Annotated in this window: 36 protein-coding genes, 1 tRNA gene, 1 other RNA gene and 1 pseudogene (1 of these 39 only partly in view); 20 read left to right on the forward strand and 19 right to left on the reverse strand. The window is 51.4% G+C overall.

Features of this window, described 5'->3' with window-relative positions; genetic code table 11:
* The 9 genes and pseudogenes from HBA93_RS08885 to HBA93_RS08925 all read left to right on the forward strand — a co-directional run.
* Window positions 1-740 carry the 3' portion of an enoyl-CoA hydratase gene (locus tag HBA93_RS08885; protein WP_221723017.1) on the forward strand. It extends 34 nt beyond the left edge of the window, so 740 of the gene's 774 nt are visible here — the last part of the coding sequence; its start codon lies off the left edge, out of view; it ends in the stop codon at window positions 738-740.
* 260 nt (window positions 741-1000) lie between these two features.
* Window positions 1001-1267: a 30S ribosomal protein S20 gene (gene rpsT, locus HBA93_RS08890; protein WP_075654002.1), complete on the forward strand. Its 267-nt coding sequence runs from the start codon at window positions 1001-1003 to the stop codon at window positions 1265-1267.
* A 1148-nt stretch (window positions 1268-2415) separates the two neighbouring features.
* Window positions 2416-3876: pseudogene (gene dnaA, locus HBA93_RS08895) on the forward strand (chromosomal replication initiator protein DnaA); the annotation flags it as partial.
* A gap of 246 nt (window positions 3877-4122) precedes the next feature.
* Complete coding sequence (dnaN, locus tag HBA93_RS08900; RefSeq protein ID WP_121992065.1) at window positions 4123-5241, forward strand: DNA polymerase III subunit beta; 1119 nt, start codon at window positions 4123-4125, stop codon at window positions 5239-5241.
* 26 nt (window positions 5242-5267) lie between these two features.
* Entirely contained in the window at window positions 5268-6425 is a 1158-nt protein-coding gene (recF, locus tag HBA93_RS08905; RefSeq protein WP_221723062.1) for a DNA replication/repair protein RecF, read from the forward strand.
* Window positions 6426-6516: 91 nt separating this feature from the next.
* Window positions 6517-7293: a molybdopterin-synthase adenylyltransferase MoeB gene (locus tag HBA93_RS08910; RefSeq protein ID WP_221723019.1), complete on the forward strand. Its 777-nt coding sequence runs from the start codon at window positions 6517-6519 to the stop codon at window positions 7291-7293.
* Window positions 7290-7781 carry a GNAT family N-acetyltransferase gene (locus HBA93_RS08915; RefSeq protein ID WP_221723020.1) on the forward strand — a complete coding sequence of 164 codons (492 nt, stop codon included), beginning with the start codon at window positions 7290-7292 and terminating at the stop codon, window positions 7779-7781. The genes HBA93_RS08910 and HBA93_RS08915 overlap by 4 nt, the downstream gene beginning before the upstream one ends.
* Window positions 7782-7800: 19 nt before the next feature.
* Window positions 7801-9060, forward strand: a complete 1260-nt coding sequence (locus tag HBA93_RS08920; protein ID WP_221723021.1) for an aconitase X — start codon at window positions 7801-7803, stop codon at window positions 9058-9060.
* Window positions 9060-9491: an aconitase X swivel domain-containing protein gene (locus HBA93_RS08925; RefSeq protein WP_221723022.1), complete on the forward strand. Its 432-nt coding sequence runs from the start codon at window positions 9060-9062 to the stop codon at window positions 9489-9491. Before HBA93_RS08920 ends, HBA93_RS08925 begins: the two co-directional genes overlap by 1 nt.
* A gap of 34 nt (window positions 9492-9525) precedes the next feature.
* Here HBA93_RS08925 and HBA93_RS08930 read toward each other — a convergent pair whose 3' ends face one another.
* The 8 genes from HBA93_RS08930 to HBA93_RS08965 form a co-directional block, all read right to left on the reverse strand.
* Window positions 9526-10494: a 2-hydroxyacid dehydrogenase gene (locus HBA93_RS08930; protein WP_221723023.1), complete on the reverse strand. Its 969-nt coding sequence runs from the start codon at window positions 10492-10494 to the stop codon at window positions 9526-9528.
* Complete coding sequence (locus HBA93_RS08935) at window positions 10491-12134, reverse strand: ABC transporter ATP-binding protein (protein WP_221723024.1); 1644 nt, start codon at window positions 12132-12134, stop codon at window positions 10491-10493. The genes HBA93_RS08930 and HBA93_RS08935 overlap by 4 nt, the downstream gene beginning before the upstream one ends.
* Window positions 12131-13267 (reverse strand): ABC transporter permease, encoded by a 1137-nt coding sequence (locus HBA93_RS08940; RefSeq protein WP_221723025.1) that lies wholly within the window; start codon window positions 13265-13267, stop codon window positions 12131-12133. The genes HBA93_RS08935 and HBA93_RS08940 overlap by 4 nt, the downstream gene beginning before the upstream one ends.
* Window positions 13267-14361 (reverse strand): microcin C ABC transporter permease YejB, encoded by a 1095-nt coding sequence (locus HBA93_RS08945; RefSeq protein ID WP_122006133.1) that lies wholly within the window; start codon window positions 14359-14361, stop codon window positions 13267-13269. Before HBA93_RS08945 ends, HBA93_RS08940 begins: the two co-directional genes overlap by 1 nt.
* Window positions 14362-14421: 60 nt before the next feature.
* On the reverse strand, window positions 14422-16314 hold the full coding sequence (locus HBA93_RS08950) for an extracellular solute-binding protein (protein WP_286201823.1): 1893 nt from the start codon (window positions 16312-16314) through the stop codon (window positions 14422-14424).
* Window positions 16315-16406: 92 nt separating this feature from the next.
* The gene (locus HBA93_RS08955; RefSeq protein WP_502910067.1) at window positions 16407-18218 is read right to left on the reverse strand and encodes an extracellular solute-binding protein; all 1812 of its coding nucleotides are present in this window, start codon (window positions 18216-18218) and stop codon (window positions 16407-16409) included.
* Between the two features lie 146 nt (window positions 18219-18364).
* Entirely contained in the window at window positions 18365-18589 is a 225-nt protein-coding gene (locus tag HBA93_RS08960) for an alkylphosphonate utilization protein (RefSeq protein ID WP_028233806.1), read from the reverse strand.
* Window positions 18590-18658: 69 nt separating this feature from the next.
* On the reverse strand, window positions 18659-19339 hold the full coding sequence (locus HBA93_RS08965; RefSeq protein ID WP_221723027.1) for a c-type cytochrome: 681 nt from the start codon (window positions 19337-19339) through the stop codon (window positions 18659-18661).
* Between the two features lie 181 nt (window positions 19340-19520).
* Between HBA93_RS08965 and HBA93_RS08970 the strand changes: the two genes are divergently transcribed.
* Window positions 19521-20264: a 3-deoxy-manno-octulosonate cytidylyltransferase gene (locus tag HBA93_RS08970; protein WP_121992054.1), complete on the forward strand. Its 744-nt coding sequence runs from the start codon at window positions 19521-19523 to the stop codon at window positions 20262-20264.
* Between the two features lie 49 nt (window positions 20265-20313).
* The gene (locus HBA93_RS08975) at window positions 20314-21180 is read left to right on the forward strand and encodes a prephenate dehydratase (RefSeq protein ID WP_221723028.1); all 867 of its coding nucleotides are present in this window, start codon (window positions 20314-20316) and stop codon (window positions 21178-21180) included.
* Between the two features lie 132 nt (window positions 21181-21312).
* Here HBA93_RS08975 and nudC read toward each other — a convergent pair whose 3' ends face one another.
* On the reverse strand, window positions 21313-22260 hold the full coding sequence (gene nudC, locus HBA93_RS08980) for an NAD(+) diphosphatase (protein WP_221723029.1): 948 nt from the start codon (window positions 22258-22260) through the stop codon (window positions 21313-21315).
* A gap of 9 nt (window positions 22261-22269) precedes the next feature.
* Window positions 22270-22680: an HIT domain-containing protein gene (locus tag HBA93_RS08985; RefSeq protein WP_121992051.1), complete on the reverse strand. Its 411-nt coding sequence runs from the start codon at window positions 22678-22680 to the stop codon at window positions 22270-22272.
* Window positions 22681-22948: 268 nt separating this feature from the next.
* On the opposite strand from HBA93_RS08985, the gene ffs reads away from it, so the two are divergent.
* The 5 genes from ffs to HBA93_RS09010 all read left to right on the forward strand — a co-directional run bounded on the left by ffs (window position 22949) and on the right by HBA93_RS09010 (window position 27732).
* An RNA gene (gene ffs, locus HBA93_RS08990) (signal recognition particle sRNA small type) lies at window positions 22949-23045 on the forward strand.
* Between the two features lie 220 nt (window positions 23046-23265).
* Window positions 23266-25113 carry a DNA polymerase III subunit gamma/tau gene (locus HBA93_RS08995; RefSeq protein ID WP_502910068.1) on the forward strand — a complete coding sequence of 616 codons (1848 nt, stop codon included), beginning with the start codon at window positions 23266-23268 and terminating at the stop codon, window positions 25111-25113.
* Between the two features lie 73 nt (window positions 25114-25186).
* Window positions 25187-25510, forward strand: a complete 324-nt coding sequence (locus tag HBA93_RS09000; RefSeq protein WP_221723031.1) for a YbaB/EbfC family nucleoid-associated protein — start codon at window positions 25187-25189, stop codon at window positions 25508-25510.
* A gap of 181 nt (window positions 25511-25691) precedes the next feature.
* A complete protein-coding gene (gene recR, locus HBA93_RS09005; RefSeq protein WP_122006141.1) occupies window positions 25692-26297 on the forward strand; it encodes a recombination mediator RecR in 606 nt (201 codons plus the stop codon).
* Window positions 26298-26454: 157 nt separating this feature from the next.
* Complete coding sequence (locus HBA93_RS09010) at window positions 26455-27732, forward strand: lytic murein transglycosylase (protein WP_221723032.1); 1278 nt, start codon at window positions 26455-26457, stop codon at window positions 27730-27732.
* Window positions 27733-27735: 3 nt separating this feature from the next.
* Here the strand turns inward: HBA93_RS09010 and HBA93_RS09015 are convergent, their stop codons facing one another.
* Entirely contained in the window at window positions 27736-28620 is an 885-nt protein-coding gene (locus tag HBA93_RS09015; RefSeq protein WP_221723033.1) for a LysR family transcriptional regulator, read from the reverse strand.
* A gap of 105 nt (window positions 28621-28725) precedes the next feature.
* Between HBA93_RS09015 and HBA93_RS09020 the strand changes: the two genes are divergently transcribed.
* Complete coding sequence (locus HBA93_RS09020) at window positions 28726-29742, forward strand: YeiH family protein (RefSeq protein WP_221723034.1); 1017 nt, start codon at window positions 28726-28728, stop codon at window positions 29740-29742.
* A 158-nt stretch (window positions 29743-29900) separates the two neighbouring features.
* On the opposite strand, the gene HBA93_RS09025 is transcribed toward HBA93_RS09020, so the two are convergent.
* From HBA93_RS09025 to aroA, 4 genes are all read right to left on the reverse strand, one after another.
* Window positions 29901-30644, reverse strand: coding sequence for a glycoside hydrolase family 108 protein (locus HBA93_RS09025; protein WP_221723035.1), 744 nt, complete (start codon window positions 30642-30644; stop codon window positions 29901-29903).
* Between the two features lie 273 nt (window positions 30645-30917).
* The gene (gene rpsA, locus HBA93_RS09030) at window positions 30918-32618 is read right to left on the reverse strand and encodes a 30S ribosomal protein S1 (RefSeq protein ID WP_022710244.1); all 1701 of its coding nucleotides are present in this window, start codon (window positions 32616-32618) and stop codon (window positions 30918-30920) included.
* A 176-nt stretch (window positions 32619-32794) separates the two neighbouring features.
* Complete coding sequence (gene cmk / locus HBA93_RS09035; protein WP_221723036.1) at window positions 32795-33436, reverse strand: (d)CMP kinase; 642 nt, start codon at window positions 33434-33436, stop codon at window positions 32795-32797.
* A gap of 5 nt (window positions 33437-33441) precedes the next feature.
* On the reverse strand, window positions 33442-34794 hold the full coding sequence (aroA, locus tag HBA93_RS09040; RefSeq protein ID WP_122093307.1) for a 3-phosphoshikimate 1-carboxyvinyltransferase: 1353 nt from the start codon (window positions 34792-34794) through the stop codon (window positions 33442-33444).
* Between the two features lie 349 nt (window positions 34795-35143).
* Between aroA and HBA93_RS09045 the strand changes: the two genes are divergently transcribed.
* Complete coding sequence (locus HBA93_RS09045; RefSeq protein WP_121992285.1) at window positions 35144-35533, forward strand: TIGR02300 family protein; 390 nt, start codon at window positions 35144-35146, stop codon at window positions 35531-35533.
* A gap of 261 nt (window positions 35534-35794) precedes the next feature.
* Window positions 35795-35870 (forward strand) — tRNA-Ala (locus HBA93_RS09050).
* A 190-nt stretch (window positions 35871-36060) separates the two neighbouring features.
* Here the strand turns inward: HBA93_RS09050 and HBA93_RS09055 are convergent.
* From HBA93_RS09055 to HBA93_RS09070, 4 genes are all read right to left on the reverse strand, one after another.
* Window positions 36061-36579: a ribonuclease H family protein gene (locus HBA93_RS09055; RefSeq protein WP_221723037.1), complete on the reverse strand. Its 519-nt coding sequence runs from the start codon at window positions 36577-36579 to the stop codon at window positions 36061-36063.
* Window positions 36580-36950: 371 nt separating this feature from the next.
* A complete protein-coding gene (locus HBA93_RS09060; protein ID WP_221723038.1) occupies window positions 36951-37334 on the reverse strand; it encodes a hypothetical protein in 384 nt (127 codons plus the stop codon).
* A gap of 18 nt (window positions 37335-37352) precedes the next feature.
* Window positions 37353-38396, reverse strand: a complete 1044-nt coding sequence (locus HBA93_RS09065) for a tyrosine-type recombinase/integrase (protein ID WP_221723039.1) — start codon at window positions 38394-38396, stop codon at window positions 37353-37355.
* A gap of 468 nt (window positions 38397-38864) precedes the next feature.
* On the reverse strand, window positions 38865-39497 hold the full coding sequence (locus HBA93_RS09070) for a recombinase family protein (protein ID WP_221723040.1): 633 nt from the start codon (window positions 39495-39497) through the stop codon (window positions 38865-38867).
* A gap of 423 nt (window positions 39498-39920) precedes the next feature.
* Here HBA93_RS09070 and HBA93_RS09075 point away from each other — a divergent pair, with 423 nt between their 5' ends.
* The gene (locus tag HBA93_RS09075) at window positions 39921-40997 is read left to right on the forward strand and encodes an AAA family ATPase (protein WP_221723041.1); all 1077 of its coding nucleotides are present in this window, start codon (window positions 39921-39923) and stop codon (window positions 40995-40997) included.
* Window positions 40998-41035: the final 38 nt, after the last annotated feature.

Genomic DNA, 41035 nt, shown 5'->3' on the forward strand with positions numbered 1-41035 from the left:
GCAAAACCGGTCTGATCCGGCTCAACCGCCCGCAGGCGCTGAATGCACTGAATACACAACTGATTACCGAACTGACAGATGCGTTGCAGGCATTCGACCGGGATGATGCAATCGGTGCGATTGTGCTGACCGGTTCTGAAAAGACTTTTGCTGCCGGTGCCGATATTAAGGAAATGCAGAACCTGACTTTTGCCGATGCTTACGGGCAGGATTTTTTAAGCGGCTGGGAAGGGATAAACGCTATCCGTAAACCGGTAATTGCTGCGGTGAGCGGCTATACGCTGGGCGGCGGTTGTGAGCTGGCAATGATGTGCGATTTCATCATTGCGGCGGATAATGCTAAATTCGGTCAGCCGGAAATTACACTCGGCATTATTCCGGGGATGGGCGGTACTCAGCGTCTGGCGCGTTATGTAGGCAAAGCTAAAGCGATGGACATGGTTTTGACCGGCCGGATGATGGATGCTGCAGAAGCCGAGCGTTGCGGGCTGGTCTCGCGTGTTGTAGCGCCGGAAGTGCTGCTGGATGAGGCTCTGAAAGCGGCGGAACGGATTGCTGCCTTTTCACGACTCTCAGTGATGATGGCAAAAGAATCGGTCAATCGTGCTTTTGAAACGACACTGCATGAAGGGCTGAAATATGAACGCCGTTCTTTCCATGCCCTTTTCGCTACGGAAGACCAGAAAGAAGGCATGTCGGCCTTTGTCGATAAGCGTAGTCCGTCTTTCTCCAATCGCTGAGTCGCATTATGCGGGCGCTCCGGCCATAAAACCGGAGCATCGCCTGTCAGAAAACGTTCGGGAAACCATCTTTTACGGGTTTCAGGCCCTTGTGGAGAGAGAAACCAGATTGACGGCGCCGACAAGCTGATCTATAAGCGCGCAACAGTGAGACGGCTTTCGGGCTGTCCGGATAGATTTTTGCCCGGTGGCCTGCCCCTTCGATGTGATATCGATGCTGAAAAGCCCGCTGGAAAGCTGACAGAAAAAGAGAGGCATTTATGGCCAATACACCTTCGGCCAAGAAAGCGGTTCGTAAAATCGAAGCCCGCACCGAGGTCAACAAATCCCGTCGTTCCCGCGTACGCACTTTCGTACGTAAGTTCGAAGATGCTGTAGCACTCGGTGACAAGGCTGCTGCGCAGGCTGCTTTCAAGATTGCTGAGCCTGAACTGATGCGCGCCGCTTCTAAAGGCGTTGTTCATAAGAACACTGCTTCGCGTAAAGTATCGCGTCTGGCTGCACGTCTTAAAGGTATGACTGCCTGATATCAGGTTGTCCTTTAGTTTAAAAAAACCGGCCTCAGTGCCGGTTTTTTTGTGTCTGAATTTTATGTTTCTCCTGAATATTCAGAAGATCAGAATCGGGAGCAATATTAAAAGGAATCTCTAAAATATTGGGAGAATCTCTTTTTCTATATTTTTATATTTGCAATAAATTTTAAACGCAGAACCCGTCTTTATGCACAGTTCTGAACTGAGTCTGGGGATTGCCTCAGAGGAGCTTGAGTCAAGTGAATTATTATTATTTTTTTTCGCTCCGGAGATTCCGGAAGGGTTAATAATTGCTCCGATAAAAAGATGTTGAATCCAAAGGTCTTATTAATTTCAGACCCTGTATCAGAATAGTTATGCGTACCGAAAGACAGATCAAATGATTAAAAAACTCTTAACGGCGGTCTTGCCCTAAGGCCAAAGATATCGCTAATGTTAGCCGATCAGTGCTCTGGACCATTAGCCTAAAAGCTGTCGGCGTCCGGTTATAATTTCATGGCGTGCAAAGTGATCTGACGCAGAATTTCCCGTTCTGCGAAAGAGTATCTGTGTGCCTGCGAATGATCGGCACTGCGGGGGAAATATCCTGAACGAGGATCTGACCTGCGGTTGCCGGAAAGTGAAAGGCCGTTCTGAAATGATGGGAATGACATCATTTACCGGTCATTAACCTAAAAAAAGCTTTGCGCAGCTGCAGATGGAAACAGAGGTTGTTGAATGGTTCAATACGGGCAATCAGCATGGAGTGACCGGAATATGAGTCGTTGCTTGCAGGATGCTCACCGGACCATCAGAAACGGACCGGAAAAGAGCATGCTGTAAAAAACCGGCAAAACTGAAGCGAACAGAATTTTATAACGAACAAAAAAATCAGAGCGGAAGCTGAGAGACCGTCCCGGCCAAACCGCTGAGTAACGAGCATCTGAACAGGATGCATCCGGTATGATGGAATGATCTGCCGCAACCAAAAAACTGAACACTATTGTGAGGCGAAAATGATTGCAAAGAATGAGGCTAAACTGGACGTGGTAAGCGAAGCCGGTCAGCCAGTCCCGCCGATCAGTCAAAGCCTGCAGGGTCAGTTTGATGCGGCGCCGGATTTTATGAGTGAGAAAGAGAATATGACTTTGACAACCGCTTCTCCGGATGAGGCCTTTGAACGACTGCTGAGCAAGCTGAAAGCACGCGTCGGCAGTGAAATATTCTCTTCGTGGTTTGGTCGTCTGAAGCTGGATGAAGTCTCCAAGAGCGTTGTGCGTTTTTCCGTGCCGACCGCATTTTTGCGCTCATGGATCAACAATCATTATGCTGAAATGCTGACCATGCTCTGGCAGGAAGAAAACCCGCAGATTCTGAAAGTTGAAGTTGTGGTGCGCGGTATGAGCCGCACAGCCCGTCCTGTTGCGCCGGTTGCGGATGTTATTGCGGAAGTTCCGCAGCTTACTGCTCCGCAGCGCGAAAAGCCGGTTTTCCCGGTCGGTCAGAGTTTCTCGGCTGAAAAACGCGCCAGCCAGGCAGAAGTGGCCGCTCAGAGCGCCGCGGCCGGTTCCGTACTCGGTTCTCCGCTTGATCCGCGTTATACTTTTGACAGCTTTGTTGACGGTGCTTCCAACCGTGTGGCGCTTGCTGCTGCCCGTACTATTGCTGAAGCCGGCTCCAGCGCTGTGCGTTTCAATCCGCTTTTCATTCACGCCTCTGTTGGTCTTGGTAAGACCCACCTTTTGCAGGCCATTGCTGCCAGTGCTTTGCAGCGTCAGGACAAGCCGCGTGTTGTCTATCTGACGGCTGAATATTTCATGTGGCGCTTTGCAACTGCAATCCGTGACAATAATGCGCTGTCCTTCAAGGAACAGCTGCGTGATATCGATCTTCTGATTATTGACGATATGCAGTTCCTGCAGGGTAAGTCGATCCAGCACGAATTCTGCCACCTGATTAATACGCTGCTCGACAGTGCCAAGCAGGTTGTTGTGGCCGCAGACCGCGCCCCTTCCGAGCTGGAATCGCTGGATGTGCGCGTGCGCTCCCGCTTGCAGGGCGGCGTGGCGCTTGAAATGGCGGCACCGGATTATGAAATGCGTGTGGAAATGCTGAAGCGTCGTCTGACCGCAGCGCAGGCAGAAGAACGCAATATTGAAATTGCAGACGATATCCTTGCCCATGTGGCACGCACAGTCACCGGCTCCGGCCGTGAACTGGAAGGCGCATTTAACCAGCTGTTGTTCCGTCAGTCCTTTGAGCCGAACCTTTCAATTGACCGCGTTGATGAGCTGCTTGGTCATCTGACCCGCGCCGGTGAACCGAAGCGTATCCGCATTGAAGAAATTCAGCGCATTGTTGCCCGTCATTACAATGTGTCGAAGCAGGATCTGCTGTCCAACCGCCGTACCCGTACTATCGTGAAGCCGCGTCAGGTAGCGATGTATCTGGCAAAAATGCTGACACCCCGTTCTCTGCCGGAAATCGGCCGCCGCTTTGGCGGGCGTGATCACACCACAGTTCTGCATGCTGTCCGCAAGATCGAAGATCTGGTCGGTGCTGATCTTAAACTGGCGCAGGAGCTGGAATTGCTGAAGCGCCTGATCAACGAACAATCCGCATAAGCTGTCACAGATACCGATGATTCTGTATCGCGGCTCTGGTCGCGATACAGTTCATAGGCGGAATATCGGGGCAAAGAGCGCATTCATCAGTCTTTATGCAGAAGAAATCGCTGTTGTGCTGTTCTGCGGACTTGCAAAGCCCCCTGAAATTCTGGCAGTTTAGCCGTCCAAGAGGCGCCTGTCGCGCCGTGATCTCCGGTGCAGCTCTGTTTGTTGCCGGACAGATGTTAGCGAGTTCTGTACATCATGCGCGTAACTATTGAACGTTCAAATCTTCTGAAATCTCTCAACCATGTGCATCGCGTGGTTGAACGCCGGAATACGATTCCGATTCTCTCCAATGTGCTGTTGCAGGGAGAAGACGGCGTGCTGAAGCTCAAGGCCACTGACCTTGATCTGGAAGTGACCGAATCGACCGAAGCGGCAATTGACACGGCAGGAGCTACAACAGTTCCGGCGCATCTGCTTTATGACATCGTGCGCAAATTGCCGGACGGTGCTGAAGTGATGCTGGCCAATAATGAAGACGGCACAGCAATGTCGGTTGTTTCCGGTCGCTCGTCCTTTCGTCTGCAGTGCCTGCCGCAGTCCGATTTTCCTGAACTGACAGCGGGCAGCTTCACCCATACATTCCGTATGGATGCGAGCGCGCTGAAACGTCTGATCGACCGCACCAATTTTGCGATCTCAACGGAAGAAACCCGCTATTACCTCAATGGTATTCACCTCTATGCCGGTGAAGATGACGGCCGTTTGGAACTGCGTGCAGTGGCCACCGATGGTCACCGTCTGGCACGTGCAGCGATGGAAGCGCCAAGCGGTGCTGAAGGCATGCCTGCGATCATCATTCCGCGTAAAACTGTTGCGGAATTGCAGAAGCTTGTTGATGTGCCGGATATGCAGGTGACGATTGAAGTCTCGGATGTGAAAATCCGCTTCACTGTCGGCACAGTCGTTCTGACCTCGAAACTGATTGACGGCACTTTCCCAGAATATAAGCGCGTGATTCCGGCCGGCAATGATCGCAAGCTGGTGATTGACCGCCAGAGCTTTGCTGCTTCTGTTGACCGTGTTTCGACCATTTCCAACGAGAAAGGCCGTGCGGTTAAGCTCAGCATTTCCGATGGCCTTTTGACCCTGACCGTGAACAATCCTGATTCCGGTTCCGCAACCGATGAAGTGCCGGCAGGTTATGACAGTGAACCGATGGAAATCGGCTTTAACTCGAAATATCTGCTCGATATCACATCGCAGCTTTCCGGCAAGGAAGCCGTATTCATGCTGGCTGATGCCGGTTCACCAATGCTGGTGCGCGATGAAGGCGACGAACATCTGATCTATGTTCTGATGCCGATGCGTGTATAAGTGCACGGGTGAGTACGAATACAAACATTGATGCACAAATTTCAGGTCGCAGCGAACGGGTGAGTTTCCGTCGTCTGCGGCTTGCGCATTTTCGCAATTATGACAGCCTGTCGCTGCCGTTGAGTGGCGGCCATGTGGTGCTGACCGGCGAAAATGGTGCAGGTAAAACCAATCTTCTGGAAGCGGTTTCCTTTCTGTCGCCGGGGCGCGGCATGCGTCGTGCTGCCTATGCTGATGTCAGCCGAAGCGGTGCGCCCGATGGTTTTGCCATTCATGCGTTGCTGGAATCGGCAAGCTATGGTGAAGCTGAAATCGGCACAGGCGTGGCCGGTACCAATGGTGAGACAGGGCGAAAAGTTCGTATCAACGGGGCGCCTGCCGGTGCCGATCAGCTGCTCGATTATTCCCGTATTATCTGGCTCATTCCGGCGATGGACGGGCTGTTTACAGGCTCCGCCGGAGATCGCCGCCGTTTTCTCGACCGTATGGTGCTGGCGATTGATGTCAGCCACGGCAAGCGCGTGCTGGATTATGAAAAAGCCATGCGCAGTCGCAACCGGCTGATCTCGGATTATAATAGTGACGCACAATGGCTGGATGCGATTGAAGCGCAGATGGCCGAGCTTGGCACAGCCATCGCCGCTGCACGTGCGGAACTGATGGCGCTGATAGCTGCCATGATTGAACAGACACCGGATGACAGTCCGTTCCCGAAAGTGGACTGTTTTCTGGAAGGCGAGCTGGAAGGACGTATTCGTCTGGAGGCAGCGCTGGATCTGGAAGAGAATTTTCGCCGTACGCTGCGCGATATGAGGGGCCGTGACCGCGCGGCAGGGCGCACGCTGGATGGGCCGCACCGCACCGATATGGTGGTGCATCACCGGCCTAAAGGCATGCAGGCGGCTCTATGCTCTACAGGCGAGCAGAAGGCGCTGCTGATCGGTCTGGTGCTTGCTCATGCAAGGCTGACGGCCAATCTTGCCAATATGACGCCGGTGCTGCTGCTCGATGAAATTGCCGCTCATCTCGATGAGGGTAGACGTGCCGCCTTGTTTGATATTATTGACGATCTGGGTGCGCAGGCTTTTATGACCGGCACGGATCGTGCGCTATTTCGTGACCTCAAGGGCGAAGCGCAATTTTTCAATGTCAGTGCTGCCAACCTGTCACCTTATGATATTTGAACCGCTAGGGTTTCTGCAGCTCTTTTTATTTTACGCGTATCTTATCCGAAAACCGCTTCACACTTTTCAGGATACGCTCTAAACTTTCTCTATGAACACACAGTCAGAACCTTTCAGCGGATTAGAAATCGAGCGTTATGCGCGCCATATTATCCTGCCGGAAATCGGCGGAGCAGGGCAGCAGAAGCTTAAAAATGCGCGCGTTCTGGTGATTGGTGCAGGCGGGCTTGGCAGTCCGGCGCTCCTTTATCTGGCCGCTGCCGGTGTCGGCCATCTCGGCATTGTCGATGATGATATGGTCACATTGTCGAATTTGCAGCGTCAGGTGGTGCACCATACCGACAGTATAGGCGAAAATAAAACCGACAGCGCTGCGGCTACGATACACCGTATCAATCCGCATATTGAAATTGCCTGCCATACATTACGGCTCACACCGGAGAATGTGACGGAGCTGTTTTCAGCCTATGATATTATCGTTGATGGCTCGGATAATTTCAGCACCCGCTATCTGGTGGCGGATCATGCAGCATTGCTGGAAAAAGCTCTGGTCACCGCAGCCATGGGGCGGTTTGACGGTTCGCTGACAGTGCTGAAACCTTATGAGAGTGATTCTGAGGGCAATCCTCTGCCGCATTACCGAGATCTTTTTCCTGAACCACCGCCTGACGGGTTGATGCCCTCCTGCGCGGAAGCAGGTGTGATCGGTGCCTTACCGGCGATTCTCGGCTCTCTGCAGGCGATGGAAGTGATTAAGCTGATTACCGGCATAGGAGAGCCTTTGCTGGGGCGCTTGCTGCTTTATGATTCTCTGTCGGCACGGTTTGAGACCATGCGCTATAAACGGCGGAGGGGCGCAGACCAATGAGCACGCAGAGCCGGACATATCAGGTTTTTACAATTACACCTGATTATGACGGGTTTGATGCTCTGTTACTGCTCATTCAGGATGCCTTTGCCACAATGGACGGGGTGATTGATCCGCCGAGTTCTGCCGGACTGCTGAATGCAGCGATTCTGCGCGGCAAAGCAGACACAGAGACTGCCTATGGGGTGCTCAGTGATGGGCAGCTGGCCGGATGTGTGTTTCTGGCAGATAAAGGCGATCATCTTTATTTAGGCAAACTGGCTGTCGCCTCTCCGTTTCACGGGCTTGGCATTGCACGTTGTCTGGTTGAGCAGGCTGAAAAACTGGGACGTGAGCGCGGCATGTCGCATATTGACCTGCAAGTACGTATCGAACTGACCGACAATCAGAAACTATTCAAAAAACTGGGCTTTGAAATCATTGCTGAAACCATGCATCCGGGCTTTACCCGCGTGACATCGCTGACAATGCGTAAAGGTCTGCTTTAATCATATTCGGGAGGAACCTATGGTGCTGGCACTGAGCACGGAGGAGCGTGCCATTATCAACGGGCGGGATGGTTCTGGCGCGGCAATGGCCATGCGCATTGTTGCCAGAACGGCCGAGCTGATGGGCGCATCGAGGCTGATCCCCATCGCTTCCGCACATATTGACGGTGCGCTCTATCATGGTGACAGCGGTACCTATTTTGCGGAAAAATTGGTGGAAGGGCAGGCTAAGGTGCGCGTGCGCTCGACGCTGAATGTCGGCTCGCTGGATCTGACCGGTTGTTCCGGCAACCGTTTGCCGCCGCATGAGGCGGTAATGGCAAAGCGCATGATGCAGGCCTATATCAAACTTGGTTGCGAGCCGTCATGGACCTGTGCACCCTATCAGGCAGGGCACCGGCCGCAAACCGGCACGGATGTGGCATGGGGCGAATCGAATGCCGTGGTGTTTTGCAATTCGGTTCTGGGCGCGCGTACGAATCGCTACGGTGATTATCTGGACATTGCCTGTGCCATTGCCGGTCGCGCACCGGATTACGGATTGCACCGGCCGGAGAATCGCCGTGCGACAATTATGGTTGATCTGAGCGCTCTTGATTCTGCACTTTTGAGTCAGGCGGTGGCATGGCCGGTGCTGGGTAATCTTTACGGACGCCTGATTGGTGATTCTATCGGTGTGGTGACAGGCGTTGCACCGGAGTTGCTGACAGAGGATGATCTGAAGGCTTTTGGTGCGGCCTCTGCCTCATCCGGCGCTGTCGGTCTTTTTCATATTGCAGGGCGCACGCCAGAGGCACCGGATGCCGAATCGGCACTGCAGGGGAATGAACCTCTGGAAACTATCCGCGTGACACCGCAAATGGTGCGGGAAGCGCGCAAAGCTCTGTCCACGATAGAGACGGACAGAATCGATGCGGTGGCAATCGGCAGTCCGCATTTATCGCTCGACGAGTTTGATCTTCTTGAAACGGCAATTTCAGACCGGCATCTTGCTGTCCCGCTTTATGCCTGTACGGGGCGGCATGTGCTGCGTGAGCTGGATAAGAATCAGCGCCGGCAAAGACTGGAACAGGCGGGCGTGATTGTGGTGGCTGACACTTGTGTGGTCGTCACACCGATTCTGCCGGAGAAAGACAATGCTGTGCTGATGACCAATTCCGGAAAATTTGCCCATTATGCGCCGGGCAATACCGGTTACGGTGTTGTCTATGGTTCTTTGCAGGAATGTGTTGAAAGCGCTGTCACAGGTCGCGTCCGGTTCGCTGAGGAGGTATGGTGATGGTGGCGCAACTCTTGCAAGACAGATTTCAGGCAAAAATACTGGTCGCAGGCGCAGCGGTGGAGGCGGCTGGTTTTGCTTTAACGGCTCCGATCAGCTTCTGGGGCGGGGTTGATCCGCAAACCGGCCTGATCGCCAATGTGCGCCATCCGCAATATGGCCAGTCCGTCTCCGGCAAAGTGTTATGCCTGCCTGCAACTGTCGGGTCCTCATCGGCAGCTGCTGTGCTTCTGGAACTGGTACACAGCAACCGTGCACCGGCAGCGATTATCCTGCATGAGCCGGATGCGATTTTGTTGCTGGGCCTGATTGTTGCTGAAGAAATGGGACTGACAATCCCGCCAGCCTGTCAGTTGGATCGCGGGACGTATTCCCTGCTGGATCAGCAGCGATTGCGGATTAATGAGCAGGGGACTATTTGTATCTTATAAAAAAGAGCCGGAATTTCCGGCTCTTTTTATGTTCTTAATATTGTTTCTCACGGTCAACGAGATTGATCAGCGTGCCATCGCGCTCATAATCGCGGATCATGCGAATAATCTCCGGCACCAGAGCATTGGCCGAGGAACTGGCTGCGGCATGAGGGGTGATCGTGATTTTCGGATTACCCCAGAGCGGGCTGTTTTCAGGCAGCGGCTCGGTTTCAAACACATCAAGCGAGGCAGCAGAAAGCAGGCCGCGTTCAAGCGCTGCCTGAATATCGGCTTCATTCTGCAAACCGCCACGCCCTGCATTGATCAGAATGGGCGCGCCGAGCGGACCGTCGTCCTTCATGCGGCCAAACACAGACATCGACAGAATACCTTTTGTGTCCGGTGTCAGCGGCAGCAGGCAGACGAGAATATCAACCTGTTTGAGGAATTCGGACAATCCGTCTTTACCGTGATAGGTGGTCACACCGGCAACATCCTGCGGGCGGCGGCTCCAGCCACTGACATTGAAACCAAGATGTTTCAGCTTGTCGGCAGCATCACGTCCTAAAACGCCTAAGCCCATGATCCCGACATTGACTTCATTGGCCGCAGGCTGACGGCGGTCTTCACGCCAGATTTTCTTGAGCTGCTGCGCGCGATATTGAGGGCCGAGACGATGATGATCCAGCACCTGCCAGACTACATATTCGGTCATGCGCATGGTCAGATCAGGCGAAACGGTACGCACGATCGGCAGATCCGGCACCTGATCATCATGGAACACATGATCCACACCGGCACCGAGCGAGAAGATGACTTTCAGATTGGGCAGATTAGCAAGCGAGCCGCGTTTCTGTTTCCACACCAGCGCATAATCAATGGATGCTTCTTCACCGGCTTTGACCTCAGTAACGATTTCACGCTCCGGCGCAGCTTTGGCAAAGGCTTTGATCCAGATTTCCGGATCCCAGCCGGTCGCTGCAAAATAGATTTTACCCGTATTTTTTACTGCTGCACTCATTGATTTACCACTCCCTTTTCAGCCGTCTCCAAACGGAAGGCTGCTGCCATCAATGCGCGGGTGTAATCGGTTTTCGGCGCTCCGAAGATTTCCTCCGCCGGACCATATTCCACTGCTTTGCCATTGCGCATCACAAGCACATGATTGGCAAGGGCTTTGACCACGCGCAAGTCGTGACTGATGAAAAGATAGCTTAATTCATGTTTTTTCTGCAAATTACGCAGCAATTCGACAACCTGTGCCTGCACACTCATATCCAAAGCTGAAGTCGGCTCATCCAGCATCACAAAACGCGGATTGAGCACCATGGCACGGGCGATGGCAATGCGCTGGCGCTGACCGCCGGAAAACTCGTGCGGATAACGGAAGCGGCTTTCCGGATCGAGATTAACCTCATGCAAAGCGGCAACGACTTTATCATCGCGCTCGTCAGCCGAGAGTTTAGGCTCATGCACCTGCAATCCCTCGGCGATAATCTCTGCAACCGACATGCGCGGGCTGAGCGAACCGAACGGATCCTGAAACACAATCTGCATTTCACGACGCAGCGGACGCATATCCTTGAAGGAAAACCGGTCGATATTTTTTTCGCCAAAGCGGATTTCGCCTTTGGACGAAATCATCCGCGACAGTGCTAAACCAAGCGTGGTTTTGCCGGAGCCGGATTCACCAACCACACCCAGTGTTTGCCCTGCGCGCAGTTCCACATTGATACCGTCAACGGCCTTCACATAATCGACGGTTTTGCGCAGAAAGCCTTTTTTGATCGGAAACCAGACTTTGATATCCTCACCGCTCATCACCAGCGGTGCATCATTCTGCGCAGGCAATGGTGCGCCTTTCGGCTCAGCGCTCAGCAAATGCTTGGTATAGTCATGCTGCGGATTGGTGAAAATATCTTCTGTCTTGCCGCTTTCCACGATTTTACCGTGATGCATGACGCAAACGCGGTCGGCAATCTTACGCACCACACCCAGATCATGGGTGATGAACAGCATCGACATATCCTGTGACTGCTTTAACTCGGCTAGCAATTGCAGAATTTGTGCCTGCACTGTCACATCAAGCGCGGTCGTCGGCTCATCAGCAATCAGCAGTTTCGGCTTGTTAGCAAGAGCCATGGCGATCATCACACGCTGGCGCTGCCCGCCGGAGAGCTGATGCGGATAGGATTGCAGGCGTTTTTCCGGTTCACGGATACCAACTTCATGGAGCAGTTCCAGTGTCCGTGCGCGCGCCTGTTTTTCGCCCATGCCCTGATGCAGACGCAAGATCTCACTAATCTGACGTTCAACCACATGCAACGGGTTGAGCGAGGTCATTGGCTCCTGAAAGATCATGGCAATGTCATTGCCGCGAACACCGCGCAGTTTGTTTTCCGGCATGGTCAGCATGTCTGCACCCTCAAAGAGGATCTGACCGGACGGATGACTGGCGGAGGGGTAGGGCAGCAGTTTCAGCACCGACAAAGCGGAGATGGATTTACCCGAGCCGGATTCCCCCACCAGAGCGACGGTTTCGCCTTTGTGTATGTCGAAGGAGATATGATCGACAGCAATCCTGTCCTGACCATCCTGATGAAAGGCAATCGACAGATCGCGGACACTCAACAGCACTTCGGCTTTTTCATGGGAACTCATTTAAAAGCCTTTCGCGGATCAAAGGCATCACGCACTGCTTCACCGACAAAGATCAGCAGCGACAGCATCAGCGAGATAACCACAAAGCCGGTTATACCAAGCCATGGTGCCTGAAGATTATTCTTACCCTGTGCCAGCATTTCACCAAGCGACGCCGAGCCTGGCGGCAGACCAAAACCGAGGAAGTCGAGTGAGGTCAGTGTGGTGATTGAGCCGTTGAGAATGAATGGCAGGAAGGTCAGGGTTGCGACCATCGCGTTGGGCAGCAGATGCCGCCACATGATGGTGCGGTTATTGACGCCCAGCGAGCGTGCCGCATTCACATATTCAAAGTTACGGGCGCGCAGGAATTCGGCACGAACAACGCCGACAAAGGCAACCCATGAGAACAGCAGCATTATAAACAGCAGCACCCAGAAGCCGGGCGGCAGAATGGCAGCGATGATCAGAAGCAGATAGAGCACCGGTATCGACGACCAGATTTCGATGAAGCGCTGGAAAATCAGATCAACCCAGCCGCCGAAATAGCCCTGTACCGCACCGGCGGTCACACCGATTACACCGGAAAAGGCGGTAAGGATGAGGCCGAACAGCACGGAAATACGGAACCCGTAGAGCGCACGGGCAAACACATCGCGTGCCTGATCGTCAGTGCCGAGCCAATTCATATTGCCGATGGTGCAGTTCGGATCATTGACGCCTTCCGCATAGCGCGCGCAGCGCTGTTCCTTCGACATCAGCCAGAATGGTTTGGACGGTGCGGCTTCCGGAATTTCATTATTCACGGTGCGGTAGGAATAACGAACCGGCGGCCAGATTGCCCAGCCGTTTTGGTTAATCTCGTCTTGTATCACGGGGTCGCGATAGTCGGTGACCGCATAGAAACCGCCGAATTTCTCTTCCGGATAATCAACCAGCACCGGCATAAGAATTTCGCTCTTGTAGGAAACCAGTATCGGTTTGTCATTGGCGATAAATTCAGCAAAGAGCGAGGTTACAAACAGAAACAGAAAAATCCACAGTGACCACCAGCCGCGCCGGTTGGCCTTGAAATTGCGCCAGCGTCGCTGGTTAAGCGGCGACAGAAACGGGCGTTTCACGCGCGCAGGAGCGGTTGCTGTGATATCGCTCATCACACATCCCTCCGGTCAAAATCAATACGCGGATCAATCCACGTATAAGTGAGGTCGGAGAGCAGGCCGACCAGCAGGCCGATCAGCGAGAAGATAAACAGATTGGCAAAGACCACAGGATAATCACGATTGAGAACGGACTGATAGCCAAGCAGGCCGAGACCGTCGAGCGAGAAGATGGTTTCAATCAACAGCGAGCCAGTGAAGAAGGCGGTGATAAACGCACCGGGGAAACCGGCAATCACAATCAGCATCGCATTACGGAACACATGGCCGTAAAGCACCTGCCGTTCTGTCAGGCCCTTGGCGCGTGCTGTGGTGACATATTGTTTGCGGATTTCTTCCAGAAACGAGTTTTTGGTAAGCAGGGTGGTGGTCGCAAAAGCAGACAGCACCAGCGCCAGCACCGGCAGCGCCATATGCCATATATAGTCTGTGATTTTGCCCCACAGGCTCATTTGATCAAAGTCCGGCGAAGTCAGGCCGCGCAGCGGAAACCAGTCGAAGAATGAGCCGCCTGCAAACAGCACGATCAGCATGATAGCGAAAAGAAAACTCGGAATAGCATAGCCGACAATAATCACCGCGCTGGTCCAGACGTCAAAACGTGAACCGTCGCGCACGGCTTTGAGAATCCCGAGCGGAATAGAAATCATATAGGAAATCAGGGTGAGCCACAGGCCGAGTGAAATCGAAACCGGTAGCTTTTCCTTAATCAGATCAAGCACTTCAATATCGCGGAAATAGGAGTGTCCGAAGTCGAAACGGGCATAGTTCCACAGCATCAGGCCGAAACGTTCCAGCGGCGGTTTGTCAAAACCGAACTGCTTTTCGAGGCTGGCGATAAATTCAGGATCAAGCCCCTGTGCGCCACGATATTTCGAGGAGCCACCGCTGTCCATTGATATTGCGCCTGCATCAGCGCCTCCGCCTGAGAGCCTGTCCATGGCATCGCCGCCCTGTCCCTGCAATTGCGCAATCACACGCTCTACGGGGCCGCCGGGGGCAAACTGAATGACGGCAAAAGAAATGGCCATGATGCCGAAAATGGTTGGAATCATGAGCAGCAGGCGTCGGAGAATATAAGCGCCCATCAGTTGTATAATCCTGTTTGTTTTTTATTGTCTTTTGACAGTTTAATGCAAAGTGCTGAATTATGTTTTACCAAGCTGCGCGGCTTTCTCGTGATCATACCACCAGTAAAATTCCGGATAACCGCCATAAGGTGGGGAATCTGTCATGCCGAATTTGTCCCAATAGGCGATCAGCTTGCCGCCTGCTGACCAGCAGGGAATCCAGTCGCGTCGATAGCGAAGCAACCGGTCGAGTACGCGGATAATTGCAGTCATATTATCGCGATTGTCAGCCTGTGCCACATCATCCAGTAATGCGTCAATTAAAGGGCTGCTTGTGCCGGTATAGTTCTGCGATCCCGGCAGGCTGACACTTTCAGAACCATACATGATCGCGAGGGCGGCTCTGTCCGGTGTTGCGGACGAACTGGAAGCAAAGCCGATCATGTCATAGTCAAAATCAAGCAAGCGCTTCTGATAGGTCGCGGCTTCAGCCATACGCACTTCCGCATTAATCCCTATCGCCTGAAGATTTTTGATCATCGGATTATAGACACGGTTAAAACCGTCAGAATTGTTGAGAATTTCCAGCGTAAAAACCTGACCACTTTGATCAATCAGCCATTGGCCTTTACGCTGATATCCGGCCGCTTTCATCAGTTCCGCCGCACGGCGCAGTTGTTCACGGTTGCGGCCACTGCCGTCTGTGACCGGCATAGTGACAGGATCATCGAGCAGTGCTGTGCGGGCGGCATTATCCATCAAACCCGCATGGCGAGTGATAACAGCCTGCTCCTCAGGGGATGCTTTGCCTTGTGCCTCAAAGGCGGAATTGCTGAAACTGGATTGCTGCCGCTGATACAGATCACTGAACAGGTTACGGTTGCTCCACTCGAAATCAAAGCACAGCCCGATTGCTTCCCGTACCCGCGGATCGCGAAAACGCTCGCGGCGCTGATTAAGCGCCCAGCTTTGCATTGACGGAATTTTCCATGCAGGAAAACGGTTGCGGATAATTTTGCCACTCTGCACCGCAGTGAAATCGTAATCATTGGCCCATGATTTCGCAACGCTTTCCGCGCGCCAGTCGAGAATACCCTTTTTAAAAGCTTCGAAAGCGGGCTGCCGATCACGGAAAAACTCAATGCGGATACGGTCAAAATTATTGCATCCGATATTCACATTGAGGTCTTTAGCCCAGTAATCTTCATTACGCTGATATTCGATATATTGTCCGGCTGAGAGCGCACCAACTTTATAGGCTCCGGAACTGAGCGGGATATTCAAGCTGTTTCCATCGAATTTATGTTCGGTGTAATAGGCTTTTGAGAGTACAGGTAAGGTAGCCATGCTGATGATGAGTCGACGGTTTTGTCCGGCATTTTCTCCTTTGAGTGTCAGGCGCAGATGATAATCATCGTCCGCAACTGCACTTTCCATTTTGGCGAGCAGTAGCCGCAGAGCAGGATGTCCTTTTTCTTTGAGCAGATTATAGCTGAAAGCCGCGTCATGCGCGGTCACCGGTGTATTGTCGTGAAAACGCGCCTGTTCGCGCAGTTTGAAAATATAGCTTGTACCGTCATCACTGACAGTCACACTTTCTGCGAGCAACCCGTAAACTGCATCCGCTTCGTCCAGCGAACGGGTCATCAGACTGTCAAAGCAGGATTCCATTCGTGGCGGGGCATCACCCAGCGCTGAAAAAGTGTTGAGCGTGTTGAAGGTGTCGGGTGCCTGATTAAGCGTCCATTCATTGACAGAGAAATTAAAGCTTCCGCCTTTGGGTGCCTGCGGATTGATATAATCAAAATGGCTGAAACCGGCCGGATATTTCAGATCGTCAAATACGGCTAGTCCGTGAACCGCAGTCTTCGCACCGTCTTGCGCTTTGGCACGTAAGGGCAGAGCAGCGCTGAATGTTGCTGCTCCGCCGAGTATCATCAGTTTGCGCCTGTTTATCATACCCTCTGCCATAATACGCCTCCTGCCTTGTGGTTAAGATCCGGTTGGGCATCAAACTCAAAAAATGCGAGTCAAAATACAAGACCAAACCAGAGTGAGCCATTTTATGGTTTTTGTTTTATCCACCAGGAGAAAGGGTCAATCCCTGCATAATCCGGCTGTTTATCCGGCAGGCCGAACTTGTTCCAATAGGCAACATTGATCGTATCGGAATACCATTGCGGTACAGTGTAATAGTTCCACAGCAGCACACGGTCGAGAGCACGGGTGGCCGCGACCAGCTCATCGTGGTCTTTGGCATAGACAACGTGGTCGATCAGCTTGTCGATGGCTGGATTTTTAATACCGGCATAGTTTTTGCTGCCTTTCAGATCGGCAGACTTGGTACTCCACATTTCCCGCTGTTCATTGCCGGGAGACTGGCTCTGCGCCACAACTGTGGTGATGATATCGTAATCGAAGTCACTTAGCCGCGCCTGATATTGCGCATCATCAACAACGCGCAACGACGCATTGATGCCAACACGGCGCAGATTATTGATGTACGGATTAACGACGCGCTCTTCGTTCGGATTGTTGGTCAGGAATTCGAGGGTAAAGACTTCGCCTTTGTCATTAGTGAGCTTGCCGTCTTTCACCACCCAGCCGACCTGTGCAAACAGATCAATGGCATGGCGCAGATTGGTACGCATGGCCTGCGGTGTATCGAAGACCGGTAGCTTATACGGCTTGGTGAAAACAGCATCCGGAATTTCTCCACGCACGGTTTCCAGAATTTTCAGCTCCTCAGGGGAAGGCAGACCGGATGAGGCCAGATCAATACCGGCAAAATAGCTTTCAATCCGCTTATACTGGTTGAAAAACAACAGGCGGTTCATGCTTTCAAAATCAAACACCCAGTTGAGTGCTTCACGGACACGAATATCCTGAAACTTTGCTTTTCTGGTGTTGAGGAATGCGCCCTGCATACGCCCTGCCGCATGAAACGGGAAACTGGCTTTGATGACATCCCCACGCTCCACAGCCGGAAAATTATATTGTTCTTTCCAGCGCTGCGCCATGTTTTCCAGCCGGAAATCATAGATGCCGCCTTTTTTGAAGGCTTCCCATGTCGCGTCATTATTCAGAAAATATTCGTATTTGACTTGATCGAAATTATTACGTCCGATATGGGTCGGCTGGTCTTTGCCCCAGTAATCCTCTGCGCGCTGCCAGATAATGGATTTGCCCGGATTAACGGAAGCGATTTTATAAGCGCCGGAGCCGAGCGGAATTTCAAGTGTCGGGCGGCTGATATCACGCTGTTTGCCGTTTTTATCTTTGCCTTGCCACCAATGTTTCGGCAACACGACGAGATCACCCATAATACTTGGCAATTCGCGGTTACCACTTTTGTCAAAGGTGAAGGTGACTTCAGTGTCGCCGGTTTTTTCGGCTTTGACGACATCAGCATAATAGCGGTTATAGAGCGGGGATTGTTTTTTCAGCGTCTCGAATGACCAGATCACATCTTCCACAGTAATCGGGGTCTTGTCATGCCATGCGGCTTTCGGATTGATGCGGAATTTTACCCAGGAAAAATCATCCGGATATTGCATGGCTTCGGCAACCATTCCGTAGGATGTAGAGCTCTGATCCATCGACTGATCCATCAGCGTGTCATAGAGCATTCCGCCGCCGAAATTGGCGAGACCGGCAGCCGCAACACCCTGCACCACATAGGGGTTCAGCGTATCAAATGAGCCGACAGCAACCTGATTGAGTGTGCCGCCTTTAGGCGCATCAGGATTGACGTAATCGTAATGTTTAAAGCCTGCGGCATATTTAGGCTCACCTGTCAGGCTGTTGGCATGGCGCCATGGCAAATCCTGAGCGGAAGCGAGGCTGCTATACAGCCCCAAACCTGCAAGAAGCATAATCCGCAATGCTGTTTTCATTCCGCCACCCGATAGTTTGCTCACAAGAATAAGCTTCCACTTTAATGATCCCTGTATGAATTAAAAGGGAAAGCCGGCAGAAGCAGAGCAAAAATCGGAAGTGGCGGATTAAATCTTTGTAATAATCAGGCTTTTTTGACGAATTCGGTTTTCAGAACCAGGCCTTTGACCTGTTTGGTGTTGCATTCAACTTCACCGTCACGACCGTTGAGGCGGACATTTTTCACCAAGGTGCCACGCTTGATAGTTTCAGATGTGCCTTTGACTTTGAGGTCTTTGATGAGGGTGACAGAGTCACCGTCCTGCAACTGGGTGCCGTTGCTGTCGCGTACAATTGGTTCATCAGACATGAGACATTTTCCTTCAAAATAAAAGCCGGGCATTAAGCCCGGCTTGATAATATTCAATTGATCTTAAGATCAGTTGGCGGGCTGCGTTGCCGGTGCTTCCGGTGCGGCAGGTGCCGGAGTTTCTGTTGCCGGTGCAGCCGGAGCTTCAGCAGGCTTTTCTTCTGCTGGTTTTGGTGCTTCAGCGGGAGCGGCAGCTTCCGGTGCAGGCAGCGGCGCAGGATTATCAGACAGCGAGCGCAGATAAGCAATCAGATCAGCGCGTTCATTGTCTTTTTTGTCGCCGGCAAAGCCCATAGCTGTGCCTTTGATATAGCCTTTTGGCGAGGTCAGGAACTTATTGAGATGCTCATAATCCCAGACTTCTTTGCCGCCCTGTGAAAATTCTTTCATGGCTGCGGAATAGCTGAAACCTTCAACGGTCGCCATCGGACGGTTCACAACATCCCAGAGATGCGGACCGACTTTATTTGCGCCGCCTTTTTCACTCGTATGACAGGCTGCACAGCGTTTGAACACTGTTGCACCGCGTGCAGGATCAGCTGATGCCAGCAAAGTTGCAATCGGAACAGCAACGGCTGCTTCCTTGCCACCGGCTGCCGGTGCGCCGCTTTCTGCAGCTGCAATTTCATAACCGGCTTTTTCAGGATGCGAGGTCGAGAAAATCGCATCGGATGAAATACCAATAGTCATTACAACAAAAACTGTGGCCAGAAAGGCCATGATAAACTTGTTGGACTGAGACGATTCCATGTGGCCGCTAGCGCTCCTCTTCCCCAACGCCTTTAGCTTGGCGGTAATTATTGATACGTCTTAGGGGAGGGTTGCCCTCCATTGCTGACTTTCGCCGGAAACTAGGTCTTTTACTTGGCGCTGGCAACACCTATAAGAACTGCAGTACCCGTGACTTTTTGACACTTTCGGATGAATAGCGATGTCTAAGCCGTTTAAATCACTGATCCTGATACCCGCCCGCATGGCTTCAACCCGTCTTCCGGGTAAGCCGTTGGCTGACATTGCCGGAAAGCCGATGATCGTGCATGTGGCCGAGCGCGCAGCTGCATCCGGTCTGGGACGTGTGGTTGTTGCAACGGATAGTGCAGAGATTAAAGCGGCTGTCGAGGCGCATGGTCTTGAGGCGGTGATGACACGCAGCGATCATGAATCCGGATCGGACAGAATTTATGAGGCTTTGCAACTTATTGATCCGAATAAAGAATTTGATGCGGTTATCAATGTGCAGGGTGACCTGCCAGTGATCGATCCGGCACTGATTAAAACCGCTTTGCAGCCGCTGATTGACGGGCCTGCGGATATCGCCACTCTTGGTGTTGAGATCAGCGATATCCAAGAAAAGACCAATCCGAATGTGGTGAAAATTGTCGGCTCGCCTCTGGCCGGTGCCAATAAACTGCGCGCACTTTATTTTACCCGCGCTACAGCACCTTATGGTGATGGTCCGCTTTACCATCATATCGGTCTTTACGCCTATCGCCGTGCGGCACTGGAAAAATTTGTCGCGCTCGGGCCTTCGGTTCTGGAATTGCGCGAAAAACTGGAACAGCTGCGGGCTCTGGAAGCGGGTATGCGAATCGATGTGGAAGTGGTTCAATCCTTCCCGCTCGGTGTGGATACACCGGAAGATCTGGAAAAGGCGCGTCAGTTTCTGTCCCGCTGAAATTCAGGGAAAACAGAAAAGCATTTTATAAATAGTCAAAGGCACCAAAATGGCAGCGAAGACCAATAAAATATCGTTTCAGGGTGAACCGGGAGCAAATTCCGATACGGCCTGCCGCAATATGTTTCCGACGATGGAGCCGCTGCCATGTGCGACTTTTGAAGATGCATTTAATGCCGTTGAAAATGGTGAAGCCGATCTGGCAATGATTCCGATTGAAAATACGCTGGCCGGTCGTGTCGCGGATATTCATCATCTTTTGCCTGAATCGCGCCTGCATATTATCGGCGAATATTTCCTGCCGATCCATTTTCAGCTGATGGTGCTTCCTGGTACCAAAAAGGAAGACATTAAGAGCGTTCACAGCCATATTCATGCGCTGGGGCAATGCCGGAAAATCATTCGCGGCAATGGCTGGAAACCGGTGATTGCCGGTGATACCGCAGGCGCTGCCCGTCAGGTGGCTGATCTGGGCGATAAGAGCAAAGCGGCCTTAGCACCATTGCTGGCTGCTGAGCTCTATGGTCTTGAGATTTTGCAGAACAATGTCGAAGACGCGGAAAACAATATTACGCGCTTTGTTGTGCTGTCCAAGCAGGAACAATGGGCACCGCGCAAGTCACCGGATGAGCTGATGGTGACGACTTTTGTATTCCGCGTGCGCAACGTTCCGGCGGCGCTTTATAAGGCGATGGGCGGTTTTGCGACCAATGGCATCAACATGACCAAGCTGGAAAGCTACCAGATTGGCGGTACTTTCATGGCCACGCAGTTCTATGCGGATATTGAAGGTCATCCGGATGACCGTTCCGTGCAGCTGGCATTGGAAGAGCTGGCCTTCTTCACCAAGGAAGTACGTATTGTCGGTGTTTATCCGGGCAGTGAAAACCGCAAGCAACTGCTAGCAGCAGAATAACCGCAAGCGTTTGCTTGCAAATGAATAACCGCAAGCGTTTGCTTGCAAAGGAATAAAAGTAAGCAATTGCTAGCAGCTGAGTAAGCCAAATTTTAACAGTTTGAAAAAGCGCCGGAGTGATCCGGCGCTTTTTTATTTGTCTGAACACTCTACCCAATGGCGTATCAGCGCGCTGGCGATTGCACCGGCAGGCGGTGTGCGTAGGTCTTGCTTATGGACATTATCCAACATGGCTCTTGCCTCCTCACGGGTAAACCAGCGCCCGTCTTCCAGTTCGTCATGGTCAAGATTTATCTCATCAGACAGGCTCTGTGCGAAACAACCGATCATCAGGGAATAGGGAAACGGCCATGGCTGGCTGGCGTGATAGGTGACCTGTCCGACGGGTAGCCCTGATTCTTCGCGCACTTCACGCCGGACAGCATTTTCAATCGTCTCACCCGGCTCCACAAAACCGGCAAGGCAGGAATAGGTCAGCGGAGCAAAATGCGGGCTTCGCGCAAGCAGACACGTGTCGCCGCTGTCGGTTTTGCGGGTGACCAGCATAATCACCACCGGATCAGTGCGTGGAAAATGCTCGGCATTGCAGGAGATACACACCCGTTTGAAACCGCCGATCCGCATTTCTGTCCGGTTGCCGCAACGCCCGCAAAAGCGATGGGTTTTATGCCATGCAAGTAGCGCAGCCCCTTGCGCTACCATACCACTCAGCGCAGGTGGCAAAAGATGATGCGTATAGAGCGCGCGATATTCCGAAGCTTCGTAAGGCGCAGGAAGTGCCTCCGCGTCCAGACCGGTGTCGAGTGCAAAATAGGCAATGCCCTCTGCATCACCCAGCAAAATCAGATTGTCGCCGGCAGATAAATCCGAGCCATTTTGCAGGGCGCGACGCTCCGCATGGCTGAACAAGGCACGGTGTTCCGGTGCGCCTTGTTTCAAAATAATTTTGTTGCCGGCAAAAAGCAGAAATTGCGCACCGGGATCAGCCAACGCTTTGGCTAAACTTGTTTCGTCCCGTTTCTCTGCCTGCGGGGCAAGTGTCCTGCCGGCAAAGCCAAGACCATGGCTGTTATCTGTCATGTGATAAACTCAGGCAGAAAGACGGGCGCGTAAATCACTGATCAGCTTGCTGGCTTCTTCGTCCGTATAAGGCTCGCGCGTGCCATGCCCCCAGACCGGACCCGGCCATGCCGCATCACCGCTGTTGCGTGCAATAATGTGAATATGCAGTTGACGGACAATATTGCCGAGCGCACCGCTGTTAATTTTCTCGCAGCCGGTCGCGGATTTCATGGCTTCAGCAACCATCGAAGTCTCAAAGCTGAGCATGGTTTGATCGAGCGGCGTTAGCTCGTGAATCTCAGACATATCTGCGCGCTGCGGCACAAGGATCAGCCATGGCCAACGCTTGTCATTCATCAGTAAAAGCTGGCACAGGCCAAGCGGGCCGATAGGAAAACTGTCATTTTGCAGGCGTTGATCGAGGGCGAAATCTGGCATGATGCGGTGCCTTTTTGAGAAATATTGTTCTTGTCCGGCAGTTTTGAAAGCTGGTTTTGACTAGAACATAACTTCTTAAATTTGGATCAGTTTAAGGAATTATGTTCTAATTTTAATGTGTTAGAGCGACCTTTGTGCGCCAAGTCTGGCACATGGCGCTCTAGTCTGGAACTATTCAAACATAAAATGCATGAAAATAATCTATATTTTTTTATCTCAGCTGATTTGAGCCTTGCATTTTGTGTTCAAATTTCCGATATGGAGCGCGGGAGGTTGGTGGTGGACGGACCACTCGCCAACCGGGTCAGGTCCGGAAGGAAGCAGCCCTAACGAGCTCGGCACGGGTCATCGTGCCAGCCTCCCACCTTTTTCTCCCCTGAAATCCAGATTGTTGTGCACGGAAAAGCTAAGTTTTCCGTGAGACCGCTTTCTGTTTTCAATCGGCTGATGATCTGTGCTACAGCAGTGGAGCTTAGAGCAGTTCCAGTTGTGATGAACTGTTGGAACCGCTCTAATTATTGTTTTACGCATTATCCTACGCAAAACCGGTTCCCACTTTTGCTGGAAATGCTTTAAAGACGGGATCTGAAGGAGCGCGCGAAATCCATGGATAATAAACCGGCAGACAACGCCTACCGCGTTCTCGCCCGTAAATACCGCCCGCAGAATTTTGATGATCTTTATGGTCAGGAGCCGATGGTGCGCACCCTGACCAATGCTTTTGAAGCAGGACGCATTGCGCAGGCATGGATGCTGACCGGTGTGCGCGGGGTGGGTAAGACCACAACGGCGCGTATTCTGGCGCGCGGCCTGAATTATAAAACCGATACTATTGATCAGCCGAGTGTGCATCTGACCGAATTGGGTGAGCATTGTCAGGCGATTATGGAAGGCCGCCATGTCGATGTGATCGAAATGGATGCTGCCTCACATACCGGTATTGATGATATTCGTGAGATTATTGAACAGGTGCGCTACCGTCCGGTTTCTGCCCGTTACAAAGTCTATATCATCGACGAAGTGCATATGCTCTCCAATCAGGCATTCAACGGCCTGTTGAAGACCTTGGAAGAGCCGCCGCCGCATGTGAAGTTTATTTTCGCGACCACAGAAATCCGCAAAGTTCCGATTACCGTTCTGTCGCGCTGTCAGCGTTTTGACCTGCGCCGTATTGAATCCGGCACATTGACCAGTCTGCTGCGCAAGATTACCGGCTTTGAAAATGTGCAGGCTGACGACACAGCACTGGCGATGATTGCCCGTGCCGGTGAAGGCTCTGCGCGCGACAGCCTGTCGATTCTCGATCAGGCGATTGCCCATGGCAACGGCACAGTAGACAGTCAGACGGTGCGCGAAATGCTCGGTCTTGCCGACCGTGCGCGTATTATCGACTTGTTTGAAATGCTGATGCGCGGTGACGTTGCGGGTGTGCTAAAAGAATTCCGCGCGCAATATGATGTGGGTGCTGATCCTTCGGTTGTGCTGAGCGATCTTGCGGATTTCAACCATCTGGTCACACGTCTGCGTTTCACACCGGAAGTGGCGCAGGATATGTCGCTGTCGGAAGATGAGCGTGTGCGTGGTGCTGAATTTGCCAAAACATTGTCGATCCGCGCTTTGTCGCGCTGCTGGCAGATGTTGCTCAAAGGTATTCATGAGGTGGAGACCTCATCCCGTCCGGTGCAGGCTGCAGAAATGCTGCTGATCCGTTTGGCGCATTCTGCCGATCTGCCGACACTGGATGAAGCGCTGAAAGCCATTGCCAATGGTCATACTGGCGGAAGCTCTGCGCCATCTGCTCCGCAAGGCGGCGGCGGTGGTAATGGTTCCGGTGGTGGTGCAACAGCTTATGCATCTACCGATGCTGTTTCCGGTCAAATGGTTCAACGCCAGAATAATGGTGGTGCCGCTCTTCGATTGGCCGAGCCAACTGCACAGCCAGTGATGCAGCCGCAAGCCGTTGTCCAGCCTAAAACAGAGCCTGCTCCGCAGGCCGTGCGTATCCGCGACCTGAATGACATCGTCAATCTGGCGGGCAATAAACGCGATCTGCAGTTCAAGGTGCTGGTCAAGAATTTCGTACGGCTGGTTTCTATCGGCCAGAACCGTATGGAAATTGCGCTGACCGAACATGCGCCGAAAACACTGGCCACGGATATGGCGCAGCGTCTGCTTGACTGGACGGGCGAACGCTGGATGGTCTCGGTTGCGCGTGACGGCGGTGGCCAGACTGTGGCTGAAGTTGAAACCGCGCGGCGCGAGGAACTGGTAACAGATGCCCGCGCTGATCCGGATGTAGCGGCGATCCTTGCGAAATTTCCGGGTGCAAAAATCATCGACGTGCGTATCACCACGCCGGATGATGATGCGGATCTGGAGATGCAAATGCCGGATCCGGGTGTGGATAGCGGCGATTTGGATGATGACGATTAATTTTAGCTGCGGTTGAAACGACCGAGGCTGTGAACCATTTATTGAAAAAGAGTAATTCGAGGAGTTCTGCCACATGCGTGACATGATGGGGATGCTGAGCAAAGCAAAAGAAATGCAGGCCAAAATGCAGGCTATGCAGGAAGAAATCGCGCAGATGGAAGTCAGCGCTACTTCCGGTGGTGGTCTGGTCAGCCTGACATTGCTCGGCAAAGGCACATTGACTAGTCTGAAAATTGATCTGTCGCTGCTCAAAGAAGGCGAAGGCGAAATTCTGGAAGACCTGATTATCGCTGCGCATAATGATGCAAAAGCCAAGCTGGAGGCGATGATGGCTGAAAAGACACAGGCGCTGACCGCCGGTCTGCCAATCCCTCCGGGCATGAAGCTGCCGTTCTAAAGCGACAGATTATCCATACATCATGTGATTATAAATTAACGCTCGATTCTATTCGGGCTTTAAGCGTATCCCGAAAAGTGCGAAGCGGTTTTCGGATCAGATACGCGTTCATGCAAAAGATCAGAGCGACAATTTGATAAAATCAGATTGTCATAAGCTCTGTATGTTTTAAGTCTTCATTATGTCAAAACGAATCGCCGGTCCTGAAATTGAACGCCTGATCCAGCTTCTTGCCCGCGTGCCGGGGCTCGGGCCCCGTTCTGCACGCCGCGCCGCGCTGCATCTGATCAAGAAGAAAGATGCATTGCTGGTGCCGCTTGGCTCTGCCATGCAGGAAGCCGCAGAAAAGGTGCGTATCTGCTCCTGTTGCGGAAATGTGGATACCAGTGATCCGTGCACAGTCTGCGAAGATCCGCGTCGTGATCCTTCCACACTGATCGTTGTTGAAGACGTATCCGATCTCTGGGCGCTTGAGCGCGCTGGCACCATGAATGTGCGCTATCATGTGCTGGGTGGTCGTCTGTCACCGCTGGATGGTGTGGGGCCGGATGATCTCAATATTAAAGGTCTGATCGAGCGCGTCACCGGCGGTGAGATCAAAGAGATTATTCTTGCGGTCAATGCCACGGTCGAAGGGCAGACCACAGCGCATTATATTACTGATCAGCTCGACGGCATGGATGTGAAGATCACCCGTCTTGCGCATGGTGTACCGGTTGGTGGTGAATTGGATTATCTGGACGAGGGCACACTGGCTGCAGCTTTGCGCGCCAGAACCTCCCTTTAAAAACCGTCTGGTCTGGCTGCAAATGGCAATTTCCTGTGCTCCGGTGCTCATGTACCCTAAAGTACATTCCGCTCCGGTACTCGAAAATCACCATTTTCGCTTGCGACCAGCCAATTTTTTATTCAGGGTCTAGGTAATTTCACAAACAGGAGCAGCCATGCAGAAGACTTTCCTCCGTCAGGCTCTGGTGGCGCTCAGCTTGTTTGGTGCGGTAGTGCCTCTCAGCGTACCGGCAGCGCAGGCGCAGACTTATTCTGCTGCACTCCAATCCAAAACCAATGCTGCCTTTCAGCAATGGCTGGAGAATGATCTGTGGCCGCAGGCGCAACAGCGCGGCATCAGCCGCAGCATGTTCAATCAGTCTTTATCCGGTGTGCAGCTAAACTGGAAGCTACCGGATCTGGTGCCGCCCGGCACCAAGCCGCAAACACCCAAACAGCAGACACAATCTGAATTCGGCTCCCCAGCCAATTATTTCCGCAAAGGCACCGTTGATTCCGTTGTCAGCAATGGCAAGGCGAAGCTCAATGCGCATAAGAGCCTGCTGACGAAAATCGAACGCGACTTCGGTGTGCCTGCCGGTATTGTTGTTGCTGTCTGGGGACGTGAATCCGCTTTCGGCACGGTGAAAATCCCTTATAACGGTTTTGAAGTGCTGGCGACCAAGGCTTTCATGGCCACACGTAAGGATATGTTCCGCGCAGAATTGCTGGCCGCGCTCGAAATCGTGCAAAAAGGCTATATGGATAGTGCGCATCTGAAAAGCTCTTGGGCTGGTGCGCTGGGACAGCCGCAATTTATGCCGACTTCCTATTTAAAACATGCCGTTGATTATGACGGTGACGGGCGTCGGGATATCTGGAATTCTGTGCCGGACACACTGGCGTCTATTGCTGCCTATTTGCAGCATTTCGGCTGGCAGAAAGGTCGCGACTGGGGCTTTGAGGTCAATGTACCGCAAAATGTCTCCTGCTCACTGGAGGGGCCGGATCAGGGTAAGAGCTTCAAAGACTGGACGGCACTTGGTATCACCCGCGTTAATGGCAAAGCTTTCCCTGCGCAGGAGATGGGACAGGAAGGTTTTCTGCTGATGCCTGCCGGTCGTCACGGGCCTGCATTTATTGTCACGCCGAATTTCTACGTGTTGAAAAACTATAATATGAGCGATCTCTATGCGCTGTTCATCGGCCATGTCTCTGACCGGATGAGTTATGGTGCCGGTGGTTTTCAGCAAGGCTGGGGCGATGTCGGTGGTCTTTATCGCTCCGATGTCGCTACCATGCAGAAGCGACTGCAAAAGCAGGGCTATGATGTCGGCAAGCCGGATGGACTGGCCGGATTTAAAACCCGTCGCTCCATCGGTATCTGGCAGGAGAAAAATGGTCAGCCTGCTACCTGTTTTCCAGATAAGGCGCTGGTTAAAGCCATTCGCTGATTGTTATCTAGTTTCTTTGACCATCGCATAAAGCGCTTTAAAGGCGTGGCTCTGGTAGCGCTCACGGTGGTTCAGAAGCCAGAATTGCCGCGGCGGTAAAGTAAACGGCACCTGTTTCAATGTGCCTGCTGCAAGATGCGGACGGGCTGCGAGCGCAGAAAGCACAGTGGCATAATCCCCCGCGATCAGAGCCGAGCATATGGCCTCATTGGACGGTAACTCCAGTGCGAGCGGCAGGTGTGCGGGATCAAAAGCCTGATCGCGTAAATAGGTTTCAAAAGCCGCACGCGTACCGGAGCCTTGCTCACGTAAAATCCAGAAACTCTCCGGCAAGATTGTGGTTGGCAGTGCCGTACGTTCCGCCCACGGATGCTGCGGGCGGACAACAGTAATCAGCTGATCTGTGGCCACCGATTCTTTATGCAGAAACGGATTGTCCGTTTCGCCTTCAATAAAACCTGTATCCGCCAGCCCCTCCCGTAACGCCTCAACAACCTGCTCGCTGTTGCCGATAGAAAGTTTCAGGTCAATCATCGGATAGGTGGTGTGAAACCGCGCCAAAACCGGTGGCAGCCAGTAGCTGGCAATCGTCTGGCTGGCATAAATATGCAGACTGCCCCGTTGCAGACCGGTTATCTCGCTGAGTGTCAGTTCTGCGGCCTGCGCACGGGCAAGCACAGCTTCAGCCTCATGCAAAAAGATGCGACCCGTCTCATTCAGCTCAATTCTTCGACCGATCCGGTTGAACAATTGGGTGGCATAGCGCTCTTCCAGTGTTTTGATCGCCGCACTGACCGCTGAAGGGGTCAGATGCAGGGTTTCTGCCGCACGGGTCAGATGCTGCTGGCGGGCGACTTCTGAGAATATCCGTAATTGTTCAAGGGTCATAGCGATCAATCATTCGATTTTAATGAATGAAATATAACATATTTTCAAATGGAATGAATGGTTGAAATAAGCGATAGAATTGGAAAAATTATCGGAAATGCAGTCATGCCGCACACTATTCGTTCTAATTTCTCCCGTATTTTACCCGGACTTATTCTCTGTTTGCTGGTGAGTATCGCAGCTTATGCTCTGGAATATATCGAGGCGCATTATTTCGGGCGGGCATGGCTGGAATCAATCGTGCTGGCCATTCTGATCGGTGCAGCGGTACGTTCATTGTTCAGCCTGTCTGGCCGGTATCATGCGGGTATCCAGTTTTCATCCAAAATGGTTCTGGAAATTGCGATTGTGCTGCTCGGCGCATCGATCAGTGCGGAAGCGGTGATGCAGGCAGGACCAGCTTTGATCGGTGGTATTGCCGGTGTTGTGATGCTGTCGATTGGTATCAGCTATTCTATCGGCCGGTTAATGCGCCTGTCGCATCGTATGGCAGTGCTGGTGGCTTGCGGCAACTCCATTTGCGGTAACTCAGCAATTGCGGCCACAGCGCCGGTTATCGGTGCCAGCAGTGATGATGTGGCTTCGTCAATTGCCTTTACTGCGGTTCTGGGCGTTGTGGTGGTACTCTGCCTGCCGCTACTGGTGCCGCTGCTGAATATGTCGGCTGCACAATATGGTATTCTGGCTGGCCTGACCGTCTATGCTGTGCCGCAGGTCTTGGCAGCAACAGCCCCTGTGGCTGCACTGAGCGTGCAGATCGGCACATTGGTCAAACTTGTACGTGTGCTGATGCTGGGGCCGGTTATTGTGACAATCGGTGTTATTGGTGCGAAATCAGGCGGTGCCCGCCCGAAACTGTCGCAGATGGTGCCGTGGTTTATTCTCGGCTTTCTGGGCATGATGGCGCTGCGCAGCCTGTCACTGATCCCGCAAGCGGTGCTGCCACCGCTGCATGAGGCAAGTACAGCCCTGACAGTGATTGCAATGGCTGGTCTCGGACTTGGTGTGGATGTGCGTACGGTGATGAAGGCCGGTGGTCGCGTCACGCTGACCGCTGTCTTCTCCCTGCTGGCTTTGGGAGCAATCAGCCTGTCACTGATTGCTCTGCTGGGCGTGGCCTGATTTTTGTATCAAATGCTTAAACGCATATTGCCCGCCCGCTTTTAAACGGACGGGCAATAGAGCATTTCCGGTTTATCTTGAATCATTGGAAATGCTCTGTTTCTTCGCTCGTGCATCCCGAAAACCGGTTCCCGCTTTTCGGGATGCACTTTATATTTTCAGTTCTTTCTGCGGTTGAGGAAATGCCACAGAACAGCAATTGTCAGAACGACCAGAATAACCGCAACGGCAATCTGAACAGGGCCATTGCCGGAGGCCATAGCGGTGATGCCGGTGAGCACACCGCTGAGTGGTGCCAGTGTTTCCGGTTTTTTGAGGATTTGAGGAATCGAGATTTTCGTTTCCCGCGGCTGGTTTGGTTTTGTTTTCTTGGGTTGGCCGGAATTCTCTTTAACCAGCGCGAGGGAGCGGCTGCGTACGCGTTTAATCCGGGCTGTCCAGCCTTTGCCAAAGGTTTTGAAGGCGGAGAGAGTTTGCAGCCAGTTCTGTCGCAGGTCACAGAGATTATTAATGACAGAAGCAGGGTCACGAAGATTGAGTGCGCTGAGGGTCTGATCGCCGATAATCCCGTCCTGTGTGGTTCCGGCGATTTTCTGCAGGGCTTTCGCGGCGCGGGCAGGGCCGGAATTAATGGCAAAATCAAATACTGCATAGTCGATACCGGCGGGCAGCACATCACCGGCGATTTTGTCCCAATAATTTTTCTTATAAATGTCGGCTGCTGTCTTCTGACTGAGATTGCGGATATCGGCAGCAGATGCCTTTGTTCCCATCCATGCTGATAAGGTAGCCAGAGTAATCCCCATATTGGTGTGGCCACCCGGATCTGCCGGATGATTAACATATCCTCCCTCTTCTTCGAAGACATATGGCAAGACGTTTAAAAATGTCCCTTTTGCCATGGTGTTTCCTTTCGTTGAAGTTTATTTTTTAAAATTAATGTATAAATTAAATATATATTGCATTACGATAAGTATATTATCTCAAGTTAAAAGACATGTGAAATGATTTATTTAATTTATAAATTATTTTAAATTTATTATTATAATTATATTGTTGATTTGTATTTTGATTATTTAAATAAAAAATCCCCCGCCGGATTGCTCCGGCGGGGGATTTCAACTCTGGAATGAAACAGGACTCAGATCACAAAGATAAGTCCTGCTTAATCCATATTAGTTGTTTTCGGACTTCTTCATTGCTGCAGCAAGAATGTCGCCGAGCGATGCGCCGCTGTCTGCGGAACCGTACTGAGCAACTGCTTCTTTTTCTTCAGCAATTTCGAGAGCCTTGATGGAAACCTGCAGCTTGCGGGTTTTCTTGTCGAAGGAGATGACGCGTGCGTCAACTTTCTGGCCAACGGAGAAACGCTCTGGGCGCTGCTCGTCACGGTCACGGGACAGATCCGAACGCTTGATGAAGCTTTCGATGTCGTGATCAACCAGTTTAACTTCGATGCCGCCATCGGTGATGCCGGTTACTTCACAGGAAACAACTGCGTTTTTGCGCAGGTCGCCGGAAGAAGCTGCTTCACCAACGCTGTCGCCGGTCAGCTGCTTGATGCCGAGGGAGATACGTTCTTTTTCGATGTCTACATCGAGAACGACTGCCTTAACAACGTCACCTTTGTTGAACTCTTCGATAACCTGTTCGCCCGGACGGTTCCAGTCGAGATCCGACAGGTGAACCATGCCGTCTACATCGCCGTCGAGACCAATGAACAGGCCGAATTCGGTCTTGTTCTTGACTTCGCCTTCAACAACGCTGTTGGCTGGGTATTTCTGAGCAAAGGTTGTCCATGGGTTGTCGAGGGTCTGCTTGAGACCGAGCGAAATGCGGCGCTTGACCGGATCCACTTCGAGCACAACAACTTCGACTTCCTGAGAGGTCGACAGGATTTTACCCGGATGTACGTTCTTCTTTGTCCAGGACATTTCGGAAACGTGGATCAGACCTTCGATACCTGGTTCGATTTCAACAAATGCACCGTAGTCAGTGATGTTGGTTACGTTACCGGTGATCTTTTTGCCGATCGGATATTTCGCACCGATGCCATCCCAAGGATCATTTTCCAGCTGCTTCATGCCCAGGGAAATACGATGTGTATCCTGGTTGATGCGGATGATCTGAACCTTAACCTGCTGACCGATAGTCAGGATTTCGGAAGGATGGTTTACACGGCGCCATGCCATGTCGGTAACGTGCAGCAGGCCGTCGATGCCGCCGAGGTCAACGAACGCACCGTAATCGGTGATGTTCTTGACAACGCCGTCAACAACCTGACCTTCTTCAAGGTTCTGAACGATTTCAGAACGCTGTTCCGCACGGGATTCTTCCAGAACGGTACGGCGGGACACAACGATGTTGCCGCGACGCTTGTCCATTTTCAGGATTTCAAACGGCTGCGGGTTGTGCATCAGAGGTGTAACGTCGCGGATCGGACGAATGTCAACCTGTGAACGTGGCAGGAACGCAACGGCACCATCGAGATCAACGGTGAAACCACCCTTAACCTGATTGAAGATAACGCCATCAACACGCTCACCTTTGCCGAATTTCTCTTCGAGGCGAACCCAGCTTTCTTCGCGGCGAGCTTTTTCGCGCGACAGAACAGCTTCGCCAAGCGCGTTTTCAATACGCTCAACGTAAACTTCTACTTCGTCGCCCGGCTTCATCGAGCCGTCTTTGCCCTTAGCGCCGAATTCCTTCAGCGGCACGCGGCCTTCAACTTTGAGACCTGCATCAATGATTGCCATGTCTTTTTCGATGGCAACAATACGGCCCTTAACAACATAACCTTCTGCAAGGTCATTATTGGCGAAGGACTCAGCCAGCAGAGCTTCAAAATCTTCGCGTGTCGGGTTAAAATCTGACATGTAGACTCCTGATGTATCCGTGAAATTCACGGGATACGGCGCCGGGGGTTGGTGTTTCGAGAAAGTCTGAAGACAAGCCGTTCTTAAAAAGAACAATCCGGCGCATGGCCTGAAAACAGACAATTTTTATATAAAAGACGCACAATTTGACAATTTTTCTGAAATTCAGGCCAATGTCAGGCGCGCAATGCAGCATCTATCAGCTTTTTAGCTTCTAGAAATGCCGCTTCTATATCCATTTTACTGGTATCGATCAAGTGCGCATCGCTTGCGGGTTTTAAAGGCGAAGCCGAGCGGTTCATGTCGCGCTCATCACGGCGCTTCAGATCGTCCAGAACTTCATTATAATCCACATCAGCGTTTTTTGCACGCATTTCATTAAAACGGCGCTCTGCACGCACTTCCGCAGAAGCGGTGATATAGAGTTTTACCGGCGCATCAGGGCAGACAACGGTGCCGATATCGCGGCCGTCCAGCACCGTGCCGGGCAGGTTTTCTGCAAATTTGCGCTGGGCTTCCACGAGAGCACGGCGCACTTCCGGCATGATAGCAACTTTGGAGGCTGCCTCACCGATATCATGGGCGGACAGCACAGTGCGATCGAGCCCTTTGAGATCGAGTTCCTGTGCAGCGCGCGCAGCAATGGCCTCATCATCGAGCGGTAAACCCTGATCAATCAGGGCTTTAGCAACCGCTCGATAGGTGAGGCCGGTATCCAGATGATGAAAACCGTAATGCGTGGCAAGATTGCGGGCCAGCGTCCCTTTTCCGGAAGCTGCAGGCCCGTCAATGGCGATGATAAAAGCTTTATCCTGCATTGCTGTTATTTGGCTCCGGCCATGCTGATATCAGCACCCAAACCACGCATCAGATCCATGAATTCAGGGAAACTGGTTGCGATCATTGTGGCATCATCAACCGTTACCGGCTTTTGGGAGGCCAGACCAAGCACAAGGAAGCTCATGGCAATACGGTGATCGAGGTGGGTGGCAACAGTACCGCCGCCAAAGCCCTTGCCGGACGGATTGCCGCGCACAGTCAGCGACATTTCGCCTTCTGTGCAGTCCACACCATTGGCCTCAAGGCCACGGGCAACGGCCGCAAGACGATCTGATTCTTTAACGCGTAACTCATCCAGACCGTCCATAATGGTCTCACCTTCCGCAAAAGCGGCGGCAATGGCCAGAGCCGGATATTCGTCGATCATCGAAGGTGCACGGTCAACGGGAACGGTGATGCCTGTAAGCTTCGATGAGCGTACGCGCAGGTCAGCCACATCTTCACCACCCGCAAGACGCGGATCGAGAATATCGATCTGGGCACCCATTTCCTGCAAAGTAGTGATCAGGCCTGTGCGGGTCGGGTTCATAAGCACATTGCGGATGATGAGATCCGAACCTTCTGTGATCAGCGCAGCCACCAGCGGGAAAGCGGTTGAGGACGGATCGCCCGGCACATCAATGGTCTGGCCGGTGAGCTTGCCCTGTCCGGTGATATGGATGTGACGGACGCCGTCTTTGTCGGTTTCAACGCTCAGATCGGCACCAAAGCCCTGCAGCATCTTTTCCGTATGATCGCGGGTCATGACCGGTTCGATCACGGTGGTGACACCCGGCGTATTGAGACCCGCAAGCAGAACAGCTGATTTTACCTGAGCCGAGGCCATTGGTACGCGGTAGCGGATCGGATTGGCGGTGCGAGGGCCGTGCAATGTCAGAGGCAGGCGGTCACCTTCAGCAGCTTCAACCTGTACGCCCATTTCACGCAGCGGATTGAGCACGCGTGCCATCGGGCGCGAGGTGAGGGATGCGTCACCCAGGAATGAGGTTTTCATATCATAGGAGCCGACCAGACCCATGGTCAGGCGCACACCGGTACCGGCATTGCCGAAATCCAGCGGGGTTTCTGATTCCAGCAGGCAGCCATTGCCGGTGCCGTTGATGATCCAGATATCGCCTTCCTTGCGGATTTGTGCGCCCATGGCCTGCATGGCTTTGCCCGTAGCCAGAATATCTTCGCCTTCCAGCAGGCCGGAAATACGGGTTTCACCCGATGCAAGGCCGCCGAACATAAAAGAACGGTGAGAAATCGATTTATCGCCCGGAATACGGATATCGCCCTTCAGATCGCGTGAGCGACGGGAGGTTGCGGGTTTGGAAACTTGAGAGTGAGACATAATATTACAGTCAGTTTATGCTGCCGTTTTTTAAGCTTTAAGCGCGTTTCAGACAGCGCGGTCAATCGAGGTGGCAAAGGTCTAGCATAGGTTTAACCGCAGGTCATCCTGCAAACTGAGCGGAATTTATGTGGTCGGAAGCCTTGACGGCATTGTACAGAAAAACCGGCGTATTTTCGCCACGAAATACCGCAAAGCAGCATGATTCAGCAAAACATGTGTCTTTAGCTTTGACAAAGGCATCGAAATCCGTTTATGCACCAAAAAACACCGAAAAGGCTTTCCGGTTTTATCTCTTGTTTCAGGAGATGTGCGGATGCCGCAGCCGGCACAACTTATGAGGCTTGACGTGGCAAAATCTGAACTTGGCACAAAACGTATCGATCCGGAAACGGGCAAGAAATTTTATGATCTGAATAAGGACCCGATTGTTTCTCCTTATACAGGTAAATCCTACCCGCTGTCTTATTTCCAAACTACCGTGGATACGCGCGTGGAAGAAGAAGAGGCAGAAACTGAAGAACTGGATGTAGCACTGGATGCACCTGAATTCGTATCTCTGGAAGATGCGGATGATGAAGCAAAAGGCGACGACATTCCTGATCTGGATGATGATGATGTGGATCTCGGCGATGACGATGATCCGTTCCTGACTACCGATGACGAAGACGAAGACGATGATGATATGTCCGGTCTTCTCGGCGGCGGCGGCGGCGTTGGTGACGACGACGAAAGCTAATCGGCGATTATCCGATGTTGAATTACAATTGCCCCGTACTGACATCAGTGCGGGGCATTTTGTTTTCCGCCTTGTTGTGCGGGTAATGCGCTTTTCCTCTGGGTTTCATAAATAATACGGATATCTTTGAAAGAGTTTGATTTTTGCTCTTGATCTTCTGTGAAAGGCAATTTATGTAGCCGTCACGAACAGAGAATAATCTGCTTCGCACCACCGGAACCGACACTCAGGTCGGCATGTTTCAAAGACATGATCGGTAATGGGGCCATAGCTCAGCTGGGAGAGCGCTTGCATGGCATGCAAGAGGTCAGCGGTTCGATCCCGCTTGGCTCCACCATTAAACTTGTCCATATAAAATGTTGAATAATTACAAGGTCTTACGAGTGTTTTGTTCGTAGGGTTTAACCCAATTCCGACCAATCATTCCGACCAATTTTTAGCTATAGCTAATGTTATGCGTAGGGATTCTTGTGCTTTAGTGCGAATCGCGCCCCATTGTGGTCTCTTACAAGGCGCGATTTATTGGGCTACATGGCAATCTTGTCGTTGATGAAATCCTCATTGAACTTATTCCGTGCATTTGCTGCAAGAGCATCAGCGCGTTCATTTAATGCGGTACCACTGTGACCTCTGACCCATTGCCATGTCAGGTCTCTCCCTGCTGCTAATTTATCAAGCTCATGCCATAGATCAGGATTTTTCACTGGCTTCTTTGCCGAGTTGAACCAATTGTTCCGCTTCCAATTGCACAGCCATTCTGTCATTCCTTTCACGAGGTATTCACTGTCGCTGATAATCGTAACAGGTGTTGCAGCTGGTAGATTGTCATGAATATAGATCACCTTCAGAGCGCCAATAGCAGCCGATAGCTCCATGCGTTGATTTGTACTCCAAACTTCACCGTCTGAGATATCCTTGCTGTGCAATAGCTCATCACCTTTGTGGTAGCTAATAACGACTCCCCAGCCGCCGTGACATCCTCCACATGAGCCGTCTGTATGGGCTGTTATATGTGTGACTTCTGTAAAGTTGATATGGCTCTGCATGATCTATCCTGAATTAAGGTTGTGAGTTCTCAATCCCGTTATGCAAGGTGTTTTGCACGACGAGACTGACGTGTACTAATGATTATGAAGTGCTGTTATGTGGGGTTATATAAGGAAGGACTGAGGGAGGGATTATACCGCTTGCTCACAGCTTCAGTATCGTTCAAGGACTGTTACAGATCACTGTCAAACAGCACCTCACAGGGCATCCCCTATATAACCTATATAACATGTTTCGGGAGGGGGCTTTCTAGGGGGCGTCCTTATTGTCGCTTGGGCAGCAAATCAGATTTGGTGGGCCGCCTGAGAACTCCCTCCTCCCATCCGCAACCCAAGAGAAAGTCCCGCTTGGAATGCATCTGCATAAACAGTCAAATCAGGGCTGTGAGACGCAGCTGAGGTTTTGCAGAGGTTTCCTCATCGGGGGCTGTTGGTGTCTCTGTGTGAGTCTCTGTGGCTGTTTCTGGCTGCAAAACAGATAGGGACGCATGGACGTGTGCTTGCGGATGATATTCTCTCAGCTTTTCAATGCTTTGCCAGACCCGCACCCGTATATCATAGCTCTGTGGTGGCTGACCGTGCGCAATATTGAGAGCGGTTTCTGCAAGTAGTTCGATAGCAGTATTTATTACGGCCATATTGTTGAATGCGTCCGCCGATATTTTACTGGTTCTTGCTGCGTCGCGTAGAACATCAGAAATACCGATGAGATGTACGTCGAAGCGGTTTTTATCAAGCGTGATAAGGCTGTCCACTGTGGTGGCCTCCAAGTCTTAAATTGGGTATGTGGTATGGGCTGAGTGCTTTCCTTCGAGAATGTGCAAGACATCCTCCAAAGCATTCGGCTTGATCTGCATATATCGCATAGTGGTCACGATGGCGCTGTGTCCCATCCACTCCATGACGCGCTTGACGTCGACACCGCCAAGCACCAAGCGGGTACAGCAAGTGTGCCTGAGGGTATGCGGGGTTACATCGTGCAACCCAAGGGCTGTTCGCATGGCATCCCATCGACTGCGCATTCCGCCCAAGTGGACACTTGTGAATGGCCCTGCGGTTTCCTTATCAAGCCGCCGGATTTCATTCAGAATATCCCTGCAACGCTTAGTGAGCGGAACAGTCCTTGGCTTATTCGTCTTGGTTTCCCAAAAAGTGACTGCCGTGAACCGAGGACTGAAGGCGTCCCAGCGCACCGGTATCATTTCCGAGAAGCACCGCGCTCCGGTGTCGATCAGCAGCGCTGTGAGGTCATGGTAGTCCTGATAGCCGCAAGCCAGCCAGTAAGCCAACAAAGTGCGTTCTTCGCGGTCGTCCAGATAGCGGAAGCGGGTTTTCACCTCTGCGTTCCACTTAATCACTGGCACGGCGTCAATCGCTCCGGCATCACGAGCCACTGAAAACATTTTCGATAGTGCTGCCACCTTACGGTTCACCGTAGCTGTAGAAAGGCCGTTGTCTGCAAGATGTATTTTGAAGTCAGCAATATCCGCAGACGTAATGGTGTTAATATCCCTATTTCGTCCGAAGAAGTCGCAGACGGTCTTGCCGTTCGGGATCAGCGTTCTTGCACCCTTCATCTTTGACCATTCGGTTCTGCAAGTGTGGTCAAACAGTTTGCCGAGATTGGTGAGATCACGCGTACCGTTAGATTGGTGCATATTTCGCGGAGCGGGGATAGGTTTTCCCATCGCTGAAGCATTTGACACCTGAGCCTCCCAGCTGAGAGCATCTTCCTGTGTTTCAAAGGATTTTCGTAGGCGGCTTCCGTCCTGCAAACGTACGTCTGCTTGCCACTTATTGCCCCTTTGTCGTGCCATTTTTTTACCTCTTGATTGCTTGATGTCCTATGAAATAGGAATAAAATACAGCGGTAATCAAGAGATAAAATGCAACAAATTCAGTTGGTTACGACGTAGTTACTACTTCTATGTGCAATGGTTTCTGTATGGGAACTACAATTACTAATGTTTACAAATGCAAATTGCCAAACGCAGTCAGCTATGGTTTCCCTACGGTGACGAAAAGATTTTTTATGCACACTATCCTCCGAGGCTATGAAAAGAGGAGATCGGCGCATTGTGTAAGACGCAAAGTGCAAATTAACACAATGAAGCCCCGCCGAAGCAGGGCTTTCTCATTCCGTCATATCTGTTGTCCAAGCAGAATATAATCTAAGTCATTTCAGGCTAAATGCACTGTATATTCCCCAAACTGCCACCAAAACGGCAAAACCAATATAACCGTAAGCAGCCCATGTGATGATCTCTCTCAGCATTGTTTATCCCTCACATATTCCATTTGGCCAAAGCAGCTTCTGCCGCCGCAGGATCGGACTTAATCCGTAGTATAGTCTGTCTTGTCAGCCCTGTTGCTTTAGATATGACGGAAGCTCCGGCCTCAGTCGAAAGCATATCAATAACCGTTTGGTACTTTTCACGGTCATAGCTGGGCTTCTTGCCCCTGTATCTATCGGTGTCAGACTTAGCTGCGTCAATTCCAGCCTTCTGGGCTTCTTTAGTTGCCTCCGCTTGGGCTTGTGCGGTTGCGGCCATGAAGCCAATCAGCGCGTCTCTTACGGCTTGCTGAATGGGGTCTTTCGTAGCGCCGTCAAAGGTCATGTTATTGATTACAGTGCGGATCACGACGCCTTCCCTCATGAAGTGGCGAATGGTGTCTGTGACATCGGCATAGTTACGACCCAAACGGTCAACCCATCGAACCACAAGAGTATCACCGGCGCGTAGCTTGTCATAAAGACGCTTGCCTTCCGTTCTCTCTGATAGCTTTGTGCTGATCCCTGAAACACCGTGATCGGCAACAACCTCGTCAATGACAAAGCCAGCGGCCTCTGCTTGGGTCTTTTGGTGATCTATGTTTTGGTCAGACGTGGAGACACGGGCATAGAGAATTGTGGACATGACGACCTCAGTAAGGGTGTACGATTAGCTTGTGTCCGATGAGTATCGTGTACGAATAAATAAATCAACCCTTATGTACACATACATTATCCATGACCTGAGTGTACGCAAAGCTATACCCTTGTGTACGGATCCTAAAAAGATAAGCCCCCAATATAACCTTAGGTGCTATTAGCTTGCCTGAGCATGATTAAACTACGTGTGGAATGGAAGGTGCCGTGGGGGGGGGGGGGGGGGGATCTCCTGCAAACGATTGAGTTCGACAGTTCAGATATTTTGGGTCTATTTTAATGGCTCGTGGCATGAGGATTTGAAATTCGATGTGTTTATATGCAATATGAAATCACTTGATATAACGGCGTTATTTCAATAATTATCATTTTAATGAAGTTTAGATTTAGTAAATATACAGTGAGGTCAAAGTTGATATCTGAAATTTTATTGAAATTTGGAGCTAGTGAGAATTCAGATCCTTTAAGATTGAAATGCAATCGATCAATTACTGTATTTTTAGGACCAAATAACTCTGGTAAAAGTCAAATTTTACGAGAAATATCTTCTTTGTGTTCTGGTGGAAATCCGGAGGCGAATGTAATTCTCAATAAAATTATATTTGATAGTGTTAAACATGGTGACGCAAAAGAATTTATTAATAATGTTAAAGCAACTCCGTCTTTGGGACAGCATCATGTACCTGAACACATTTTATGCAGAGCTAAGAATTCTGATTTTTGGGTTAGTGAGAAAAAATATTATTCTGTTACAGGTAAGATAAATGAATCAGATTCTAATGATTTTAGTAATTTTGCACAGTGGTACGCAAAACATAATTATTTAATGCTTGATGGAGCATCTCGTATTAATTTAATCGCACCCCAAGATAGAGGTAATTTAACTAGACCTACGTCTGCATTTACAAAAATTCTTTTGGAATCGGCTAAAAGACAGAGAATATCTAAATTTTTACTTGAATCTACAAATCTTCATTTCGCATTGGATATAACTGACGGTGGACTAATCCAAATTAGGTTCGGAAAAAGTCCACCTGTTGACGAGCGTAATTTGAATGATGAAACAGTAACCTACATGGCGAATGCAAAACCTATCGCAGATATGAGTGATGGGATTAAAGCGCTGACAGGTATTTTAATACAGATAAATGCAGGGTTCGAAAAAACAATTCTAATTGATGAGCCAGAGGCATTTTTACACCCCAGTCTAGCATTTAAGCTAGGTAAAGAAATATCCACTACCGCTATACAAGAAAATAAAGCTATTTTTGTCTCTACTCATAGCCCTCAATTTCTTATGGGGGCGATCGCCTCTGGTGTAAATATAAATATAGTGAGAATGACATATGACGGAAACGTTGGTTCAGCAAGATTACTTGAGAACTCACAATTAAGAGAATTAATGAATGACCCTTTGCTAAGGTCTACAGGAGTACTTGAGGGGTTATTTCTGTCCGACATCAGCGCCCTTGAGACAAAACAGTGTTAATTGAGAAGAGAGGATTTTCGGCTCATGATAGCTCTATC

Source organism: Ochrobactrum sp. SFR4 (assembly GCF_019730395.1).
GTDB lineage: Bacteria > Pseudomonadota > Alphaproteobacteria > Rhizobiales > Rhizobiaceae > Pseudochrobactrum.

Coding starts and splice junctions, on each gene's coding strand:
- rpsT (WP_075654002.1), top strand. CDS start 1,001: ATGGCCAATACACCTTCGGCCAAGAAAGCGGTTCGTAAAATCGAAGCC.
- dnaN (WP_121992065.1), top strand. CDS start 4,123: ATGCGCGTAACTATTGAACGTTCAAATCTTCTGAAATCTCTCAACCAT.
- HBA93_RS08910 (WP_221723019.1), top strand. CDS start 6,517: ATGAACACACAGTCAGAACCTTTCAGCGGATTAGAAATCGAGCGTTAT.
- HBA93_RS08915 (WP_221723020.1), top strand. CDS start 7,290: ATGAGCACGCAGAGCCGGACATATCAGGTTTTTACAATTACACCTGAT.
- HBA93_RS08920 (WP_221723021.1), top strand. CDS start 7,801: ATGGTGCTGGCACTGAGCACGGAGGAGCGTGCCATTATCAACGGGCGG.
- HBA93_RS08925 (WP_221723022.1), top strand. CDS start 9,060: ATGGTGGCGCAACTCTTGCAAGACAGATTTCAGGCAAAAATACTGGTC.
- HBA93_RS08930 (WP_221723023.1), bottom strand. CDS start 10,494: ATGAGTGCAGCAGTAAAAAATACGGGTAAAATCTATTTTGCAGCGACC.
- HBA93_RS08935 (WP_221723024.1), bottom strand. CDS start 12,134: ATGAGTTCCCATGAAAAAGCCGAAGTGCTGTTGAGTGTCCGCGATCTG.
- HBA93_RS08940 (WP_221723025.1), bottom strand. CDS start 13,267: ATGAGCGATATCACAGCAACCGCTCCTGCGCGCGTGAAACGCCCGTTT.
- HBA93_RS08945 (WP_122006133.1), bottom strand. CDS start 14,361: ATGGGCGCTTATATTCTCCGACGCCTGCTGCTCATGATTCCAACCATT.
- HBA93_RS08950 (WP_286201823.1), bottom strand. CDS start 16,314: ATGGCAGAGGGTATGATAAACAGGCGCAAACTGATGATACTCGGCGGA.
- HBA93_RS08955 (WP_502910067.1), bottom strand. CDS start 18,218: ATGCTTCTTGCAGGTTTGGGGCTGTATAGCAGCCTCGCTTCCGCTCAG.
- HBA93_RS08960 (WP_028233806.1), bottom strand. CDS start 18,589: ATGTCTGATGAACCAATTGTACGCGACAGCAACGGCACCCAGTTGCAG.
- HBA93_RS08965 (WP_221723027.1), bottom strand. CDS start 19,339: ATGGAATCGTCTCAGTCCAACAAGTTTATCATGGCCTTTCTGGCCACA.
- HBA93_RS08970 (WP_121992054.1), top strand. CDS start 19,521: ATGTCTAAGCCGTTTAAATCACTGATCCTGATACCCGCCCGCATGGCT.
- HBA93_RS08975 (WP_221723028.1), top strand. CDS start 20,314: ATGGCAGCGAAGACCAATAAAATATCGTTTCAGGGTGAACCGGGAGCA.
- nudC (WP_221723029.1), bottom strand. CDS start 22,260: ATGACAGATAACAGCCATGGTCTTGGCTTTGCCGGCAGGACACTTGCC.
- HBA93_RS08985 (WP_121992051.1), bottom strand. CDS start 22,680: ATGCCAGATTTCGCCCTCGATCAACGCCTGCAAAATGACAGTTTTCCT.
- HBA93_RS09000 (WP_221723031.1), top strand. CDS start 25,187: ATGCGTGACATGATGGGGATGCTGAGCAAAGCAAAAGAAATGCAGGCC.
- recR (WP_122006141.1), top strand. CDS start 25,692: ATGTCAAAACGAATCGCCGGTCCTGAAATTGAACGCCTGATCCAGCTT.
- HBA93_RS09010 (WP_221723032.1), top strand. CDS start 26,455: ATGCAGAAGACTTTCCTCCGTCAGGCTCTGGTGGCGCTCAGCTTGTTT.
- HBA93_RS09015 (WP_221723033.1), bottom strand. CDS start 28,620: ATGACCCTTGAACAATTACGGATATTCTCAGAAGTCGCCCGCCAGCAG.
- HBA93_RS09020 (WP_221723034.1), top strand. CDS start 28,726: ATGCCGCACACTATTCGTTCTAATTTCTCCCGTATTTTACCCGGACTT.
- HBA93_RS09025 (WP_221723035.1), bottom strand. CDS start 30,644: ATGGCAAAAGGGACATTTTTAAACGTCTTGCCATATGTCTTCGAAGAA.
- rpsA (WP_022710244.1), bottom strand. CDS start 32,618: ATGTCAGATTTTAACCCGACACGCGAAGATTTTGAAGCTCTGCTGGCT.
- cmk (WP_221723036.1), bottom strand. CDS start 33,436: ATGCAGGATAAAGCTTTTATCATCGCCATTGACGGGCCTGCAGCTTCC.
- aroA (WP_122093307.1), bottom strand. CDS start 34,794: ATGTCTCACTCTCAAGTTTCCAAACCCGCAACCTCCCGTCGCTCACGC.
- HBA93_RS09055 (WP_221723037.1), bottom strand. CDS start 36,579: ATGCAGAGCCATATCAACTTTACAGAAGTCACACATATAACAGCCCAT.
- HBA93_RS09065 (WP_221723039.1), bottom strand. CDS start 38,396: ATGGCACGACAAAGGGGCAATAAGTGGCAAGCAGACGTACGTTTGCAG.
- HBA93_RS09070 (WP_221723040.1), bottom strand. CDS start 39,497: ATGTCCACAATTCTCTATGCCCGTGTCTCCACGTCTGACCAAAACATA.